The sequence below is a fragment of the Variovorax sp. M-6 genome (genome assembly GCF_052114385.1).
Taxonomy (GTDB): domain Bacteria; phylum Pseudomonadota; class Gammaproteobacteria; order Burkholderiales; family Burkholderiaceae_C; genus Variovorax.
In genome coordinates, this window is record NZ_JBFREQ010000043.1 from 1 (window position 1) to 47,469 (window position 47,469).

General features: G+C 62.9%; 52 protein-coding genes and 2 pseudogenes. 37 read left to right on the top strand and 17 right to left on the bottom strand.

The annotated features are described in order from the left end of the window. The 5 genes from AB4Z46_RS31330 to AB4Z46_RS31350 all read left to right on the top strand — a co-directional run. Positions 1-891, top strand: an 891-nt coding sequence (locus AB4Z46_RS31330; protein ID WP_442287464.1) for a helix-hairpin-helix domain-containing protein, incomplete at its 5' end; no start/stop codon positions are given. A 346-nt stretch (positions 892-1,237) separates the two neighbouring features. Then, positions 1,238-2,236, top strand: a complete 999-nt coding sequence (locus AB4Z46_RS31335) for an SDR family oxidoreductase (RefSeq protein ID WP_442287465.1) — start codon at positions 1,238-1,240, stop codon at positions 2,234-2,236. A gap of 10 nt (positions 2,237-2,246) precedes the next feature. Continuing rightward, positions 2,247-2,405 (top strand): HNH endonuclease, encoded by a 159-nt coding sequence (locus AB4Z46_RS31340; RefSeq protein ID WP_442287513.1) that lies wholly within the window; start codon positions 2,247-2,249, stop codon positions 2,403-2,405. Positions 2,406-4,031: 1,626 nt separating this feature from the next. After that, complete coding sequence (locus AB4Z46_RS31345; RefSeq protein WP_442287466.1) at positions 4,032-4,652, top strand: response regulator transcription factor; 621 nt, start codon at positions 4,032-4,034, stop codon at positions 4,650-4,652. Then, positions 4,649-6,052, top strand: coding sequence for a sensor histidine kinase (locus AB4Z46_RS31350; RefSeq protein ID WP_442287467.1), 1,404 nt, complete (start codon positions 4,649-4,651; stop codon positions 6,050-6,052). The genes AB4Z46_RS31345 and AB4Z46_RS31350 overlap by 4 nt, the downstream gene beginning before the upstream one ends. On the opposite strand, the gene AB4Z46_RS31355 is transcribed toward AB4Z46_RS31350, so the two are convergent. From AB4Z46_RS31355 to AB4Z46_RS31365, 3 genes are all read right to left on the bottom strand, one after another. After that, positions 6,012-6,566 carry a PaaI family thioesterase gene (locus tag AB4Z46_RS31355; protein WP_442287468.1) on the bottom strand — a complete coding sequence of 185 codons (555 nt, stop codon included), beginning with the start codon at positions 6,564-6,566 and terminating at the stop codon, positions 6,012-6,014. The genes AB4Z46_RS31350 and AB4Z46_RS31355 overlap by 41 nt on opposite strands. Continuing rightward, positions 6,563-6,925, bottom strand: a complete 363-nt coding sequence (locus AB4Z46_RS31360; RefSeq protein WP_442287469.1) for a hypothetical protein — start codon at positions 6,923-6,925, stop codon at positions 6,563-6,565. Before AB4Z46_RS31360 ends, AB4Z46_RS31355 begins: the two co-directional genes overlap by 4 nt. Positions 6,926-7,447: 522 nt before the next feature. Next, positions 7,448-7,702, bottom strand: a complete 255-nt coding sequence (locus AB4Z46_RS31365; RefSeq protein WP_442287470.1) for a hypothetical protein — start codon at positions 7,700-7,702, stop codon at positions 7,448-7,450. Positions 7,703-7,897: 195 nt separating this feature from the next. Here AB4Z46_RS31365 and AB4Z46_RS31370 point away from each other — a divergent pair, with 195 nt between their 5' ends. From AB4Z46_RS31370 to AB4Z46_RS31485, 24 genes are all read left to right on the top strand, one after another. Continuing rightward, positions 7,898-8,203, top strand: a complete 306-nt coding sequence (locus tag AB4Z46_RS31370) for a hypothetical protein (RefSeq protein ID WP_442287471.1) — start codon at positions 7,898-7,900, stop codon at positions 8,201-8,203. Next, positions 8,200-9,441 carry a TcpQ domain-containing protein gene (locus tag AB4Z46_RS31375; protein WP_442287472.1) on the top strand — a complete coding sequence of 414 codons (1,242 nt, stop codon included), beginning with the start codon at positions 8,200-8,202 and terminating at the stop codon, positions 9,439-9,441. Before AB4Z46_RS31370 ends, AB4Z46_RS31375 begins: the two co-directional genes overlap by 4 nt. A gap of 56 nt (positions 9,442-9,497) precedes the next feature. Continuing rightward, complete coding sequence (locus AB4Z46_RS31380) at positions 9,498-11,240, top strand: YadA family autotransporter adhesin (RefSeq protein WP_442287473.1); 1,743 nt, start codon at positions 9,498-9,500, stop codon at positions 11,238-11,240. 17 nt (positions 11,241-11,257) lie between these two features. Beyond that, positions 11,258-12,289 (top strand): OmpA family protein, encoded by a 1,032-nt coding sequence (locus AB4Z46_RS31385; RefSeq protein ID WP_442287474.1) that lies wholly within the window; start codon positions 11,258-11,260, stop codon positions 12,287-12,289. Between the two features lie 81 nt (positions 12,290-12,370). Next, on the top strand, positions 12,371-13,429 hold the full coding sequence (locus AB4Z46_RS31390) for a CAP domain-containing protein (RefSeq protein ID WP_442287475.1): 1,059 nt from the start codon (positions 12,371-12,373) through the stop codon (positions 13,427-13,429). An 8-nt stretch (positions 13,430-13,437) separates the two neighbouring features. Beyond that, entirely contained in the window at positions 13,438-13,758 is a 321-nt protein-coding gene (locus tag AB4Z46_RS31395) for a KfrB domain-containing protein (protein ID WP_442287476.1), read from the top strand. Between the two features lie 49 nt (positions 13,759-13,807). After that, positions 13,808-14,203: a TrbC/VirB2 family protein gene (locus AB4Z46_RS31400; protein WP_442287477.1), complete on the top strand. Its 396-nt coding sequence runs from the start codon at positions 13,808-13,810 to the stop codon at positions 14,201-14,203. A 19-nt stretch (positions 14,204-14,222) separates the two neighbouring features. Further along, positions 14,223-14,522, top strand: coding sequence for a VirB3 family type IV secretion system protein (locus tag AB4Z46_RS31405; RefSeq protein WP_442287478.1), 300 nt, complete (start codon positions 14,223-14,225; stop codon positions 14,520-14,522). Further along, positions 14,509-17,169, top strand: coding sequence for a type VI secretion protein (locus AB4Z46_RS31410; RefSeq protein WP_442287479.1), 2,661 nt, complete (start codon positions 14,509-14,511; stop codon positions 17,167-17,169). The genes AB4Z46_RS31405 and AB4Z46_RS31410 overlap by 14 nt, the downstream gene beginning before the upstream one ends. A 41-nt stretch (positions 17,170-17,210) precedes the next feature. Continuing rightward, positions 17,211-17,885: a type IV secretion system protein gene (locus tag AB4Z46_RS31415; protein WP_442287480.1), complete on the top strand. Its 675-nt coding sequence runs from the start codon at positions 17,211-17,213 to the stop codon at positions 17,883-17,885. Between the two features lie 40 nt (positions 17,886-17,925). After that, positions 17,926-18,141 carry a hypothetical protein gene (locus AB4Z46_RS31420; RefSeq protein WP_442287481.1) on the top strand — a complete coding sequence of 72 codons (216 nt, stop codon included), beginning with the start codon at positions 17,926-17,928 and terminating at the stop codon, positions 18,139-18,141. Positions 18,142-18,148: 7 nt separating this feature from the next. After that, entirely contained in the window at positions 18,149-18,460 is a 312-nt protein-coding gene (locus AB4Z46_RS31425) for a hypothetical protein (protein ID WP_442287482.1), read from the top strand. Between the two features lie 11 nt (positions 18,461-18,471). Next, positions 18,472-19,326, top strand: coding sequence for a type IV secretion system protein (locus AB4Z46_RS31430; RefSeq protein WP_442287514.1), 855 nt, complete (start codon positions 18,472-18,474; stop codon positions 19,324-19,326). Next, positions 19,323-19,997, top strand: coding sequence for a VirB8/TrbF family protein (locus AB4Z46_RS31435; protein WP_442287483.1), 675 nt, complete (start codon positions 19,323-19,325; stop codon positions 19,995-19,997). The genes AB4Z46_RS31430 and AB4Z46_RS31435 overlap by 4 nt, the downstream gene beginning before the upstream one ends. Before the next feature lie 6 nt (positions 19,998-20,003). After that, positions 20,004-20,780 carry a P-type conjugative transfer protein VirB9 gene (gene virB9, locus AB4Z46_RS31440; RefSeq protein ID WP_442287484.1) on the top strand — a complete coding sequence of 259 codons (777 nt, stop codon included), beginning with the start codon at positions 20,004-20,006 and terminating at the stop codon, positions 20,778-20,780. A 1-nt stretch (position 20,781) separates the two neighbouring features. Then, the gene (locus AB4Z46_RS31445) at positions 20,782-21,996 is read left to right on the top strand and encodes a TrbI/VirB10 family protein (RefSeq protein WP_442287485.1); all 1,215 of its coding nucleotides are present in this window, start codon (positions 20,782-20,784) and stop codon (positions 21,994-21,996) included. Between the two features lie 14 nt (positions 21,997-22,010). Continuing rightward, positions 22,011-23,030, top strand: coding sequence for a P-type DNA transfer ATPase VirB11 (gene virB11, locus AB4Z46_RS31450; protein WP_442287486.1), 1,020 nt, complete (start codon positions 22,011-22,013; stop codon positions 23,028-23,030). After that, positions 23,017-23,895 carry a lytic transglycosylase domain-containing protein gene (locus AB4Z46_RS31455; protein WP_442287487.1) on the top strand — a complete coding sequence of 293 codons (879 nt, stop codon included), beginning with the start codon at positions 23,017-23,019 and terminating at the stop codon, positions 23,893-23,895. The genes virB11 and AB4Z46_RS31455 overlap by 14 nt, the downstream gene beginning before the upstream one ends. Before the next feature lie 79 nt (positions 23,896-23,974). Further along, the gene (locus AB4Z46_RS31460) at positions 23,975-24,511 is read left to right on the top strand and encodes a phospholipase D family protein (RefSeq protein WP_442287515.1); all 537 of its coding nucleotides are present in this window, start codon (positions 23,975-23,977) and stop codon (positions 24,509-24,511) included. A gap of 9 nt (positions 24,512-24,520) precedes the next feature. Beyond that, positions 24,521-24,970 (top strand): hypothetical protein, encoded by a 450-nt coding sequence (locus tag AB4Z46_RS31465; protein ID WP_442287488.1) that lies wholly within the window; start codon positions 24,521-24,523, stop codon positions 24,968-24,970. 320 nt (positions 24,971-25,290) lie between these two features. Beyond that, complete coding sequence (locus AB4Z46_RS31470; RefSeq protein WP_442287489.1) at positions 25,291-27,534, top strand: hypothetical protein; 2,244 nt, start codon at positions 25,291-25,293, stop codon at positions 27,532-27,534. A gap of 43 nt (positions 27,535-27,577) precedes the next feature. Then, complete coding sequence (locus AB4Z46_RS31475; RefSeq protein WP_442287490.1) at positions 27,578-28,021, top strand: recombinase family protein; 444 nt, start codon at positions 27,578-27,580, stop codon at positions 28,019-28,021. A 119-nt stretch (positions 28,022-28,140) separates the two neighbouring features. Then, positions 28,141-29,109, top strand: a complete 969-nt coding sequence (locus AB4Z46_RS31480) for a hypothetical protein (RefSeq protein ID WP_442287491.1) — start codon at positions 28,141-28,143, stop codon at positions 29,107-29,109. Positions 29,110-29,135: 26 nt separating this feature from the next. After that, positions 29,136-30,278 carry a hypothetical protein gene (locus AB4Z46_RS31485; protein WP_442287492.1) on the top strand — a complete coding sequence of 381 codons (1,143 nt, stop codon included), beginning with the start codon at positions 29,136-29,138 and terminating at the stop codon, positions 30,276-30,278. A gap of 22 nt (positions 30,279-30,300) precedes the next feature. On the opposite strand, the gene mobF is transcribed toward AB4Z46_RS31485, so the two are convergent. The 4 genes from mobF to AB4Z46_RS31505 are packed head-to-tail and all read right to left on the bottom strand — an operon-like array spanning position 30,301 to position 35,421. Continuing rightward, a complete protein-coding gene (gene mobF, locus AB4Z46_RS31490; protein ID WP_442287493.1) occupies positions 30,301-33,324 on the bottom strand; it encodes a MobF family relaxase in 3,024 nt (1,007 codons plus the stop codon). Positions 33,325-33,327: 3 nt separating this feature from the next. Beyond that, a complete protein-coding gene (locus tag AB4Z46_RS31495) occupies positions 33,328-34,899 on the bottom strand; it encodes a type IV secretion system DNA-binding domain-containing protein (RefSeq protein ID WP_442287494.1) in 1,572 nt (523 codons plus the stop codon). Between the two features lies 1 nt (position 34,900). Further along, the gene (locus AB4Z46_RS31500) at positions 34,901-35,092 is read right to left on the bottom strand and encodes a hypothetical protein (RefSeq protein ID WP_442287495.1); all 192 of its coding nucleotides are present in this window, start codon (positions 35,090-35,092) and stop codon (positions 34,901-34,903) included. Beyond that, positions 35,089-35,421 carry a hypothetical protein gene (locus AB4Z46_RS31505; RefSeq protein WP_442287496.1) on the bottom strand — a complete coding sequence of 111 codons (333 nt, stop codon included), beginning with the start codon at positions 35,419-35,421 and terminating at the stop codon, positions 35,089-35,091. Before AB4Z46_RS31505 ends, AB4Z46_RS31500 begins: the two co-directional genes overlap by 4 nt. A 663-nt stretch (positions 35,422-36,084) precedes the next feature. Between AB4Z46_RS31505 and AB4Z46_RS31510 the strand changes: the two genes are divergently transcribed. Genes AB4Z46_RS31510 through AB4Z46_RS31520 form a run of 3 tightly spaced genes read left to right on the top strand, consistent with a single transcriptional unit; the run spans position 36,085 to position 37,900 of the window. Next, complete coding sequence (locus tag AB4Z46_RS31510; protein ID WP_442287497.1) at positions 36,085-36,720, top strand: hypothetical protein; 636 nt, start codon at positions 36,085-36,087, stop codon at positions 36,718-36,720. Next, positions 36,717-37,469: a StbB family protein gene (gene stbB / locus AB4Z46_RS31515; RefSeq protein ID WP_442287498.1), complete on the top strand. Its 753-nt coding sequence runs from the start codon at positions 36,717-36,719 to the stop codon at positions 37,467-37,469. The genes AB4Z46_RS31510 and stbB overlap by 4 nt, the downstream gene beginning before the upstream one ends. 35 nt (positions 37,470-37,504) lie before the next feature. Beyond that, positions 37,505-37,900, top strand: coding sequence for a hypothetical protein (locus AB4Z46_RS31520; protein WP_442287499.1), 396 nt, complete (start codon positions 37,505-37,507; stop codon positions 37,898-37,900). A 79-nt stretch (positions 37,901-37,979) separates the two neighbouring features. On the opposite strand, the gene AB4Z46_RS31525 is transcribed toward AB4Z46_RS31520, so the two are convergent. From AB4Z46_RS31525 to AB4Z46_RS31545, 5 genes are read right to left on the bottom strand one after another with little or no spacing between them, the layout of a single operon-like run. Continuing rightward, positions 37,980-38,294, bottom strand: coding sequence for an SWIB/MDM2 domain-containing protein (locus tag AB4Z46_RS31525; protein WP_442287500.1), 315 nt, complete (start codon positions 38,292-38,294; stop codon positions 37,980-37,982). A gap of 34 nt (positions 38,295-38,328) precedes the next feature. Further along, entirely contained in the window at positions 38,329-38,811 is a 483-nt protein-coding gene (locus AB4Z46_RS31530; protein ID WP_442287501.1) for a single-stranded DNA-binding protein, read from the bottom strand. Next, positions 38,808-39,626 carry a DUF3560 domain-containing protein gene (locus tag AB4Z46_RS31535; RefSeq protein ID WP_442287502.1) on the bottom strand — a complete coding sequence of 273 codons (819 nt, stop codon included), beginning with the start codon at positions 39,624-39,626 and terminating at the stop codon, positions 38,808-38,810. The genes AB4Z46_RS31530 and AB4Z46_RS31535 overlap by 4 nt, the downstream gene beginning before the upstream one ends. 23 nt (positions 39,627-39,649) lie before the next feature. Beyond that, on the bottom strand, positions 39,650-39,820 hold the full coding sequence (locus tag AB4Z46_RS31540; protein ID WP_442287503.1) for a hypothetical protein: 171 nt from the start codon (positions 39,818-39,820) through the stop codon (positions 39,650-39,652). 9 nt (positions 39,821-39,829) lie between these two features. Next, positions 39,830-40,126: a hypothetical protein gene (locus tag AB4Z46_RS31545; RefSeq protein ID WP_442287504.1), complete on the bottom strand. Its 297-nt coding sequence runs from the start codon at positions 40,124-40,126 to the stop codon at positions 39,830-39,832. 670 nt (positions 40,127-40,796) lie between these two features. Between AB4Z46_RS31545 and AB4Z46_RS31550 the strand changes: the two genes are divergently transcribed. Together AB4Z46_RS31550 and AB4Z46_RS31555 are read left to right on the top strand one after the other, a co-directional pair. Then, complete coding sequence (locus AB4Z46_RS31550) at positions 40,797-41,066, top strand: antitoxin (RefSeq protein WP_442287505.1); 270 nt, start codon at positions 40,797-40,799, stop codon at positions 41,064-41,066. Next, entirely contained in the window at positions 41,063-41,479 is a 417-nt protein-coding gene (locus AB4Z46_RS31555; protein WP_442287506.1) for a type II toxin-antitoxin system VapC family toxin, read from the top strand. Before AB4Z46_RS31550 ends, AB4Z46_RS31555 begins: the two co-directional genes overlap by 4 nt. Before the next feature lie 767 nt (positions 41,480-42,246). Here AB4Z46_RS31555 and AB4Z46_RS31560 read toward each other — a convergent pair. Further along, on the bottom strand, positions 42,247-42,732 hold the full coding sequence (locus tag AB4Z46_RS31560; protein WP_442287507.1) for a hypothetical protein: 486 nt from the start codon (positions 42,730-42,732) through the stop codon (positions 42,247-42,249). A 137-nt stretch (positions 42,733-42,869) separates the two neighbouring features. Here AB4Z46_RS31560 and AB4Z46_RS31565 point away from each other — a divergent pair, with 137 nt between their 5' ends. The 3 genes from AB4Z46_RS31565 to AB4Z46_RS31575 are packed head-to-tail and all read left to right on the top strand — an operon-like array spanning position 42,870 to position 44,910. Beyond that, complete coding sequence (locus tag AB4Z46_RS31565; protein WP_442287508.1) at positions 42,870-43,313, top strand: Rrf2 family transcriptional regulator; 444 nt, start codon at positions 42,870-42,872, stop codon at positions 43,311-43,313. 2 nt (positions 43,314-43,315) lie between these two features. Beyond that, on the top strand, positions 43,316-44,239 hold the full coding sequence (locus tag AB4Z46_RS31570) for an NAD(P)/FAD-dependent oxidoreductase (RefSeq protein ID WP_442287509.1): 924 nt from the start codon (positions 43,316-43,318) through the stop codon (positions 44,237-44,239). Further along, positions 44,236-44,910: a class I SAM-dependent methyltransferase gene (locus AB4Z46_RS31575; RefSeq protein ID WP_442287510.1), complete on the top strand. Its 675-nt coding sequence runs from the start codon at positions 44,236-44,238 to the stop codon at positions 44,908-44,910. The genes AB4Z46_RS31570 and AB4Z46_RS31575 overlap by 4 nt, the downstream gene beginning before the upstream one ends. Before the next feature lie 42 nt (positions 44,911-44,952). Here the strand turns inward: AB4Z46_RS31575 and AB4Z46_RS31580 are convergent. From AB4Z46_RS31580 to AB4Z46_RS31595, 4 genes and pseudogenes are all read right to left on the bottom strand, one after another. Then, positions 44,953-45,084: pseudogene (locus AB4Z46_RS31580) on the bottom strand (IS110 family transposase); the annotation flags it as partial. Positions 45,085-45,149: 65 nt separating this feature from the next. Next, positions 45,150-45,578 (bottom strand): annotated as a pseudogene (locus tag AB4Z46_RS31585) (N-6 DNA methylase); the annotation flags it as partial. 80 nt (positions 45,579-45,658) lie between these two features. Then, the gene (locus tag AB4Z46_RS31590; RefSeq protein WP_442287511.1) at positions 45,659-46,489 is read right to left on the bottom strand and encodes a DUF932 domain-containing protein; all 831 of its coding nucleotides are present in this window, start codon (positions 46,487-46,489) and stop codon (positions 45,659-45,661) included. A 673-nt stretch (positions 46,490-47,162) separates the two neighbouring features. After that, positions 47,163-47,469: IS30 family transposase (locus AB4Z46_RS31595; protein ID WP_442287512.1), on the bottom strand; the 307-nt coding region annotated here is incomplete at its 5' end.

Consider the following 47,469-nt stretch of genomic DNA (forward strand, 5'->3'; position numbering starts at 1 on the left):
CTGAACAGCCAGCCGATGGGCTTCTATGCGCCCGCGCAGCTCGTGCGGGACGCGCGCGAGCATGGCGTCGTCGTGCGGCCGGTCGACGTCACGATCAGCGACTGGTTCAGCACGCTCGAGGAGGACGCGCAGGCGAGCGCCCTGCCCCGTTGGGATGCCACCTACGCGACCCCGCTGCGCGCGGTGCGCCTGGGCTTGTCGCGCATCGTCGGGATGCGCGAGCAGGCGGCGGCGCGGATCGTGACAGCGCGTGCAGCGGGCGGCGCCTTCTTGAGCGTCGAGGACCTGGTAAAGCGCGCGGGGCTGGATGCCCACGACCTGAAATGCTTGTCGGGCGCCGACGCGCTGCTGACACTGTCCGGTCGCCGGCCAGATGCCGTGTGGGAAGCCGCCGGAGTCGACACCCGTCCCACCGAGATGCTGCGCAAGGCGCGGACGGTCGAGGAGCCGTTTACGTTTGCCGAACCAACAGAGGGCGCGGAAGTCGCGGACGACTACGCCTCGATGGGTCTGACGCTGCGACGGCATCCGCTCGCGCTGATCCGCCATCGACTCGCCGAACGGGGCGTTCGAACGGCAGAAGAATTGCGCACCCAGGCGCGCGACCGTGACCAGGTGACGGCCAGTGGCATCGTCACGCATCGGCAGCAGCCAAGCACCTCGAAGGGCGTGATCTTCGCGACGCTGGAGGACGAGACCGGCACTGTAAACATCATCGTCTGGCCCAAGCTCGCAGAGGAGCAGCGCTCGGCGCTCCGGCAGTCGCGGCTGCTGACTGTGCAGGGCACCTGGCAGAGCGAGAAAGGCGTGAATTCGCTGGTCGCCGTGCAGCTCTGGAACCACACCCCGCTGCTGGGGGAGTTGCGCGTATCGAGCCGGGATTTCCGGTGACGCGATCTAGCGATTTCCCCCTCGGCCATTCAGGTTCTGGCAAGGTTCGCCGCCTTGGGCCAGCCAGGATATCCTCAATTCATGGTCCCAATACAGCGCCGGCGCACGGAGTGCCAGCCAGCGAACGGGCCGCATCGCGCTGGCCAGCGAAGGAGTGCTCATCGGTGTTCCGCCGTAGCCGGGAAGGGACAGCGTCGCGGCCACCGACATCCCGACCGGATGCCGGCCCCGGCGCGCCGTGGGACTGCATCGAGTCTGCGCCCCGGACGCGGTGTCGGACGACATGGGTGGCGCGCGGCCTTGCCTACGGTGAAGCGCTTTCAACCGACTTCCAGGAGCAGCCACCATGACCTCTTCACAGGATCGAACCGGCGCCGACCGGGGCGGCGTCGCCGAGGAGCATCGCAAGGTGCAGCGCGAGCAGGACGCCAAGGACCGCGCCGGCGGCGCCAAGGCCGAAAACAGCAAGCCGGTGCAGGCCGGCCACCGCCCCGAGCCCGAGAACCCGATGCCGGGCCAGCACCTGAATAAGCCGGGGCTCGAGGCCGACATGGATCTGCAGCCGCGCTTCATGGCCTCGGGCTACCTGGGCAGCGGCAAGCTCAACGGCATGGTGGCACTGGTGACCGGCGGCGACTCGGGCATCGGCCGCGCCGTGGCGCTGCTCTATGCGCGCGAAGGCGCCGAGGTGGCCATCGTCTACCTGCAGGAAGAGCAGGTCGACGCCGAGGAAACCAAGCGCTGCGTCGAGGCCGAGGGCCGCCACTGCGTGCTGATCCCGGGCGATGTGCGCGACCCGGCCTTCTGTGGGCGCGCGGTCGACAAAACCCTGCAGGCCTTCGGAAAGCTCGACATCCTTGTCAACAACGCCGCCTTCCAACTGCACGCGGCCGCCATTGAGGACATCACGGACGAGCGCTTCGAGCTCACGCTGCGGACCAACGTCTTCGGCTACTTCCAGATGGCGCGCGCTGCCGTCCCGCATCTGCCGCGCGGCGGCTCGATCATCAACACCGGCTCGGTGACCGGCCTGGAGGGCAGCGCGCAACTCCTGGACTACTCCACCACCAAGGGCGCGATCCACGCCTTCACGAAGTCGCTCGCCAGCAACCTGCTGGACAAGGGCATCCGCGTCAACGCGGTCGCGCCGGGTCCGGTCTGGACGCCGCTGAATCCAGCCGACCGCCCGGGCGAGGAGGTGAAGGACTTCGGCCGGAACACCGACATGAGGCGCCCAGCCCAGCCCGAGGAATTGTCTCCGGCCTACGTGTTCCTGGCGGCACCCTGCTGCGCGAGCTACATCACGGGCATCGTGCTGCCGGTCACGGGGAGCGTGAGGTCCTAGTCCGGCACAACTGCTTCATCACAGGAACGAGGACAAGACTGACAACCGCTACGGCAACCTCGAACTGACTACCCGGCCGAAGCACAGCCGGCATTTCATCGCCGATGTGTGCGCAAGAAGCCGCCGACGGCTGCTGGCCGGCCGCGAGTGGAGTGAGGTGCCCGCGTGATGTCAGCCGTTCACCGGTCGGAACTTCTCCAGCCACGCCTTGGCGGCTTCAACGGCTGCGTCCCCCGCGTCTTCCTTGGTGCCGAACAGCGAGCCCGTCGATACCTTCGTTTCTTCATCAGCTTCGCACTGGTGCTCGGTGATGGTGAACGTCGCCTGGAACCTGCCGTCGGCCGTCGGTTCCTCGCACTGCGCGTGAGCAGCGAGTGCGCGGCGACATACAGCGCGCTGCGCACGTCCGCGTCGACCGCTCGGGAGATGTGACCGGGGTTGTCGAACTCATAGGTTGCTTCACCGAGTTGGAAGGGAAGTCCGCGCGCGCCGTGATCGCATTCGGCGAGCCGGCCATCCCGACTGGCGCGTGGCGAGCAAGCCGCGCACCTCGAGCGCGGCGGCGGAGGAGAAGCTCGCGGCGAACAGCCGCGATGCCAGCCTCCTCAGTGCGAGCACGGGGCTCGATGCGAAGCACGACAGCGCGGCTCGGCACAACCGGGAGATGCCATAGACAGAAAGCCCCCACAAAACAAGCAGACGCCTCCTATGCGAACACAGATGCTCCCGATGGACATGCGTGGACTGCGAAACGTAGAAGTGAAGGTTTGAATCTCCCCGAAATACCGGCCCTCCCCCGATGTCCGATTCCACCCTCACCATTTCGTGCCCTCACTGCGGCCACAAGCACGAAGACAGCCTTGAGGTCTTCGACCCCGACACCTTGGATTCAATGCGCTGTGAGGACTGCACACGAGACCTTTCGGTAGCGCTCATGGAATGCCACCGCTGCGCCAATGAACAGGTCCACGTATGGCGTGAAGCCCCGGCACCCTCAATTCTAGATTCACTGCAATGTCACCAGTGCGGCAGCACGCTCCAACTGATTCAGGATCCGCATGCGCATTGATCGCATACTGGCACGGGAGGGAGACTGAAAGGCAGGAACGCAGCACCGGGACGCACGTTGGGCTCAACCAGGGCACGCTTTTCACGTTGCCATCCTCCATTGTTTTTCGCGAACTAATCGTACTCAACTACGCGAGATCCACTGCGCATTTCCATTCGGATTTCAGCAGGGTTTACTCGAGGCCGGCGCGGGCTGAACGATCAAGCGCAGCCTGGTCGCGGGCTCCAGAGGAGGTCAAGCGCAGCGCGGCGGGAGAGAGCTCAGCCACGTCCCTGGAGGGCAACCGCAAGGCTCAGACGCGGCCAGGCTCAGAGGCGGCAGCAACAGAGCCAGAAAAGGGGCGAGACCGAACTAGCGCACTTCTTCGGCCAAATGGTAAACCGCGCTCGAGCTACTGATCCGCAACGGGAAAGCTGGGCTGCCACTGCAGTGCTTTGCGCTGTCGCAAGGAATCGAAACGACTGCGGGCGACATGCGCGGCGGCGGGTGTCGAACTGACGAACATGACGAACGGCAGCGTCCTGTTCCGTGCTTTGTGCAACGCGCGGGGCCAGAAATGACTGATCGTCTTGGGGTCGACTGCGTGCGAAAAAGAAGACGATTCTGATGACCGGAAAGCTCGAGCGCCTGCCAAACTCATGCCCATATCAGTGTGGGTAAGTTCGCTCGCGACGCCGTATCCAGTATTCCTGGAGCGCGTCCGACGGACGTTTTGCGGAGGGAGCAATGAACAATGTGATGATTGTGGAGGACCATCGTTTCGTGGCGGAAGCGACCGAGGGGCTTCTGCGTAGCACCCCTGGCGTAGGCAAGATTGCGATCTACGGGACCGCCGACGACGTGATGAGCGCATTGGCGGTTGAATGCGCCTGCTGGACTCTCATCCTGCTTGATCTCGATGTGCCTGGCGCAACGGGTCTGTCTCTCGCGGCCTCCATCAAGGAAGCGGGCCTGGCGGCAATTACCTGCATTCTGACGGGCACGTACTGCGAGGACTATGCACGCCAGGTCAAGGAGCAGGGGTTCCTGGGGTACATCCTGAAGGCCTCGCCTACGATTGAGCTTGCCAAATCACTGGAACTGGTCCTCGCGCACAAGCCGGTCTTCCCTGCGCTGGGGGGCGCGGACGCTGCAAGGGGCAGGATTTCCTTGACTCGACGGCAAAAGGAAGTCCTGCAACTGGTGGCGCGCGGCTTGATGTCCAAAGAGATCGCCAGGCAGCTCAACGTGACCCCCGGCACCGTTGACAACCACATCACGGCCGCGGCCGCGGTCCTGGGCGCGCGCACCCGATCGGAAGCCGTATCGAAGGCGCTCCCATTGGGATTGATTAGTTCTGCGGCATGAGGCAGGTCAATGAAAACCACGGAAGTCTGTTGCTGGACATTTCTGCGACGAGCCAGGCCACCGCAGCTCGCCAGTTCGGAATTCAGCAACTCACGTTCTGGATGACTGTGGTCGGCATCTTGGTGTCCGAATTCGAACGCCCTACCCTCGAGCCATCGGACTTCACCTTTTGGCTCGGAGTGACCGCCCTGAGTTGGCTGGCCCGGATATTCTTGTTCACCATTGTGCACAGGGCCGAGCCCGCGAAGGTGGTCGGATCAACGGCACTCAGATTGTTGCCACTGCTGATCGTTTCCATTGCCTGCGTCTACTGGATCTGGACGGTTAGCTTGTTCGCGGGAACTGCGATCTCGATCACAACAGTTTTCTTGACCGTGGGGTTCTTGAACACCACCATAGCGATGACGACGACATGCTACGCGACGCCCATCGCCGCGGTCGTCTACAACCTCTCTCTGTGGGGATCCCTTTCCGCGGCGCTCTATGCGAAGGACCAAGCCACTGTCGGAGAATTGCTTGTCCTCAACGCTACCGTCTTCGTGATCCTGTGGATATTCGTGGTTCACAGCTCCCGCGAACAGAGGAACCAATCAATCCGCACGCGTGATCTTGTCGAACTCTCCGAGAGTCTGCGCCGATCCAATACGGAGCTTGAGCAGATGAAGGCCTCAATCACCCACGACCTCGAAGCGCGATCAAGCTTCTTCGCAGAAGCCACTCACGATTTCAAGCAGCGTCTCCATGGGGCCAAGATGGTGGTTCTTACAGCGAGATCACAGCTGCGTCAGGATCACAATCCGCAAGAGGCTCTCGATCGCCTTGGTGAAGAGGTCGATGGGCTCAAGACCTACATTTCCAGCATTCTGAACTTCGCCCGACTTGAATCGTCGCCAGTGAAGCCGCGTTTGAAAGCGGTTGGTCTGCAGTCGGTTTTCCAAGACCTCGACCTGCGATTCGAGGCCGAGGCGCTGGAGACCGGAAAGAGACTTCATTTCAGGCCCACCCATATCAAGGTGGCCACCGACGTTTTCATGTTGGAGCGCATGCTCGGCAATCTCGTTTCCAACGCGATGCGCTTCACCCGACGCGGGGTACTGGTCGCGGCCAGACGCCGGGGCGGAGGTGTTTCCATCGAGGTGTGGGATCAGGGTCCTGGCATCGAGGATTCCGCCAGTGAGCGCGTTTTCCAGGCTTTCCAGCAGCTGCCTGATTCGTTGGCCACCAGTGAGCACCGAGGCGTGGGGCTCGGGCTGGCAGTGGTTTCTAGACTATCGCAACAGTTGTGCTACCGCGTCAGCATAGGTTCCCGACTGGGGAGCGGTTCGGTATTGCGGATCTGGATTCCTGGGGACTTCATCATCAGCCAGGAAGAGCAGACCCGCCCGTTGGGAACACCCTGAATCTCCCGGTTGCCTCCGCGTATACCGCGCCATCTGGCCCGAACAGTTTGCCGGTGATCGTCGTCGTTCTCGCCACGTCGCCGATGACAGTGCCGACAGCTCGAACGCGCTTTGTTTTGAGGGTCAGGCTCCTGACGAACCGAACCGTCAATTCGCTGGTGACGTATCCGAAGTCTGGCGGCAGTGAAACGAGCATCGTGCTGCCCAAAGCCGAATCAAGCACGGTGCAGATCCAGCCGCCATGAACGGTGCCCATGGGGTTCAGGTACTGGGCGGAAGGCGCACCTTGAAACACCGCCCTGTCCGCTCCGACTTCCACGACGCAGAAGTTCAGAACGTCAGCCATTGGGATGTAGTGCACCTCGCCGCGCATCAATGATTGCATGATGGCCAAGCCTGAGCGATCACGCGCCTGCGCGGGTGAAATGACACCAGGCCCGACTCCCGCCTTAACGCGGGACATGATGCGATCTTCCTCCCGGAGCCACGTGGCGAGCGTGTCGTCCGGGCTCAACACAGGCTTTCGGCGTTGACGTTTCGGTCCCCTTGCACCGCCGGCCGAGGGACTGCTCGGACGTAGGACGAAATGACGTCCTCTGCGACGCGCTTGCGCGCCTGCGCATCCAGGCCGGGGTCGGTTTGCAGGCGGTGTATGGCTTTCTCCCAGGCCCGAGCTTCGAACAGGATGCGATCGGGTTGCGGCAGTGCTGCTACCGCGGCGGACAGCACTTCCTTCAATTGGAGGTAATGCGAGGCACTCAGAAATTCACCCAGCACGCGCTGACGCGCAGGCCCCGCAAGCTCACGCTCGATGTCTTCGGAGATGGAGGGGAGACGATGTGCCGAGTCTTGAAGACTTGTCGATGTGGCCATGCGAAGCGCTACGCGCAACAAAGTGGAGGAAAGCACGCATTTCAAACGCTTCGACGAATCTGCGGTATCCCCAAAATCTCATGGTTTTCGAACGCAGATCCGCCATTTCGATAGTGCTTTCATCGCCCGCTTTCGCCGGCGCTTACCTAAGTCGTCGCACCTCGTCACTTCGTCGGCCGAGACCATGCTCCCAAACGGGTCCTCATCGCTGAGATTGGGGCTGCCGTCCGCCTCAGGGAGTGGTTGGGCCTGCACAGTTCGGGTTGGACGGAACCCCAAAACCATGAGATTTTGCATCTAGCCCTTACGTTGGGGCGCATGCTCGAATAGCCGCTATGAAAGCTATCAAAAGCGGAGAGGACTGGACAGCATCTCTACGTGTCGTCGCATGCTCCGTTGGCCGCTGCATTCGACGAATGGCGAGCTGGCAGCATGCGACCCGCCCTTGTGGCGCAGTCCCCATGTCGCCTGTCCTGCGACCGCGAATGATCGCGAGTGCGTTGACCCACACGCACCAACACGTTACTCCGCGGACCAATTCTCCAGTTCCACTGTGACGCGGTAGATACCGAGTTCCGCAAGGTATGTTGCCAGTGAATCGAGTTTCTTGAAGACCCGTTCACCCCCTCTCTGCGTGGCCAGAGTTTGTTCGCGATCGCCGTCGCGCATGACGAGGATGAATCCGCCCGTTACACCTCTCGCGATGAGCGAACCCACCTTTCGAGTTGCAGCGAGCTCCCGCAGGAGCGGAGTTCCAAATGTGGTTTTTTGATACATCAGATGAGTTGTGGTGAATCAAAACAGTCGTTATGATTCGTTTGTTAGTTTTTGATGCTTTGAAAGCAACAACCCAATGGTAAGGATAGATAGTGAACGCACGGCCAACTATGGCGCCATCGGCATCTATATCGCTTGAGATGGTGGGGATTGGGCAAGCCTTCGTGGCGGACCAGCTTTAACGAGTTTGGCGCCATGCAAACCATTACTGAACGCGAACTATCGCTTTACATCAAGTCCAAAGTGTTGCGGCGGCTCAGCATCAGGCGCACAGACAGCGGCCGCTTTCGACTGCACGTAAGCCTCTCGGTAGATCCACTGGATTTCGTCCTTTCCGGTACGCGAAACAAGCCTCGCGAATGGGTGAGTCTCGACACGTTGGCGAACCACATTTGTGCCAAGTATGGCGCCGCATGCCCAATAGCTCTGTCTCTGCTCGAGCAACCTACGGACATTGCGATCAGTGAGTCGATTCAGCACACTGCGGGGGCTGCGGCATGACGATGGGGTGGTCTAGCATTCTCCTGCTGAGCATTTCCCTGCTCGCGGGGTGCGCGCATGCACAGGTGATCGAGCAACTCGAGCGCGACGCCTTGGGCAAGGTCGGCGATCTGTACGACCCGGCGAAGACGCGATTCGCGCTGGCGCGTCCTGCCACCGATCGCTTCGGACAGCTACTCGTCGCAGGCCTGCGACGGAGGGGCTATGTACTGCGGCCTTCCAGTGACCCGGCGGCCGTTGCGCTGGATTACCTGGTCGATGAGCCCGCCAGCGGAATTCATCGGGTCACCTTGATGGCCGGTGGACGGATCATTGCCCAGCTCTTCGCACGTCAGGACATAGCGGCCTCGAGCGTCCCGACGCCGGGGCAAGTGACGCCGGCCGCCAGCACTGCGCAGCTCCCCCGCGCCTCGGCTGCTTCCCAATTTGCTGTGTCTCCTTCAGACACCCGGCTGATCCCGGTGCTTGTCCGCTGGGCACAGGAAGGTGGCTTGGTCCCGGTGCTGGACGGCAGGCGCGTCACCGTCGAGACGCTGGCCCACGAGTCCTACCAAGATCTCCCTCTCACGCGAGAGGCACGCGCAGCAGCGGGCGCCACGGTTGAACAAGCCACTGCGGAAATTCTGAAGGCCTACGCCGGCTATCGCACCAGCCTCGAGGTGAGGGCCGAACGCCGCGCACCCAAGTTCCTGGCGATCACGACAACCGGGCAACCATCAGCGACCGAACCGTCCGTGACATTGGCGGCCGCTTCGACGGCTCCGACGGTGAGACCTTCATTGCCGCCAGCTTCGCCTTCTGCGCCCGCGCCGCCGGCGCCGACGTCACAACCTCCTCAGATGCACCGCTCGACGGCGAGCGCGAAGGAACGCTTCGCGTCGACACCGCCGCCGCCTCAGATTGCCCAGGCTCCGGCTCCAGCCGTCGCCGTCGAACCGACGTGGGACTTCGCGGCGAAGAAGGCCGCGGGCGTCATGGAGGGCGCTTGGATCGTGGGCCAAAACAAGTCGTTGCGCGCCGTCGTCGAGAACTGGGCCGCAGCTGCCGGAGTGCGCGTGGTCTGGGACAGCCCTCATGACTACCCCGTCACCAATGCCATCCGGGGCGGCATCTATCCCGGCACCTTCAAGGTAGCCCTGACACGCCTGGCCGCCGCCTTCGGGGAACTCGAAGTGCCCTTGGGCATGACCTTCAACACCACTCAAGGAAAACAAGAGCTCCGCGTATTCGATATGTAGCGACCCCAACCTCAAAAAATTCAAGTCTGTCACACGTCAACCAGGGAAAACAAAGAATGAAGATCAATCGAAAGAAAACCATCGTCGCGACGGCTGCGGCCGCGCTCCTCTCGCTGGGGGCGTCCGTCGCCTCCGCCGGCACCTTGCTGTGCAGCGGACCACTCATCGACAACTCGGGTCAGTCCAGCCAGAACGAAAAGGGATATTTCACCGGTGGATACACCAACGCGGTGACCACGAATGGATCGGGCGCGATGGGCCAGAACCCGAACATCGGATTCATCAAGGACGCCAACAGCTCGACCAAGTGCCCAGTCGGCTATACCGAGGCCGGCTTTGCGTCGACCGCCTCCGAACTCCAGGAGATGGTGAGCACGCTCGCGGGCGGAGAGGGAAATCCTAGCGCCGTCATTTACAACAACGGCGGCACGCCTGCGGCACCCGGAACGGTCACCGTCGCCGACGGAGTCAACGGCAAGGATGCCGTCAACGTCGATCAGCTCAACGCCGGCAATTCGACAACGCTCAACAACGCCAACAACTACACCGATAGCAAGACGACCGAAGCGATAAACATCGCCAACAACTACACGGACTCGAAAATTGGCGACACGTACAACTACGTGGACAACAAGGTCGGCGAGACCTACAACTACATCGACGAGAAGACGAAATACTTCAAGGCCAACTCGACCGGTGCTGGTTCGGTCGTGACCGGCACAGACTCGCTCGCCATGGGCCCAGGCGCCGTGGTGAGCGGCAACAACGCCATCGCCGGTGGTGTGAACGCCGAGGCCAAGGGCAACGACAGCGTGGTCTTCGGAGCCAACGCCAAGGGCTTGGCCAACGGAGCCACTGCGATCGGCGCCGGGGCTGTCGCCAACAACGCAGGCGACGTCGCCCTCGGCCAAGGTTCGACGACCGCAATGGCCATCGCCACGCAGAGCGCGTCGATCGACGGCAAGGACTACGCTTTCGCCGGCACCACCCCGACCAGTACCGTGAGCGTGGGCAGCGCCGGCGCCGAACGGACCGTGACCAACGTCGCGGCCGGCCGGCTCGATGCGCAGAGCACCGACTCGGTGAACGGCAGCCAGTTGTACTCGACCAACCAAGCTGTCACAGCCCTTGGTGCGAGCGTCGACACCCTCGGCGCGAACACCGCCCAGAACTTCGGCGGCGGAAGCACTTACGACCCGAACACCGGCGCGCTCACCGCTCCGGCCTACACGGTCAACAACGTCACCTACAACAACGTGGGCAGCGCGATTGACGCGATCGGCTCCACGGTGGCAGGCAACAACACGAGCGGCAAGCCCGGCGCCTCGGCTACCGGCAAGGATTCCGTCGCGATCGGGGCCGGCTCGGTTGCCGACCGCGACAACACCGTGTCGTTCGGCACGCCCGGGGCAGAACGCCAGTTGGCCAACGTCGCTCCGGGAACCGAGGGCACGGATGCCACGAACCTGAACCAGGTGCGCGGCATGGTGGGCAGCGGTGTCCAGCAGTCGCAGGCGTACACCGATCAGCAGATCAACCAACTCGACCAGAAGAGCCAAAAGCAGATGTCGGGCATCGGCGCGATGGCCATGGCGGCCGCTGCACTGCAGCCGAACGCGCGTGCCGAAGGCAACACGAGCATCAGCATCGGTGCGGGCTCGTACAACGGCGAGGGCGCCTTCGCAGCGGGCGTGAACTACTACGCAAGCAACCAGATCCTGCTCAACGCCAAGATCGGCTTCACCTCCGCGGGTCCCGCCAAGGTGGGCTTCGGCGTCGGCGCCACCTTCTCGTTCTGAGCCCGGGGCGAAACGAAATGGTGAAATTCGCCATGAAGCGTGCCTGCGTTGGCGCGCTCTTCTACAGCGTTGCCACATTGGCGGCGCACGCTCAGACGGCTCCCGTCACGAAGGCGTCGGTGGCTCAAGCGTACTGGAGCGCAAAGGCCCAATGCTGGGCCGATCTGTCCAAGGCCGAGGCCTCCCAAGGCGACACGCGCGATACCGCGTCGATCGCCGGTCAGAACGCCGACCGCATCCGTGCTGCTCTGTCGCAGGGACAGGAGCCGGGCCCCGGAGCCGAACGGGCCATCTTCGACCAGGAGATTCTCCCGGCAGCATCTGGTCGCTACGGCCGCCCGCAATGGCGCGCCGACCTGGTGACGGTCGATTCGACCCTGGCCAAGTACCGCGAGCGCAAGTGCCGCACGCCGAAGGTGGGTTGTCTTGAAGTGGCCCGCCAGTCCGTCTACGAGAACCTCGAAGAGACGCAGGGCGCCCGGTGGAACCACGGACGCCCCGAGCTCGATCATGCGGTGGCCCTGGCCAAGAAAGCTGGCGGTGAGTTCGAGGCGGCTTGCAGTGCGCAAGACTCGCTCGAGGCCATTCAGGTGCCGCAGGCGCCGGGCCTGGACGGCATCAACGTGCCGCAGGCTCCAGCGCTCGAGGTGGTCGAAGTGCCGGCGGACATGCTGTTCCGCTTCGACCAGGGCCAGTCCGACGGCATGTTGGCGGGTGGTCGCGCTGAGGTTGCCGCCGTGGCCGCCAAGATTCGGGCGCATGGCGCCGCCGCCGGGTCGATCGCGATCATTGGCCACACCGACCGCCTGGGGCTTCCCGAGCACAACCAGGCGCTGTCGCTGCAGCGTGCGGAAACCGTGGCCAGGTTGCTGCAGGGCGCGGGTGTCTCCCTGCCGATCCAGCCCTCGGGCGCGGGTGCTTCGGCACCGGTGACCGGCGACGCCTGCAAGGCGGTCGCGCGACAGCAGGCGCTGATCGACTGCCTGCAGCCCGATCGCCGCGTGGTCGTTCGGATCATGCCCGCCAAGCCGTCGGCTTCCCCCCGATAGCGCATCGAGTCATTCGTGGAGATGGGCCGCCGAGCCCGTCTCTCGAAGCTCGTCCATTCACTCCCAACGGACACCTCAATCATGAAGAAAACGATTCTCGCAACCACCTTGCAATTCGCCCTCGGCGCCTCGATCGCGCTCCTTGCCGCCTGCGGTGGTGGTGGTGGCGGCGGAGGCGGAGGCGGGGTACTGCCCGTGGCGACCACGCCAGCGACGGATGCCGGGACCAGTGCCCAGGCCGATCCGAAGGCGGTGCTGGCGGCGACCGCCGCCGCGGAAGAGGCCGCGGCGTTTGCCCTGCTGAACGAAGAGCGCACGAGCTGCGGATTTGGGGTGCTCAACCGCAACAGCCAACTCGATGAAGCCGCACGAGGTCATGCGACGTGGCTGTTGACGAACAACGCCGTAGGTCACGGTCAAGTGGTAGGGACGCCCGCATTCACGGGAGCTGGCCCCATGGCGCGCGCCATAGCCGCGGGCTACTCGCCGATACGTGTGGAAGACGAGAACACGAGCATGGTCGGGCGGAGCCAGGCAGCTGACTTTGGAAGCTTCGCGATTCGTACGCTCTTGAGTGCTCCCTACCACCTTGCGGGAATGGTCTCGGGCGCTCGGGATGCAGGGATCTGGATTATGAGCACAGAGCAAGTGGAGGCGGCTTCGAAGCTTCAGCCTCGGATCATTGCGCAGTTCAACTTGGCATACACCGCGACGGCAGGTATGCAGGCCGGGCCGGTCGGAGAGGTCCGCAGCTATCCCTGCGAGGGAACAACGGGGGCGATCCCGAAGCTCTCAAATGAGACGCCAAATCCCGTCGCCGGCCGCAATCTCGCGACGGCGCCCGTCGGACATCCGATTTTCCTCAGCGGTGACTCGAACAAGGCCCTTGCGATCAGCTCAACGTTGTTGCAGGAGACTGCCACAGGGAACACCCTCGCGATGCTTTCTCCAGTTGTTGGCTCCGCAGACGTCAACAAGGTGCTGAAGATCAACGAGGCCTTCATCCTCCCCGACGCTCCGCTCAAGGCGAACACCGAGTACGCCGTAGCGATCGTCGGCACCAACGGCGGCACGTCGTTCACCAAGGCCTTCAAGTTCAAGACCGGCAGCCTTGCCGAAGCGACGAGCGCACCGCGATGAGCGAACGTATGAACTACCCCGCCTTCGAGGAAGACCGCCCGCTGGAGCAATCCACCGGCGCAGTGTCGCCCGAGGCAGGAAAGACGTACAGCGGGCCCATCGTCGCCATCAACGACAAGTACCTCGTCCAGGACGTTGGCAGCGATCAGCGTCTGGTCCGCCACAGCCGACAGGACCTGCACGGTTCTTCGGTCGCCTCATTGGCGTCGGGCACGAAGGTCGAAATCCGCTATCCGGCAAACCGCATCGGCATCGTCAGCGAGTGGGGCGCCAAGCAAGTCGAGGGCAGTGCATCCAAGGGCTTGACTCCCAAGGGCCTCTGCAACTGAAGTCAACGCGGCCCACGCCATCCTTTTCTTAGAACCAATTGGCAACATCATGACCCTCAACACCGACCTGACCACTCCCCCCACCCCTTCCGCTCCATCCGCGCCTTCGAGGGCCGATCGCGTTGACCGCGTCCTCAGTCTCGCCGCGAACGGTCTGATCACCGCAATGGTCCTGCTGCCGCAGTTCGCACACGCCCAAGTGACCGGTGGAGCGGGCGGCATGTTCGGCGGCCTCACCGAGATCCTGAAGACGATCGTCAACCTGGTCATCTTCGAGTGGGGCTACTACATCGGCATCATCACCCTGGCCGTGCAGGGCTACCGCTGGAAGACCGGCCGCATCGACCTGATGCAACTCGGTGGCTGGGGCTTCGGCATCGCCCTCGTGTTTTTCGCGCCCAACATCGTCGGCGAGCTGCGGTCCAAGGCCGGCGGGTCGATCTGAGCGATAGGGCGATAGCGCCATGAACCAGCCCGACCAGTTCCACGACGAAGGCGAGTCCCTCGTCGCCGCGATGACCAGGCCCACGATGATCGGCGGCTTCACGCTGGCCAGCCTCGCGATGAGCTTGTACTTGCCCGGGATGGTCGCCCTCATCACGCGATCAATCTGGGCTGGACTGCTCGTGCCTGTCTTCCTCTTGATCTCCTACCTGGTCTGCCTGAAGGATGTCTACCTGTTCGACATCTTGTCGAGCGCAATGCACCTGAAGCCGTGCCCAAACAAGTCTCTCTGGAGGTGCCGTCGCTATGCGCCTCGCTGAGACCCTGAAGAACAAGTTCGACATGTCGCTGTCGATGCCGGCCTCTGAAGGTGCCGCCGCAGACGCCAAGGAGATGGCGTTGAGCGACATGATCCCTTACACCGTCCACTATGACGACGAGACCGTCATCACCAAGGACGACGGTCTCGTCCAGGTCATCAAGCTCGACGGCCTGTATTTCGAGTCCTTGAGCACCGCGCAGATCAAGCAGGCCGAGCGAATCCGCAACACGGTCCTACGCTCGATCGCCAACAGCGACCGCGGGATCTACGTGCACCTGATTCGTCGCAAGGTCAACCGCTATCCCGCTGGCGAGGGCGGTACCTGGTTCTCGCGCACCTTCAACGCAGCCTGGCGCGCGCGCTACGAAAAGCGCTCCTTCTTCGTGAACGAGATCTACATCTCGATCGTACGCAACCGCTTCCGCCAGGGGGCGCCCGGCATCCTGGATCGCATGTTCTCAGCCGTCTCGGGGATCAAGCTCACCCAGGACGACCGCGACTCCTTCGAGCAGCAATCCAAGGACATCAACGAAGCTGCAAACCTCGTGGTGCAGTCCTTGGGCGCCTATGGCGCGCGCAAGCTGCGCATCCAGCGCCGACCGGAGCTTCCGACGGAGACGGTCAACCGGGCCGAGGCTCAACGGGCGATCGAGCAATTCAAGCTCAGCTGGCACGAATTCGAATCCCACCTCGGCCAGCACGATCACTACGGACGTGAGGAAGTCCTGGACCACCTAGGCGAAGACTTCTCCGAGATCGCGGGCTTCCTGCACTACCTGGTGAACCTCGAGGACGAGCGCACCCCGGTCACCGAACTGCCGCTGGATCGCGCGCTGGCCGTCTCCGCGCTCGATTTCAAAGTCGTCGGCCACACGATGGCCATCCAGAACCTGAGCGGCACACGCGCCGCGGCCGTGTTGAGCATGGCGGAGTGGCCCACGCGCACGCCCTCCCGGATGCTGGATGAGTTCCTGAAGCAGCCGGTGGAGTTCATCATCACCCAGTCGTTCTTTTTCACGGACCGGATCAGCGCCGAGCACGACATGCGCCAGGAGCGCCGGCGCATCAGCGTCAACGACACCGAGGGTGTCGCGGAGGAGGACAAGGACGAGATCACCCAAGGCCTGCAGGATCTCGCACGCGGGCGCTCGGTCAACGGCCTGCACCACCTCACGATGCTGGTGCATGTGCCAGCACTCACAACGCTCGACGCCCTGGAGAACCGCCGCCGCACCCTGGCCCACCTGGATCATGCCGTCGGCCTCCTCAAGAAGGCGTTCGTCAGCATCGGCGTCAAGCCGGTGCGCGAGTGGTTTGCGCTCGAAACCTTCTTTTGGGCCCAACTGCCCGGCCAAGCCCAGCACTTCATGGGTCGTCGAGGAAAGATCAAGTCCGGCAACTTCGCGGGCTTTGCGTCTTTTCACAATTTTGCCAGCGGCCGCCTGGAGGGCAACCTCTGGGGCCCGGCCATCATGGCGTTCGAGACGCAAAGCGGCACGCCCTACTTCTTCAATTTCCACCGCGAGATGGACGGCATGGTCGCCGGACACATCGCCATCGAAGGCGAGACCGGCTCGGGCAAAACGGCCGTGCTGGCCGCCCTGGTCGCGATGGCCGACAAGGCGCGCCCGCGCATCTTCTGGTTCGACAACCGGGAAGGCGCCAAGGTCTTCATGAAGGCCATGGGGGGCCAGCACACCACGCTGACGACCCAGTCCCCGACGGGCTGGAACCCCTTCCAGCTGCCTGACACCCCCGAGAACCGCGCCTACCTGGTCGAGCTCCTGTCCCTGATGCGGACCTGCTACGGCGGGGTGATCTCGCCAGACGACATCGAGCGCTTCCAGAAGGCCGTCCACGAAGCCTATGGACTGCCCGTGACGGACCGGCGCCTGCGCAACATCGCCTGGTGCTTCGGCCAGGGCGAGCTCGCCAAGGACATGCGCGTCTGGCACGGCGCCGACGGCCAGGAGGGAGCCAACGCGGGCGCCTTCGACAACGAGCGAGACACCGTCGATCTGACGCAATGCCGGCACTACTGCTTCGAGATGCGGCAGCTCATCAAGGATGGCCAGGCGCAGCCCGAGCTGCCCGTCATCCTGAGTTACCCCTTCCATCGCATCGAGCAGGCGATGAACGGCGAGCCCTTCATTCTGGTCCTTGACGAGGGGCAGAACCTCGTGCGGCACGACTTCTGGCGCAAGAAGATCGACAGCTACATCATGCAGATCCGGCGCAAGAACGGCTTGCTGGCCTTCCTCACGCCCGATCCGAAGTTTCTCTACTGCGAGACCGATGCCATCCAGAAGCAGTCGGTCACCCGCATCCACTTCCCGAACAGCGCTGCGAACTACCACGACCTGGTCGAGGTCCTGGGCGAGACCCCCTCGAACTACGAATGGTTGCGAGACACGCCGCCGCAGGCGCGCCAGTTCCTGATCCGTCGTGGACGCGAATCGGTCAAGGCGGTGTTCGACCTCTCGGACCTCCCGGAATTCATTCCCGTCCTGTCCTCCAACGACAAGGGCGTGGCCCTCATGGAGGAAGTCATCCGCGAGCTTGGCACTGACGAGCCCGAGGCCTGGGTGCCCGTCTTCATGGCACGCGCCACGGCAAAGAACACGCACAACCTGCAACGAAAGTGAGCCCTCTCATGAAATACCTTCGCACCGCCCTTCGTACTTCCGTGGCCGCGGCCGCCTTGACTGCCCTGCTTCAGGTTCCGGCGTCGGCGCAGCTGGTGGTCGCAGCACCGATCTCAGACGCGCTTTCAACGATGAACCAGGCGGAGAGCATCGCCAAGTGGGCGGAGCAGCTCGCCGAGATGAAGCGTCAGTACGACCAGATGAAGCAGCAGTACGAATCGATGACCGGAAGCTACGGCCGCGGGCAGCTCGGACTGAACGATTCGATCAACGCCGCCTCCGTCGTTCCCGGCTCCTGGCAGGAAGTGGTCTCGCAGCAGGCCAAGGGTGCCTACGGCAGCAAGCAGGGCCAGTACGAGCAGGTCCTGAAGACCATGCCGCAGGATCTCTTTCACGATCCGAAGGGGCAGAGTGCCTCGACGTACAAGTTGAGCACTGACTCGGTGAGGGCGGCCATGTCTGGCGGCGATGCCTTGTATGGGCAGGTTCAAACCCATTTGAACAACCTGACCCGAATGGGCCAACAGGTCGACCGCACGTCGAACATCAAGGACGCCCAGGACCTGCAGAACCGGATCGCGACCGAGAACGGAATGTTGCAGAGCGCGATGGCCAAGCTCGGCGTCATGAACATGAACCTGCAGGCCAACGTGCTCAACCAGCAGAACCAGGCAACCGCGGCCAACGAAGCCTACTTCCGGCGCTCGGGCAACTGATCCGCCCGCGCTGCTTCCCACCCACTCCGCCTCGAAACTCATGAAAACCTTCATCCTGATTCTCAAGATCGTGACCTTTCCAGTCTGGATCCACTTCTGGCTCATCGCCAAGCTCTGGCGCGTTTTCGCGGCGGTGCTGTTCATCGGTCTCATCGCAGGATGCACGAGCACCTCCAACAAGTTCGAACGGTCGCCGTGCGCTTGCGAATTCCAGAGGATCGACAACTCGAGTCTTGGGGAGCGCAACCATGCTTAAGACTTGGATGCTGGTTCCGGTGCTTCTCGCCGGCATGGTGGTCGGTGGCGGCGCAACCTACATGGTCGTCGTACCCACGCGTCCTGCCAATCCACTGATGACGGCCAACGCGGCGGACTTCAAGGCGTTCGTGCCGTACTACTTCGAGCCCTGCGGGGAAATCATGTTCGAGGGCAAGGACCCCAGGGGGCGGTTCGATGACTGCGCGCGGCAGACGATCACCCAAGTGCGGATCGCCACAGGCATCGACCTGACCGCGGAGGATCTGCGCGACCCCAAGGTGAAATCGCGCTGGCTCTCCGTGATGGGGAAGAAGTAGCCGTGGCCGCCATGACCCTTCAGGGCTTCGTCGGCGCATCCGACGGCATGACCCGGGCTTTCCTTGCAGAAACGTACCCTGCGCTCGCCAGCGCGGTCGCTACCCCTGTCTATCTTGCCGCAGTGCTCTATTGGGCCCTGTTCGGGTTCAAGGTATATGCAGGGCACTCGCCGCTGCAGTGGAAGGACTTCCTGGCCAAGGCGGTGATGACCGCCGGCGTCTTCGCGGCACTGAATTGGGGTGGTCTGGCCCAGCTGATCTACGACGCCTTCGTCAGCTTCATGGAGAGTGCGGCCGCCACCATCATGGCCGGCAAACCCACGGCTCAGATGATCGACGCGCTGTACAGCAACGTCGACGCCGTGTCCAGACAACTGCGCACGGCGAACTTCTACCAGATGTCGCTGCTGTTCGACGGGTTCGCGCTCTTCTTGGCGAACTGCATCTTGTTCGTGATCGCCCTCGTCTACATGACGATGGCGAAGTTTGGTTTGGCCATCACGATGGTGCTCCTACCGTTGGTCATTGGCTTCGCGTTCTTCGAGCAGACGCGCCACTGGGTGACGAACTGGCTGAACGTGATGCTCACGTCCGCCTTCATCTACATCCTCGTTATCGCCATCGTCCGATTCGGCTTCCTGGCCTTCGGGACGCAGATCGAGGCGGCCGGCGCCGATGCGCGGGCGAACCTCGCGGCAAACAACTCGCAAACGGGGGAGCTGCTCATCATCGAATGCGTCTTGATCCTGTTCATGCTGGGCGTCCGCGGGTGGGCCTCGTCTCTCGCGGGGGGCGCTTCAACGTCGACGGGCACGCTTGTGATGATCGCCCGCACAGCCATGACCAAGGGAGTGGGCAGGAAATGAAGCTCGGATCCAGAACCTTCCGCGGCGACCCTGCGACCCAGGCGATGCAACTCGGCGGCACCAACAAGCTGAAGCAGGAGCGCAACCGCGCCTACGTCGCCATAGTCCTGCTGCTCCTTTGCGTGGCAAGTCTGGCGTTCGCACTCACCGTGTTCGCCAAACGGCACACCTTCATCCCGATCATCACGGTGCAGGGTCCGGACGGAAACACCGTGAGGCAAACGGTGGTGACCCCCGAGTCGATCGCGGGAGAAGAGAGCTTCGTGCAGAGCCAGGTCTACGCCTTCGTCATGGCCTGCAACACGTTCGACCCGGCTTGGCGGCAGCGCAACGCCGACATGTGCCGGCTACACGCGACACCGCAGGTCGCGAGCCAGTACGACGCTGAGACCTCGGCCGAGAACGCTAGCAATCCGTACTACCAGGTCGGCACGGGCGGGCGCCGGTTCCCTCGCATCACCGGCATCACCTCGGTGGGCGACAAGGCCTACCAGGTCGCCTACCAGTTGATCACCGAGAAGCCCGGCACCGAGTCGAAGACCGAGTACTTCACCGCGCTCGTTCGCTACACCTTCACCTTCAAGCCGCTGGCCTTGGGCGATCGCTGGGAGAACCCGCTCGGCTTCGCCGCGACCGCGTACCGCAAGGACCAGGAATTCAGCCGTCAGTAGCGCATCATGAAAACTCAAATCTGCTTTCTCACCGCGACCTTGCTGACGGCCATAGCGGCGCCGGCGCTGGCCGCCAAGTCCCCCAACGCGCTGGCCACCGACTCCCGCGTCAAGCAGGTGGCGTTCGATCCGAACCAGGTCTACGAAATCGTGGGCACTTACGGCTACCAGACCGCCATCGAGTTCGCGGGCGACGAGGCGGTCAAGGTCGTCACGCTCGGCGACTCCATCGCCTGGCAGACCGTGCCTTACCAGAACCGTCTCTTCATCAAGCCGGTCGAGGCCAATGCGGCGACGAACCTGACCGTGATCACCGACAAGCGCACCTACTACTTCAAGCTCTCGAGCGCAAAGGGTTCCGCGGGTCAAACCTACCTCGTTCGCTTCGTCTATCCGTCGCGCACCATTCAGTTCTCTCCGAACGTGGGCGCCGGCCGTGGGGGCGATGCCGCCGACACCATCCGCTTCGGGGCGGGCAATTCCGGCCCAGCCGGAAGCGTGGGGCGCAGGAACGTGAACTACAGCACCTCGGGCGACAAGGCGGCGATCCCGCTCACGCGCGCCTTCGACGACGGCCAGTTCACCTATTTCCAGTTCGACCCCGGTGGCGAAATCCCCGCGATCTACACCGTGGGACCTGACGGCACCGAATCGATTGTGAACACCCGCCGGGAAGGCGCCTACCTGGTCGTCGAGCGCACGGCGCGTCAGTTCACGCTGCGCAATGGCAACTGGCACCTTTGCGTGCGCAACGACGGCATGCGCGGCGCGGGTGGAGGCTGAGATGAGCGCGCCGGGCAAGCACCCCACCGCCTCGCAAAGGGCCGAGACGATCGATCAATGGTCCGGCGAAATCACAGCGTCGCTCGTGGCCGATGGCCGCAAGAAGAAGCTCGGCGGCCTGGCCATCGCAGCCGTGGCGGCTGCGGCGATCGGCCTCGTCTGGTACTTGAAGCAAGACCACCGCACCGAGGCCCGTGCAGACACCGACCACACGGTGGCCGGACGCAAGACCGTCCCGAAGCTCAACGCACCGGATGCGGCTACCGTGCAGCCCGTAGACTCCGCGCAGGGTGCACCGACACCCACGCCCGCCAGCATCGCGCAAGCAGACGGTCCCTTGCGCGCACAGCACGAGCAGATGGAACTGCAGCGCCAGGAGCAGGAACGCCGCATGCTGGAAGCGCGCATGAAGTCGGCGATCGTGCCCCCGAACACCGGCGCCCAGCCCTCGCGAACAGCGGAGGCGCGAGAGCAACTCGATGGCGAGAAGCAGCGGGTGCTGGCTGACGCACGGGCTCCGCAAGACGCCAACTCCCGCTTCGCGCGGGCGGTCTCTGGCAACGGCGTCGCCGTGAGCCAGGCGAACCAGCTGGTGGACCTAGAGTACAAGGTGCTGCAAGGCAAGCTCATCGAGGCCGTCCTGGAGCCCCGGGCGATTTCGGATCTCCCCGGCATGATCTGCGCCAACGTGCAACGCGACGTCTACGGCGCGCAGGGCCGCATCAAGCTCATCCCCTGGGGCTCGCGCGTGTGCGGCACATACAGCGCGGAGCTGCGCAAGGGCCAGGACCGCCTTTTTGTGGTCTGGAATACCGTGCGCCGGCCCGACGGCGTGCAAGTCGCCATCGACAGCAGCGGCGCCGACCAGCTCGGCACCGCCGGCATGGGTGGCCAGGTCGACACCCACTTCGCGGAGATCTTCGGCATCTCGGCCATGCTGTCCATCATCGGCGCCGGCGCCTCGACCATGGGCGTCGGCTCGATGGACCAGCAGAACTCGGCCGCCTACTACCGCCAGTCGGTGACGCAGGCCGCCGCCCAGACCTCCCAGCAGGTGCTGCAGCCCTACGCCAACATGCCGCCCACTATCACGGTGCCAGCCGGCTCGCGCGTGCGGATCTACGTCAACAAGGACCTCGACTTCACTGCGGTCGAGAAGACCGCGTCGCTCGAGGCGGCGGAAGCGCGCGGCGACGGTGTGCTCTTCATCCAGTAGGGCCGGCCAGAACAATGTCGATTGCATCATTCCGCGCGAAGCTCGCGCCACTCACGAAGTACCTCGATGACCCGAACGTCACCGAGCTGCAGGTGAACAAGCCCTTCGAGGCCTGGCTGCGCAAGAAGGATTCGTACCACTCCGAGTGCGTGGACGTGCCGGGCTTGACGTTCGCCTCCTTGCTGTCCCTTGCCGAGGTCACTGCCTCGTTCAAGAGCCTCGAAGTGGACCGGAACAGCCCGATCCTGTCGGCAGAGCTCCCTGTGGACCTGAGCGACGCCGTGGCGGACTTTGAGCGCGGCAGCTACCGCACCGAGATGATTCTGCCCCCGGTGGTGCCCGAAGGGACCGTGGCCCTCACCATCCGCAAGCAGGCGCTGGTGAAGATGACTCTCCCGCTCTACGAGGAGCAAGGCGCACTCCGGTTTGTGAACCAGACGGTCGACGAAGAGGAACTGTCGGACGCGGACCTGCGCGCGCTCTACGGTGCCGGCCAGTGGCAGGACTTCCTTCGTGGCGCGGTGCGCGCACACAAGACGATAGCCATCTCCGCCGGTACCTACTGCGGCAAGACCACCTGCCTGAACGCGATGCTGCAGCTGATCCCCTTGCACGAGCGGCTCGCTCTCATCGAGGACTCCAGGGAGGTGGAGCCGCCGCATGCGAACTGCGTACGACTGTCCTATGCGCGTAGCCAGGCGGCGGACCAGAGCGCGGTGACCCCGACGTCGCTGCTGCGCTCGTGTATGCGCCTGACGCCGGACCGGATCATCATGGGCGAAATCCGCGGGCCTGAGGCGGTCGAGTTCCTGAACATGCTCAACACGGGCCACAAGGGCTCCCTCACCACGATCCACGCGGATTCCCCGGTCGAGATGTACGACCGGTTTGGCGAACTGATGGACGGCCACACCTCGCTCACCCGCGACCAGGTGATCGAGCGCGTCAAGCGGCGCGTAGACATAGTCGTGCAGTGGAAATACACGGAGCGCCACGGGCGCTACATCTCGGAGATTCTGTATGCGGGCGCGTGAGCACTCGAGGGCTGCGATCCTGCTCCTCTCCGCGCTGGCCACGGGCATGCCCCAAGGCCATGCCGCGCCGTCGACGGCTGAGCCGCTGCCCTTCGAGAAGCTCGTAGCCGAGTGCGCGCCCGATGTGCACCCGACTACGCTCAGAGGCGTCGTCACGACGGAATCGTCCTGGAACCCCTACGCGATCGGCGTCGTGGGCGGTCGCCTCGATCGGCAGCCGCGCAGCCACGCCGAAGCGGTCGCGGCCGCTCGCGAGCTCGAGCGCAAGGGATTCAACTTCTCGATGGGCCTGGGCCAGGTGAACCGCTACAACCTGGCCAAGTACGGCGAGACGTACGAGACCATCTTCGAGCCGTGCCGCAACCTGAGGGCGGGAAGCGCGATCCTGAAGGATTGCTACCAACGCGCCGTGGCGAAGATGCGCGTCGAGCAGCAGGCCTTGCGCGCGGCCTTCAGCTGCTACTACTCGGGCAATTTCACCCGTGGATTCAAGCCCGACAGCGCCGGCCAGCCAAGCTATGTGCAAAAAGTGGTGGCCAACTCGATCGACGTTGCACAGATCGTCCCAGCCGTGCAGCCGCAAGCAAGCGACGGCGCTCTTTCGGTCCGGCCGACGCCAGCACCTTCAGCCAAGGCCAGGACGCCCGCGGCCGCCGCGAGTACTACAGCGCCGAGCCAATGGGTGGTTTTCGCGGACGTTCCGCGCCCAGAGGCCCCGACAGCGCCTGACCAGGACGGCTCCACGGTCAAGGTTCGACCCACGGCCCCTGCTGTAGCTGCCGCGTCCTCAGACGCGCCTCCTCGCCAGCGATCGTCGCCCGACAGCGTGGCGCAGGACGCCCCCTTTGTGCAGTTTGTGAATTGAGCTGAATCCGGCTCGGGAGTTTGAAGCCTTGAAGAAAATCTTGATTGGCCGGTTGCTCGCATGCGCGGTGCTTCTGGCCTTGGCGCCGGTGGGGGAAACCAAGGGCCTGTTCTCCAGCTCGGCGATCGACGTACCGGACGGCCACGTGGTCGAGGCCGCGTTTTCGCCAGAAGGCGGTGCCGAGGCCTTGGTACTCAAGGTCATCGGTTCCGCTGAGACCTCCATCCGCCTGGCGGGGTACTCGTTCACTTCACCGATCGTGGTTCGCGCCTTGATGGATGCGAAACGCCGCGGCGTGGACGTCGCCGTCGTCGTGGATCACAAGAGCAACGTCGACGAGCGCGCCAACAGCGCCTCGCGGCAAGCGCTCAACCTGCTGGTGAATGCCGGCATCCCGATCCGCTCGGTGAGCGCATACGCGATCCATCACGACAAATACGTCGTGGTTGATGGTCGCCATGTCGAGACCGGTAGCTTCAACTACACAACGGCAGCCGCGAAACGCAACAGCGAGAACGTGCTGGTCCTCTGGAACAACGCGGCACTGGCGAAGCAATACCTGGTGCATTGGCGAAACCGATGGGAGCTCGGCCGGCCCTATCAATCCTCGTACTAGGGAGCGACAGTGGATCAACTCTCGCAATCCCCTGCCCTCAAGACGCCCGGCGCGCCTTGCGTGCCGCTGCAGCGCTGTGGGCCGGCGGCGGTCTTCGCAGTCGTGATGGCGATGATGCAACCACCTTCCTGGGCACTCGAGCCTGACTCGCGCAAGCATGTCGCATCGCAGGCGCGATTCATGGTGTCGGCTCTGCTCATGCGCAAAGACCACAACAACACCATCAAGTTGGTCCACTCCCAGGTGGTGGCCAGGGACACACGGGAGGCGATCAGTTCCGTCGTTGATCGCCTGCAGGTGGAATACGCCGGCTACACCGTGCTCGACACCCTTGCCACCCAACTAGACGAATCACGAAACGAGTGCCCTGGTCAAGTTGGTTTGTGGGCTGACGCCTCGACGGCTGCCTCCAGAAAAGCAAAAGGCCTCCATCACTGGAGGCCTTCGACCCGATCCTAAGACCGTATGGAAGGAGCGCGTCATCAGCGCGCTCCAACCAAAGTTCCTGATCAATCTGTGTAGTGCTTGGTGAGCGCCAGATCAGAAACTCGTCCAAAAATTGTAGCTCACCAGGCAAGAAAGGCAACCGATGTCCAACGACATGTGCGGTGCTGCGATGGTGAGCAATGCCCGCAACACTTAGGCGAGAAGACCTCCACGGTTCGCAGCGGCTGCAGCGCCTCCCGCAGGCGCGCCCAGTATTTCCTCCAGTGGTGCGAGTGGAGACACCTTTCGACCACGCGTCTGTGCTCTGGCCCGGGCTGCTGGAAGGCCGTCCTATGGGATGCAAAGCCATCGTTCGGCCGCGTGCCGATCATGGCTGGGCGCGAAACAAGCGCCGCCCCGAGCTCGTGCGCCGCATCAAGTCGTCGTCGAGCGACAGCAGGACCTCTCCGCGCTCGCTTGCGGACGAGCTGATCTTCGTGAGAACCAGGCCCCGCGGGGCCGGTACTGAGAATTCCCATGCATCGCCCGAGGAACAGACGGCGGAGATCGGCCGCTACCTGCGTTCTCTCGCCGGCGCTCCCGAGTGCTACATCAGCGTCAACACCTTCTTCGGGTGGCGCAGGCACGAGAACCTCAAGCATCTGACCTGCCTGATGGTCGACCTGGACCTGAGCAAGGCCCTCGAACGTGGCCATGACTACGCCGGCGACTTCATGGCGATGCGGCAATGCGCCCTCGACGCAATCTCCGACGCTGGAATTCCGACACCGAACCTGTCCACGCACACCGGTCGAGGCGTTCATCTGTACTGGCTCTTCGATCGCACGCTGCCAGCGGCAGCCGCGCCGCGTTGGCTGGCCTGCCTCAAAGTGCTCATCAAGCTTCTGCATCCATTCGGCGCAGATGCTTCGGTGAGCGACACGGCGCGCGTGCTGCGCCTGGTGGGTACTGTCAATTCCAGCGCCCCGCCGCACTGCCGGCGTGTGACGGCCGAGGTCCTCGTGGCCAAAAGGGTGGCATTCGACTTCCTGGCCGACCAGATCCTGCCGCTCACACGCGCCGAGCTGGCCGAGGCCCGCAGCGCCCGGCTGATCGAACTCGCGCCCAAGCGGGCGCTCAGGGACGCGCGGCGGCAACTTAGGGGCCAGGTGAGCGACGCCGAGCCGCGGCGCCCTGGCCGGTCCTTTAGCGCCACCGCCACGGCTCGCCTGACAGATCTCAATGTTCTTGCTGAGGCGCTGTTTCCTCAAGGCGTCACCAAAGGCAATCGCGATCGCTACCTCTTCGCGGTCACCTGCAACCTGGCCTGGATGTGTCGCGAGGACACGCTCGAGCCGGAAGTGCTCGCCTGGAAGGCTCGGCACATCCCAGACATGACTGACGGGGAAGCCCTGACCACCATGGGCTCGGCACTACGCAAAGCCAAGGAGTCCTACGAGGCACGAGCCGTCGGGGCGAAATGCCGGCCCTACGACGACCCCCGCTATCTGCACTCGGCCGCCACGCTTTGGCAGATGTTCGGTCGCGACATCGAGTCGGCCGGCCTGGTGGCTGCCATGCAAGCGATCCTGCCCGAAGGCGTGCTCCGCGAGCGGCGCCGGGCTGCGCGGCGAGCCAAGAGTCCGGACCACTACACGCGTCAAGGAATCCGTGTGGCCAATGTGCCGCGGGCACTGCAGGCGCTGGACCTTCGCGGGGAGGGACAGAGTCTGCGCGAGATCGCCAGAGCGCTGAGCACGTCGCCCAAGACGATCGCGGCGTGGCTGGAGCTGCCGCCTGAGGCCCTGGGCCTCGTGCCAGCGCAGATGACACGGGCGCCTGCGGCCGCCCCCCGGAGCGCGTCGCCACCTCTGGCACACCCCAGCGCGCCACCAAGTTATCCACAGAACGCGAGGGTTCTGGCCTTCGCCCGGCAGGTGTCACCCAAATGTTCTTTAACTAATGGCTCTGCCGAGCGGGTTATGGAAAAGGCATCGCAGATGCAAGTAGCCGGAGGGGGGTCCGGGGGGAGTTCGGTTTCGTTTGGGCTTGCGGTGGTCGAATCCGCTCTAGAACCACAGGCGCTGGATGCTATCGGTGCGGAGCAACGTCGGACCGTCGCACGCGTTCGCGTGGCAAGTCCGTTACAAGCCGTCCCGTCGCCGAGGATAGGGATGGCCTCGGGCGACAGAGAGAAGCCAACGGGCCCCCGAGTGGGCTCGACGCCGGCATTCCCCCTCCATGCCGCTGCCCTGGCCGCAGACACGCGGGCCGATAGACCGCGCGACAAGTTCAGCGAAGAACTCCTTCGGGAACTGCGCGGCTGGTCGCTACGGCGTGGCCTTGAGGCCATCGGCCTTCACTTCAAGGTCGACGCCACCTTCACCCCACTCACCAGCGATCAGCGCATCCATGTGACGCGCGGGTCTGGTCAGGTGCTCGAGTTGGTCGTCACCAACATTCGGTGGTTCGACGTCAAAGCCGGGAAAGGCGGCGGCGGCGTCATCGATCTCGCCATGCACGTGATGGAATGCGACTTCGTTGCGGCCATCAGGACGTTGACCAAGCATGCGGCTGCGCGCGCCTCAGCGCACTGAGCGGCGCCGAGAACAGGCAACATTCGAATATCAGGAGATTGAAATGGGTCAACTGAAAACCAAGCTCGCGAAAGTGTCGAGCGATTTCGGACCTAAAGCATTCGTCGTCGTGACCGATATTCGTCCTTGGCGCAAACCGCAACCACGCCCGAGGAAGCCATTGCCGGGTCCGGGTCAGACGCTGGTGGTCTACAAGATCCACCGGCTTGCTCGCAGCCCGAAGGATTTGCTGTCGCTGCTGGAGCGCCTTCGGCTTGCTGGTTGTGCCCTGAAGTCGCTCACCGAGCCGGTCGATACCTCGTCGGCCATGGGCGAGCTTGTCTTGCAGATCCTTGGCGCGGTCGCCCAGTTCGAACGGTCCATCATCCGCGAGCGATGCATGGCCGGGAAGGTCGCGGCAAGGGAGAAGGGGCAGAGTTTCGCGCGACCGCGCGATCTGTCGCCAGAAGAAGAAATTGAGGTGTATCGGCTGTACGCTTTGGGGTGATACTTGCAGCCGCTTCACGCTGACGCTCGTGGCGTAGGTTTTAACGCGGTGAAGAACGCGATTTTTAGGCGTCGCGCCATCGTTGCGCCCCCACTTCGACGGCGCTTTGGAGGGACGAGATGATGCACGATGAGTTCAGACCGCAGATCCTTGCCGTCGCAGCTTACCTGGCTCAGGTGGCCGATCCCCACAAGAAGCGAACTGTCGACGGTTGGTTCGCAGACTTGCCAGACATGTTCGATCGCATCCGGCAACCAGGATACGGTGAGGTCGAATACGTCCCAGAAATTCGTGTGTGCGATACCGATGCGGTAGGCGCCGAGGGTGCCCGCTATGCGATCTACGTGAATAGAGGACACATCGACTATTGCTATTCGCTCGGTCCCGAAATATTTAGCTGCGTCGATGACCAGGCTTTACGCTGGGTTACGTTGAATCCGGTGTCATCCCTTGCCTTTCGCTGGACGATTGCGCATGAGTTTTTTCACGGAGCGCGCGCTCACAACGACATAGCTCCAGCCGAGGCGTCGAGAGGTTTGCACGATTCCGATGCCATTGCTCGGGCTACTGAGTACGATGCAGATTTGTGTGCGACGGCGCACATCTATCGTCTTGTGCAGTGCAATCTCTTCGTCTTGCTTCAGAAGGGGCGTTTGTCCAGCTTCGTGTCCGACATAGGAATGCGTCAAGTCACGTTGTGTGCGCTCTTTGCCACCTTGCGTTTGCTTCCGGAACCCCCTGGTCAATCACATCTGACGCGCGCTGAGCGCTTGTCTGGCATGGTTGGGAAGCTTGCAACCATCGGCTTTAACCGAACAGATCCCGTTGCGGATCTTTCGTTGCCCGAAACTAGGAACCGGCTCATGGCCCTCTGGTCCTGTTTGCTCCGGTGTGAAGATCAGTTCCAAGCAAGGCATGGCACGGAGTATGGTGACCTTGCAACCGAGATTCATAAGCATTTCGAGAGTGAGAATTGTTCTGCCCACGTTGAGGCTTGGGGTAGCTTATACGAAGCCCAGCGCGAACTCTTTAGGAGCGATCGCCGTGAGCCGTTCGGGAAAGCGCCAACCGGAAGTTTTAGTTTTTAGAGTACTAGTTGCCGTAGGAGTGCTGATTGACCCTTATTTGCGCGTACGACGTTCAGAATTTTCCGGTTGTGTTTGGTGATCTTTTGGTTTCGGGGGCCTCCGGCCCCTCTGATCAGCAGGTTGGAGTCCCTGCTCTTGGGGACGTTACTGATTTTTTCGAAGGATCGGGATGGTCCATTTTGGGACTTCGGCAGAAGGTCAGTCTTATTTCCGACCATTGCGCCGTTGCTTGGGCTGGCAGCTGGCTCGGGGCGAGGGTGGCGATTGCTCGGCTGCGAGAAATGGCCCAGGAGGCGCCTCTCACGGCTGATTCCATCCGTGCCTACCTTCGAAGTGAGGTCGAACTGAACGAGCATCCAGCATCCTTCGTTGGCTGGATATTTGAGGAAACTGAGGAAGGTCGTGGCCTTAGGCAGTTTGGTTTTGGGGATGGCACTCTAGTTGATGGCGGTGTTCTTGGCTGCATAAGAGCCACAGGCTCCGGCGCGCCGGCTGTTCTGGAGTTTGCACAGATTGCCAATGCGACCAAATGGAAAGCGTCTGAAGAGGCAGGGCCCGCAATTTTCGGCTTCGCCTCGGCCTTGGTTCTTGCCGGCATTTTGCTCAGGGAAGAAAGGGAAGGTGGCTTGGCGGCTAAAACGCTTCGAAGCCTATTTGGCGGCGGCTATGAAGTCGCTGGTTTCGTAAATGGGAAGTTTACGAAGCTGAGTGATTTCACCATTATTTTGTGGGATGCATCGGTTGATGACGATGGACTCGTTCGCATTGAGTGGCCTCGGCTCATACTAAAACAAACCTACAAGAAGGACGTGCTGCTCTTGAAGAGCGCCATCGTAGGCACTGGCGAGGATGGGAAGCCGAAGCTGTTTGCGGAGGAAGGGCACGCGGTGATGCCGATGTTCGAGTCCACGGAGAGAATTGTCGCTGAGGACATTCTCGGTATTTCGTTCGAATCGCGATTGCTCGCCCACATTTTCATGGGGCGAACTTCGTGCGGAGTAGGAGCCTACGCGCGCGTGCAGCAGACCAGTCCTGAAACGATGCCGGCGAAGACGTTCCGAGACCTGCAGGGGTACCTATCCATGGCGCCTACAGCGAGCTTCCTGCAAGAAGTGGTTGAAAGCCTACGGTCGATGGCCCCGCAGCGCGAAGTCGCCAAGCGTTCCTAAAGTACATCAAGCGAACGCTCGCTCAAACTCGGCCCGCAAGGCCGGCCCCGTCCGCGGGTGCCCCTCGCCTGGTGACCTGCAGTTTCATACCATCGGCCGAGCCTGTTGCCAGACGCAGCTTGATCTTGCCAACGCGCTCCATCTGCCGCTCGCGCTGGATCTCCAATGCCGTGGTCTTGTCGAACTGCCTGGCGATCGCCACTGGCAGGGCTTCGACCGAGTTCGTGTACACCCGCGCCTCGTGGCGCGGGCGGCTGACCGCTACGTAGTAGAGATTCATGGACGTGGTGCGACTATTGGTGTCCAGGTCGATCAAGGCCCGATCGCTGGTCAGCCCTTGGGAGCTGTGGACCGTGGATGCGTAGGCGTGCTCCAGATGCAGCGGCTTGTCGGCCAACAGTTCGAGCCTGCGCACTGGGCGGCCGTATTCGTTCTGAGCAACGGTTTCGAGCTGCACCAGTTTGCCCACCATGCCTGCCACGCGCATGCGGTCACCGTTTGTCAGGTCGAACGAAGAATCGTTTCGATTGATCCGTATGGTGTCGCCTACTGATAGCTCCACCGTCTCCAAGTGATACACGCTGAGCTTCGTGATCTGGCGTGGGCTGATCGTGACCTCAGTGCCATCGGTTCGCTGCAGCATCAGCTTGTTGTTCGGCAATGCCTCCTTCACCCGGTACAGCTCTCCCTTTGCCAAGCCCTTCAGAGGGTACGGCCTCTCGGGCTGGATCACCATGCCGGGCTGATAGCTGGGGGCATACCGACGCTGCGCCTGAGTCATGTCCACGCGGGTCAGGATTTCGACGTCGCGCCCCTTGCCCACCAGGTCCAGGCCCTCGCGCACCATTTCGATCAAGTCGCGTCGGGCTTCGTTCGTTCCGGCAACGATGAGCGTTCCGCGGCGGTCCTCCGGCGCCAGGGAGAGATAGTCGCTTGCAATGGCATGGCGGCGCAGCGTAGCGTCCTTCACCTCTTCGACGTGAGCCAGATGAGATAGCGACAGGCTCGAACGTCCCTCGGCGGCGTGCTCCACGGCCTTCTTGAGTTCAGGGTCCTTCTGACGCTGGATCTCGTGAATCCGCGCCGTCGGCATGCCTTCCTGCTGCAGCTGCGCGAATGGCTTTCCAGCCTCGATGGCCTCGGTCTGCTTCGTATCGCCGAGCAGCACCATGCGCGCCCCGGCCTTCTCCACGATGCGCATCACCTGCGCCATCTGCCGCACGCCCACCACGCCCGCCTCGTCGAGCACGATGAGAGTGCGGGCATCGATGGGCTTTTCCTTCGTGTGGAGAAAGCTTGCCAACGTATGCGCCTCGAGGCCTTCCTCCTTCAGCGCCTTCACCTGGTTGCCGTACGGCGCTAAGGCAACGATGCGGTATTGCGGCCTGGCGTCACGGCCTTCGCTCGAACCTTCTGTCCGCATGACGGTCGAAGCTTTCTGAAGCAGCGCCACCGCCCTGTTCACCGTGTAGGTCTTCCCGGTGCCTGCGTCCCCCTGGATGCCCACGAAGCGGTTCGACGTGCCAAGGATCATCTCGACGGCTGCACGCTGGCCACCGTTCAGCTTCGATCCGTCAAGCGCATGCTTGAGCACGGCGATGTCGAGAATCGGTGCCACTTGGCCACGCCCGGCGCGTTCGATGGCGAGGACGGCCCGTTCGAGTTTGAGTAGCTTGATGGTCGTGTAGCGCTTCTGCGTCCGCACGAGAAATCCGCGCTGGATCGCGTGCTCGACGTACTTTCGTGCGTCCTTCTCGCTCCAACCCTTTTTTTTCCGCCCGTAGAGTTGCCAGCCTGCGGCAGTGAGCTCTCGATTGTCCGACTGGTTCACGCTGCGATACCTCGCCGGCGCCTCGATCAATGCGCCTCGCTCGACCAGCCGCTTGATCTGCGCGTTGATCTCGTCCGAGCCTACCCCGTGGTTGACCCCGCGCGCCAATGCCGTGGCCTTGAGATCGCTGTCTACCATGATCGCCTCGCGCTCGGCCAGGTGCTTGATTGCGAATCCGACCGCCTCTGCTGCCGGAAGAATTCCGGCGGGCAGGTCCGAAGTCACACTTGCGGAACCCGAGCCGCTGTCGCCGCTCCCACCGTCATGGTGTCCGGTGCTGCCTTGCGAGGGAGATCCCCCGCTGACCGGCCCATAGGTGCGGCCATCGAGTCGCGACCGTTCACCGTAGTCAATGCCCAACACGCGGCTCTTCTCCGCCCAGTACTGCTTAATCAGTTCGCGGTCCGACTCGTCTTTGCGCGGCCTCGTAGCCAGGGAAATGATCTGCTTCTCGAGCGCCGTCGCCGTCGCACGCGTCTTGCCATCGTTCGCCAGCGCCTCCTCGATCACGTTTGCGCGGGCAGAGAACGCCGCAATCTGGTCGCGGTTGATGTGGGCCAGTTCGAAATTGCCCTTTCCGTCGAGGACGCGGATCGCGTAGCCCAACTCGCGCAGACCCTTGGCCAGTTCCGCCTTGTACAGCGCGTCGATCTCGTGCTGAACCCGGTAGATCTCTTCGTTCGAGAGAGATCGCCAGGCTCCATCGGCACGTCGCGTCATGTTGAGTACCACCGCGTGCGTGTGCAACTGGGGGTCCTTCGCGCGGCTGAGCTCGTGTCGAAACTTGCCAATGACCATGTTGGACGTTCGCTCGCGGGAGCTCTTGCCTTTGACTTTCTTGCGCGCCACCGCCAAACGCTCGACCCGTTCAAGGGCACGCGTGACCGCACGATCGTGCGCATCGGTGACTTCAGTGTCACCGGCGACCAGCGCCTGCATGGACACTGACTTTGGTGCCGAGAATGTCAGATCCAGTCCCATGCGCTTCTTGTGGGCGGGATCGAACGTCGTCTGGATCACATCTCCGTTTGGCAACTGCCCATTGAAGAGGCGCGACAACTGCGCTTGGTCGACGGGGCCAATCAGGCCCAGCAACCGAGCGCCCTCCCCTTGCCACTGACCCGGGTGTTCCTTCGCATAGTAGTCGTCGCCGGAAGAAAAATAGTGTGCGGCCGCGTATTGGTTGTTGCCGCGGATCGAAGTCACGTTGAGCATGGCTCAGCTGGCCGTCTTGATCTCGATAGGCGTCGCGCGATGCGGATAGTTGACGTAGGGCACTTCGATCTTCGTGACAGGGAAGTCCTCGGCGAACATGACGTACCCCTGCAGGTCCTTGAGGTTCGAGATTTCGGAGTCCATCACCACCGGCTCGGGCAGGCTGGCCACCAGCTGTCGGCTCCGCCCGCCTCCACCGCTGCCGGCGTTCGTCGTCACCTGCAGCCGTTCGACGTGTTGCTTTCCCAGGATCTCGCTCGCCTTATCTGCGTTGAACGCGTTCGACGCGCCGAAGATCAGGTAGTTGCGGAAACATGCCAAGAGGATCTTGGCCGCGTCCTTGCCGTAGGTCTCGTCGAGCTGGGACCAATCCTGAATCGAGCCGACGATGCGCAGACCGTGTTTTCGGCCCTTGGTCGCCGCCGGCACGAAGGATTCCAGCTTTCCGAGCGAATTCAGTTCGTCCAGAAACAGCCACAGCCGCGTCCCTGTCATGGGCTCGTGGCTCAAGGCCGTGGCGCAGATCATGTCGATCCACATGGCCACCAGGGGGCGCTGCTCGCCGCGCATGTCCTCGCGCCACGTGATGAAGAGGTTGCCAGGCTGGTCGCTGTGCACCCAGCTGCGAAGCGAAAACTCCCCCCTGCTCATGAAGCGCAACGGCCTCACGTACTTGTTCATCATGAACTGCACCGACGCGATGGCCTTCTCGGCGTTCTCGCGGAAGTAGCCCTGCGAGTCGGTGCCCGACAGAAATGCACGAATGACATCCCCATCCTCGCGAACCAGCAAGTTCACCAGTGCGTCCTGATCACAGTTCATCGTCTCATGGAGCTTGCGCATGGTGTCGGCCAGAACATCGCGCGTGTACGAGCACCATTGTTCGTCGCTGGGGTCGACCTGCGGCGGAATGATGCTTTTGGCGATCCGGCCGAAGTCGTGCACGCCATGGATTTCGTTGAAGACGGTCCAGCCTACCGAGCGAGCGTCGAAGGGATTCAGAATGGTGTCGCCCGGGAAGCTGAACTTCGAGTAGAAGGTGCCGTTCGGATCGATCACGACCATCTTGTCGCGCCGCTTGATGGCGGAGGCGATCATGGCCTCCATCGCGACGGACTTGCCGGCGCCGACAGACGCGCAGATGAGCGTATTGCGATTCTCCAGATGGAGCGGCATCGGCATCGGCCCGATCATGATCGGAGCAAGGGGGCCGTTGCCCTCCCCGACCTTGCGCCGGCGAGCATTCTCCTGGCGATTGGCGGCCTCCACCTTGCCCTTGACGCTGTGCCAGTTGGCCATGCGCGCGCCGCGCATCCAGCGGCGAAACTGGGCGCCCCTGAAGCCGTCGTCGCCGTACTCGCGGAGGAGGTATGCCACGCCGGCGGCCAGGGCCACTCCCACAGCCAGGCCGCCCATCAGCCATGGGCTGTGCGGCGTCGCTCGAAGAGCCTCGTTGAGCGTATTCGGAAACGGCAGGAGCTTGACCCCGCCCGCATAGGCACCGGTGATCCAGCCGGCGATCGGAAGGCTGACCCCGAACACCAGGGTAGCGCTTTCGACTTCGTGCTTCTGCATGTCAGACCCGTCCAAGCATGAATTCGCAGCGACGGGCCAGCAGCTGGGCCAGTTGCTCGGCATCGTGTGCCGCATCCACGCAATCTCGGCACAGCGCGGCGGTCAGTGCATTCTTGAGCCATTCGCTCGCCTCGAGCGAGCCCAGTACTTCGTTGATCTCGGCAAATATCCGATCGTTCGAGGTAAGGGTCATACCGAGTCCCTCCCAAAGCGCGTCAAGGCTTTGGCCAGCTCGGGGAGCATGGTCTCGAGAACGTCGGTGGGTCCATGCGCGCCCTGGCACGCGAGGACCAACTCGTTGAGCTCGCCAGTCGTGGCTCTTCTTCGGGTCAGGACCAGCAGCATCGCGAGCACTGCATGCGCGTCCTGCAGGCTCCGCTTCATGTCGGCCAGCTGCCTGGAGAGCTCCGCGCGGTCCGTCCAGTCGCCGTCGGCGCGGCTGTCGTACCGGACGCTTCCGACCTCATGGCGGCCCATCACCCGGTCGCGGATGTACTTCGACAGATGCTGGTAGCCCGCCAACGCAGCGGCTTGTTGAACACGGGCGCGATCCTGATTCGTGAACCAGACAGGGATGGGACTACCCGTCCTCACGAATCCATTCCTCCGCATTGCTGAGTCCCGCAAGACCACACCAATCCCGGCTGAAGCGGTGAAGAAAGGCAGCGCAATCGAGGGGTCGATATTTCGAACAGCAACATCTCTTCTCCTATAGATATTGTTCTAGCAAGAAACCTAGGACTGATGCTGTCTGCAGCCTGATTCGCTAGCAAGAGGATATTTCTCTCTTTCTGACTGATCTCTCTCGTTTCTCTCACTGGGACAAGGACTTAGACCCCCCGAAGGGGGTGCGTGATGTGTATTGAGATTTTGGGCCTGTTAAGGACCGGAATCTCTCACGTTAAGGGGCGTGCAAATCAGGCAGGCCGAAGGCCGTGGGATCGGAAATGTCCGAAAGCGCAACAGAAAACGGGCGTTGTCTGAACGAATGCAAAAACTGGACGCAGCATCAATCAGACTCCGCACATAGAAGACAAATACGTCAGGCAAACAAAAGTCGGACGATTCAGTGACTACGTTGGATGTCGTGAAGAGAACTGACCACAAACGAACGCGTGAGGCGACCACGCCTCCGCGCAAGGCCTTCGGGAAGACTTGCTGCGCTTCGGCGCGGCTCGCATTTCCATGAGTACCGAGGCACTGCGAACCGCTTTGCGTGCGGCGAGGCCGACCGTAAAGGCGACGCAGCTGCGCGAGCTGCTGCCTGATATCGAGGCGCGCCTCGCCGAAGGCGTCACGTTTTCGGGCATCCAAGAGGCGCTGGCAGGCGCGGGTCTCGTGATGACGCTCCAGACGCTCCAAACCTACGTGTATCGACTACGGCGAGAGCGCGACGAATCAGCCTCCAAGGATGTGAAGGATGTCGACCGCGGTCTGCTTCCGCCCGAAGCCGCGCCTGCCGTCGGCGACGGAGTCGGCGTAGATCCAGCGCACTCCCCTTCGCTGCCAGAGGCCGGCACTAATGCCAAATCCGTTGCGATCCAGGCAGAACAACACAACATCCCCGCACGGCAGCAAGCCATCGGCCGAACGTCGCCTACGGCCGACGCACCGAGGGGCTTGGAAGCAACCTCAGCGCCACATGACGCAGGCAACATGAGCGACGCCAGGGCACACATCGCTGCAGCACCGCAGAGATCGCACCGCAGTGATGCGGATTCCGACGAGCAAGTGCTCACCGCACTTGAGGGGGCAAAACAAGTCGCATCCAACGATTTTTCCAGATTCGCAAGAAACCTCAGCAGAAAGACAAAGCAATGACAAAGTTATGCATTTTGAATTTATCCGGCAACGTCGGCAAAAGCACGTTGGCGGTCCACCTCTTGGCGGCGTTCAAGCCAGGCGCAAAGATCGTGAGCGTCGAGACAATCAACGCGAGCAATGCCGACAGCGTGGATGGCGTCGAGGTCGAAGAGATCGCCGTCAGCCGTTTCAAGGACATCCTTCGGGAACTGATGCGCAATGACGAGGTGATCATCGATGTGGGCGCATCGAACGTCGCGGCCTTCATGTCGGAGATGAAGCGTTTTAAAAGCGCTGTAGGCGAATTCGATCTGATTTTGGTGCCCACAGTGCCGACGGACAAGCAGCAAAGGGACACCATCGCTACCATCGAGTGGCTCACCAGCCTCGGTGTCGACGCGAAGAAGATCCGCGTCGTCTTCAACCTGTTCGCCCCCAGCGAGGTCCATGCCATAGAAATGGTGTACTCGCAGGTCATTGGATACAGCCTGACCGAGGGCGCTACCAAGGCGGTTTACAAGCCCTACGCGGTGGTCGAAGCCAACGAGATTTACGAGTTGGTGAAGCGGACGAAGAAAACTATCAGCGAGCTAGCCAACGACGCAACCGACTGGCCCGAGAGACGCAAGGCCGCGCAGAAGGCCGGCGACATGGATGCGCTCGAGGCCGCCATTGAGGCCCAGATGGAGCACGACTTGGCGGAGACTGCACAGCTGAACCTGGCGCAGGTGAACGCCCTGCTCTTTGGAAAAGGCAGGAAGGCATGAGCGGAGCCGGTCCGAACGACCGCCAAGCAGCAGCGATGAGGATCCTGCTGGGCGAGGTCGAGCCTCTCGTCGCGAGAATCGCGGAGATCGCAGCCCTATTGGACTCAGCTCGCGGAGGGTTGAAGTCGGATCTGGAGGAGTTCAGCGGCAAGGTCGAGAAGGCGATGATCGACGGCACAGCCCGAGCGGCGGGCACGCTGTGCCTCAACTTCCAGTCGACAATCGGCGAGCAGGGAAACAAGCTGCTTGCGAACGGTCGCCACGCCGCTGCGGAAGTGGGTGTTCAGATCAACACAAGCGCTGCGGAATTCATCGCTGCTGCGGACACCCTCGATCGGAAGGTGCTCCGTCTTCTGCTCGTCACGTCTAGCCTCGCTCTCTTGGCGGGCATCGCTGGAGGTGGGCTAATGTATTGGCTCTTGGTCATGTAGACCGCCCATCGCTCTGAGTAAAAGCAAAACGCCCCGAGGGCCAAGCCTTCGGGGCGTTTTCACGCGAGGGCGCGCTGGCTCAGCTCAGGTGCTTGCCGATGAGCCCCGCGATCTCGAACATCGTCACCTGGTCCTTGCCGAAGATGGGCTTGAGCTTGGCGTCGGCGTTGACGTTTCGCTTGTTCTTCTCATCCTGGAGGTTGTGTTCCTTGATGTAGACCCAGAGCTGCTTCACCACCTCGGTGCGCGCCAGGGGCGTCGAGCCGATCACGGCGGCCAGTTCCGCGCTGGGGGTGAGGGTCTTCATGAAGGCCGCGTTGGGCGCGCGCTTGACTGCTGCCTTCTTCGCGGGTGCCTCGGCTTTTTCAACGGGAGCGCTTTTTTGTGTTGCCATTGCTTGTTCTTGATGGATCTGACGGGTGTCGATCTTATCGGGTTGCGTCCGCTCCCCCGAGTGCCTCCCGCAGCGTGCCCAGCATGCTCGCGAAATCGGCGATCGAAACGTCGGCGCGTTCGCCGGCCGCCATCGCCTGGGCCAGCTGCTCCAGCGCGGCCAAGTTCGTCGCCGTGCGCGAGATCAGGTCCGAGCGCGGGGGCCGCAGCATGCGGAGTTCATCAAGGCGTACCTCGTAGCTCACCCTTTCCTTGCCGTCCTTGTCGACCCAGCGCCTGGTGCGGCGATTGCCCTCGAGGTAGACCTCCCCGCCCTTCTGCAAAAACTCGCCGGCGATCTCCGCCAGGCGATCGAAACACACGACGTCATGCCACTCCGTGTGCGTCATGCGCTCACCGGTCTGGCGGTCGGTCCAATGTTCGTTCGTCGCCACGCTGAACGAGGCGACCGGGCCACGCGGCGTCTGGGAGACTTCCGGATCGCGGCCGAGGTGGCCGATCAGTTGGATGCGATTCATGCTTGCTCCGAGTTCATTGCATCAAGTTCCTTTCGCACGACGCTGGCATGGTAGAGGCCTGCGTTGTTCAAGTGCCGGACCCAGGGTTGGCCCTCCCGGCTCGGGCTCCATTTGAAGCCGTGCGCTTTCAACAGCTTCCGGGTCGACTCGTCTGGCTTGCTGTCGAAAAGGAACATCACGCGGTTCTCTGCAGCGACCTCGCGGTAGGTGTAGCCAACGGCGGCCTCCTCCTTGTCTATGCGCGCCCGATTGGCCTCCAATTCCTTGATCCGCAGCTCCACCCGACGCATGCTGGCGTTGTTGTTCGTGAGCGCATAGCTCGCGAAACCAATGCGGCCGGCGAAGTCCTTGCGCACGAGTTCGCGCGCTCGCTCTTGCGTCACCCACCCAAGGGATTGCAAGCCGACGATCTGCGCCGCGCGGTCATCCTTGAACCGACGAAGCACGCGGTTCACCTCCTTCATCCGTTCCTGCGCCGTCCGCATTCGGGCAAGCTCTGCATGCAGTTTCTCGATGGCGGCAGGGTCGTCCGAGGAAATACCGCCCTTGCCAACGCCCGCCGCCTTCCGCGCGTAGTGCTCGGCCTTTTCCTGCGCCTCGCAACTGCGGTCCATCGCGTTTCTCGCGCGCTGCAACGCGGCACGATGGCGCCCCTCGGAGTGGTGCCCGACAAGAATAGGCTGGCCAAACGGGATGCCCTCCGTGGCACCGTGGCTTGCCTCGCGGTGGACCTCGCTGAGCCGCGCGTTCTTGGCGGCTAGACCTTCAAAGCGGTCGCGCCGCGCCGCCTGCTTATCTTCATAACGATTCGTCATTTTTTTGCTTCCCTTCGCTTCGTTCAGTACCCGAGCCAGCCGAGAACCTCCGCGCCGGTGTAGGTTGGTTTGTCACCGCAGTCCTCGAAGAACTCGACCTCCGCTTCCGTGTAGCGTTCCCGGTGATGTCTCTTGATTTCGGCCAGGGCCTGCGCCCTGGTCACAGTGACTTCGATCGCGTCCTCGTAGTTCATTTCGCGTCCCTAGTGCAGGTCAGCGTTGTTGCGGTGCCAGAGGCAACCCAGCGCGAGCGCGGCTTCGATCGCCGAAGGAAGATCCCCGACTTCATCCACTTCAGCGCTCGAGGTGGGCTCACCGCCTTGGAACGAAACCTCCAGCCCGGGCAGGAAGCCGGCGCCGCCTGCTGAGACCACCGCTCGCGTTTCATAGATGCCATCGAGGTCCGACACCCAGGGGCCGCGCCAAAGGATGGCCGAGGTCTCGGTGTGGACCGGCTCGGCCGAAGCCGAATGTGTTGTGGTGTCGTTCGTCATTTGCATGGTTCTCTCCCTGGAAAAAGCTACCGGGTCCCTAGATTCCGAGCCCATCGACTGATGGTTTCGGGGGCGAGTGGAGGCTTCCCGGATCTCGCCGCCGTTTCCCTGAGTTCGTCGCCCGGTGAACGGCGCGGCCTGGATGACGTGGGAGCAAGGGGGAAGCATTCGTAACGCGAAGCGTTATGAACACCCCCTTGCAGGCGGAGCCGGTCCCGCGGCGGCCAGGACGCAGAGTCACCGGAATAGCGACGAACTCATGGAAACGGAGAGCACGGCATGTCCGGCACGCGCACACAAAACCGCCGCGCGGCGAGCGCCTACGCGGCCGCAGGCCGCCTGATCAAGCAAGCGCAGCGCGCAGGGCGACCGGAGGGCGCAGCGCCGAAGGCGCGGAAGCGTCAGGGATGGAAGCCCGCAGGGGCGAGACCGCAGGGCTCGATGCGAAGCACGACAGCCCGGTCCCGGAACGGGAGACGCCCAGCGCTCCCACGCGCAAGCTTCCTTGGCCGTAGTGGAGAACATGGTTGTTGGGCTAACGACCAGACAGGGCTTCGATTGGCAGCGGGTGTCTGTCGTACAGGCCTGCCCTGCAGATTGACGATTTTAGCCAATGTAGATATACTAGTATCTACATCAGAAAGACTGACTGAGCCGAAATGGAAAGGGGTCAACCATGAACGCGCAGCCCACCGCGAAACTCTTCGCCACCGGCGGCAGCCAGGCCGTGCGCCTGCCTGCCGAATTCCGCTTCGAGGACACCACCGAGGTCTACATCCGTCGCGACGTGGCCACCGGCGACGTGATTCTGTCCACTCGCTCACCCGTGGACTGGGCCTCGTTCATTCAACTACGCGAGCAGCTGGGGCCGCTGCCCAAAGACTTCCTGGCCGAGCGAGAGCAAGGCACGCAAGAACGTGACCCGTTCGAGGGCTGGAAGGAATGACGCTGTACATGCTGGACACCAACGCGGCGAGCGAGGCTATGCGCGGCCATTCTGCATTCGATGCCCGTCTGCAAAACCTGCCTCCCGGCATGTGGGCGATATCGGCGGTCACGTGCTCCGAGATCCGCTACGGCGTCGCCAAACGGCCGGAGGCCGTCCGGCTGCATCGGATCGTGGAGGAGTTCCTTCGCATCGCACCCATCCTGCCCTGGGACGCCAAGGCGGCGAACCGACACGGCGAGCTGCGCGCGGATCTGCGCACGCGCGGCACGCCGATTGGCGACTTCGACGAAATGATCGCCGCGCATGCGCTAGCAATCGGCGCCGTGATCGTCACGGACAACACCAAGCACTTTTCCCGAGTGCCCGGCCTTGTGATTGAAAACTGGCTCCGGCCGTCACCAGATCATTGATCGGAAACCAGCATGGATCGAGCCATTCACACGGCAGGGACAGCTCTCTCTGTCGCGGCAACGCTGCGGGGCTTGTGCCTTTCCGACGAACCTGGTGGCTGCTAAAGCGTTTCTCGTTACAACGGCAGGCAGGTCGCGGTGGTTGCAGCCTGCGCATCCTTCAAGGACGTTGCGAACCTCTGCGGGGCCACAGGCAAAGGACTCTGCGGCAAGCGGCTGAGTGCGATGGCCTGTCGTGACCCGGCTCGGCCGAGGCCTTCATAGCAACCATCAGAGCTCCGCACGGGAAGGAAGGAGCGTGACGGGCCAAATGGTCGGCACCAGTTCCTCGAGATCCTGGAAGATTCATGTCGATCGGCGGCATCCGGCGCAGCTCGAGATTGCGAGTCTCAGCCGGTCCTCCCTTGCGCTTGCCGCTCAAGAGCGCGTGTGCGCGCGCGGAATGTGCGGCGGCGCGCGCCGACCAGCGGGAGTAAACGACGGAAGCCTAAATGGGGCGAGACCGCAGGGCTCGATGCGAAGCACGACAGCCAGTCCCGAAACGGGAGACGCCCAGCGCTCCCACGCGCAAGCTTTCTTGGAGGTGGTGGAGAGCTTGATTGTTGGGCAATCCAACGGAAACCCTTGCAGGGCTGTCGTTTGCGGTGCCTCCGCGCGCGCGATGCACAGCCCTATCCACGGAAATCCTGCGCAACATTCGGCCTCGAATGTGATTGGAGGCGCTTCGCGCGACAGCGCGAAGCGTCGTGTTCGGCTGCTCGAATCGCCTATGCTGCGAACAGGTCCAGCTGATCGAGCCGACTTGCCACGAGCCCCGCGCGGATCGACTCGGTTGCTTCCGTCTCCTTTTTTACTCCGGCGTCCATCGGGTCGAGATTGGGCAAGGCCGGGCGCAAGAGCGGCGACGCGGCGTCGCGCTTGGCGCTGGGCGATCGCAGCCGCCAGTCCCAGCCGCCAAGCACATGGGCCGGTGTCACCCAATGGGCCCGTTCCTCGCCGGTCAGCGCGTTGCCGTGAACCACGATGGCGGGAACGTGCAGAACAGAAAGCTGCACGTAGGCCATGTGGACCGCGGTCGCGTCAATGTCGATTGCCGTCGCGTGCATGGCCTCCTGTGGATTGACGCCCTGAGCCTGGATGGCGTCTGCGCACGCAATGAGCATCCCACCGGCGCCGCACGCCGGCTCGCAGACCGTGATGAAGCCAGTACGCTGCACCTGCTCTTTCACGTCGCCCATCGTGATCTGCGCCATAAACGGAGAGCACGGCCTATCCGGCACGCGCACACAAGACCGCCGCGCGGCGAGCGCCTATGCGGCCGCAGGCCGCCGCGCCGAAGGTTTCCAGACTGGTCTTGACACCCTGCCCAATATGAAACATCATTAGTTACATGAAACGCGACAGCCGCCTGTCTTCCGTCCTGCATGCGCTGCTGCACATGGCCGAGCAGGATGGACCCGTCACTTCAGAAACCCTGGCCCAATGCTTGGGTACCAATCCCGTCGTCGTCCGGCGCACCATGGGGTATCTTCGAGAAGCTGGCCTTGTCACTTCCGACCGCGGGCATGCAGGTGGATGGCGCATCCATGCCGATCTTGGCTCCGTCACCCTGCGCCAGTTGCACGAAGCGCTGGGCGAGCCGGCCATGTTTGCCATCGGCAACCGCAACGAGACACCGGAGTGCCTGGTCGAGCAGGCGGTAAATGCCGCGCTCGAAGGCACCTTTGCCGAAGCCGAAGCGCTGCTGCTGAAGCGATTTTCGGAAATCACCCTCGCCGATCTGGCCGCTGACTTTGCCCGCCGGCATGCGGCAGCACGACGCAAAAGGAGTTGACCGTGCACCACGACGTCATCGTCATCGGTGGAAGCTATGCGGGAATGGCCGCAGCACTGCAACTCGCGCGGGCGCGCAGGTCCGTACTGGTGATCGATGCGGGCGAGCGGCGCAACCGCTTCGCCAGCCATTCGCACGGGTTTCTCGGCCAGGATGGCGTCCCCCCGGGCGAGATCGCAGCGAACGCGCGCCGCCAGCTCGACGTCTATCCGACGCTGACCTGGCTTGAAGGCCGGGTCGAAGCCGCGACAGGGCCGGTGGATGAGTTCACAGTCACGACGTCCGGCGGCGGAACGCACCAAGGCCGCCGCATCCTGCTGGCCTCCGGCGTGGCCGACCGGCTGCCTGCCGTCGAGGGCCTTACCGAGCGTTGGGGCAAAGCGGTCTTCCATTGCCCCTACTGCCATGGCTACGAACTCGGCCAGGGCCGCATCGGCATCGTCGGGAACGGTCCGATGTCCATCCACCAGGCTGAACTGCTCACCGCTTGGGGCGATGTGACCTTGCTCGTCAATGGCGCCGTGGAACTGAGTCAGGAGGACAGGTCCACCTTGGAGCGCCGGGGCGTGACGATCGAGGAAGCGCCCATCGACAGGATCGACGGACATGCCGACGTTGCGACGGCCGACGGGCGGCGGCTGAGTTTCGCGGGCTTGTTCACGGCGACACGCACTTCTCCTTCCAGTTCTCTGGCCGAAGCGATGGGCTGCGCGCTGGAAGAGACGCCCATGGGCATCCAGGTTCGCACCGATGCCGAGAGCAAGACCTCGGTGACTGGAGTATTTGCCTGCGGTGACGTCGCGCGGGCACCCCATTCGGTGTCGCTGGCCGTGGGCAACGGTGCCATGGCAGGCGCCCAGGTCCACCGCTCGCTACTTTGGCCAGCGACCCTCGCCCCCATGCAAGCGGAAGGCGGCGCCCGATGACCCCGTTTTCCGATCCGGCTGCCGTATCAACCTATGCAGAGAAGACCGCGAGGATCGTACCGGGCCTTCGGGACCTGCACCGGATGGCGGGTGTGCTGCTGGCCGAACGTGCGCCTGCCGACGCGCGCATCCTGGTGCTTGGTGCCGGCGGCGGGCTAGAGTCAAAGGCCTTCGCCGAGATGCAGCCCGGCTGGCACTTCGATGGCGTTGACCCATCCGCAGAGATGCTCGAGTTGGCCCGCATGGTTCTGGGATCACTGGCGCCTCGCGTGCGCCTGCACGAGGGCTATATCGAAAGTGCGCCCATGGGAGCATTCGATGGCGCGGCCTGCCTGCTGACACTCCATTTCCTGCCGCCAGTCGAGCGCCTTCAGACCTTGAAGCAGGTACTTATGCGGCTCAAACCCGGTGCGCCCCTCGTCGTCGCGCATCACAGCTTTCCCAGTGAAGATCCCGTCCGGGACAGATGGCTCGCGCGCAATGCGGCATTCGCGGCTGCTTCCGGCGTGCCTGTGGCACAGGCCGAAGGCAGCATCACGGCGATCAAAGAGCGGCTGCCGGTGCTTTCACCACAGCAGGATGTCGACCTGCTTCGCGACGCCGGATTCACGGACATCGACCTTTTCTACTGCGCATTCACCTTCAAGGGCTGGGTCGCACGCAAGCCATGAGGGATTGAGTTCACTGGGTCTCGTTGTGGCACGCTGTCGACCTCAGCAGGTGTCGTCCCTTTCTTTCCATGGCCTGCCGGTTCTTGCCATTGCATGCAGAATGATCAGTAGCTTGCGCATGCAAGCCACGATGGCGACCTTCTTGGGCTTGCCTGCTGCCACCAGCTGCTCATAGAAGGCTCTTGAGCCTGGATGGCGTCTGCGCACGCAATGAGCATCCCACCGGCGCCGCACGCCGGCTCGCAGACCGTGATGAAGCCAGCACGCTGAACCTGCTGTTTCGCGTCGCCCATCGTGATCTGCGCCATGAGTGAAGCCGCGCTGTAGGGCGTGAAGTACTGCGCCTTCCCACGGTCGCCGAGCTCAAGCGACATTAGCAGCTCACCGAGACAGTCGGCGTACCCGCATTCCATCCATTCGCCCAGAGCCGCGAGCATGCGCGGAAAGCGTTCGACCTCGCAGCGGTCGTACCGGCCGACGATCTGCAGGTAGCGCTCCTCACGCCTTTCGAACTGCAGTCGGTCGGCCGCGTTGCTGATGGACAGCGCGGCCAGCTCGCAGAAGTCCGAGAAAACCGCGTGCAGGCGATGGCGCCGCGCGTTCTCGCGTATGAGCGATGTGAGCTCCTTCTTGTGGGTCGCAGGCCCACTATGATGGCAACTAGCCATGGTGTTGTTCTCCCTCTTGCGATGTCATGGTCAGAGGCCCGGCCACTGTTGACCCAGTGGCCGAGCTTCGCATATGCAGATCAGCCCTTGAGGCGCTTCATCTCCTCGGCCAGCATCCAAAGCGCGCGATTCAACTTGACGCTCTGGTCGATGCCCTGAACCGCGCGCGTGCGCTGGCGACGGCCGTTGCTGGTCCTGGCTTCGAGGCCGCCGCGCACGAGGTTCTCCTGCAGGCGGTTGAAGGTGCTCCAGAGGTCGGGCTTGTTGTCAGCGATACGGCGAGGCTCAAGGACTTGTGCCTCTGTGATCGGGGCCGGCTTGGTCGGATCGGGCTCATACTTCAAAGCGATCGATGCGCGCGCCAGAATCTCGGCCTCTCCCCGATCCAGGGTGATGCCTCGCATGGCTTCCCGCTGCTCGCGCACTAGCGCGAAGCCGTCCAGCACCTCCAGGGCACCCTCGATCACGTTGTCCACGATCTCGCCCTTGTGGCGTACCCGGACATCGCCCACCGTCTCGCCGCACACCAGCCCGTTGGCGCAGACAAATCTGAACATTCCGGCCAACATCTGATAGCTGCTCGTCCCGTCGTGAGAGTTCAGCAAGATCACCTCGTTGGCCTCGGCGTCGTTGATCTGGCTGACGTGACGAAGGCGGACCATGTGCTTCGTGAAGTCGCGCTTCCCCTGATCACGCACCCGCGTCTGAGCCACCATGAAAGGCTGAAAGCCTTCCTTGCGCAGGCCGTCGAGCACCGTCGAGGTCGGGATGTACGTGTATCGCTCCGAGCAGCTGCCGTGGGCAGCGTCAGCAAAGATCGAAGGCGCGACGGCGCGCATCTGGTCATTCGACAGCGGCTCCCGGCTGCGCAGCACCGGGGAATGACGTCCAAAGCGTGAAGTGAGTTGCATGGTTTTTCTCCTTGAGAAGCTACCGGGTCCCTAGATTCCGAGCCCATCGACCGATGGTTTCGGGGGCGAGTGGCTGGCTCCCGGATCTCGCCGCCGTTTCCCTGAGTTCGTCGCCCGGTGAACGGCCGCGGCCTGGAGGACGGGGGAGCAAGGGGGAAGATTTGTAAGGCGCAGCCTTACGAATACCTCCTTGAAGGCGAAGCCGGTCCCGCGGCAGCCAGGACGCAGAGTCACCGGAAATGGCGGGGAACACAGGGAAACGGAGAGCACGGCGCATCCGCTACACGCCCTTGGAACCGCCGCGCGGCGAGCGCCTATGCGGCCGCAGGCCGCCTGGTCAGAGCAAGCGCAGCGCGCAGGGCGACCGCAGGGCGCAGCGCCGCAGGCGCGGAAGCGTCAGCCGACCGGAGGGAGGAACGATGGAAGCCCGGATGGGGCGAGACAGCAGGGCTCGATGCGAAGCACGACAGCGCGATCGCGGAACGGGAGACGCACGACAAGTCGTGCAGGACCATCGGCCAGAACGTGGTTCGCGGCGGCACCGACATGGCTACCCGTCTATTGCCGACGTACTCTTCGTCAATGATTTCGGGAGGCAGTTTCAGATTCTTCTAAAGGCTCTTCGTTGCGTAGAACGCTAGCATCGGACGTAAGGCGGCAATCGGCTGCGGATTCAACCGGTCGATGCAACACATTCGCTGAACATCTCAGCGGGTGTATGGAAGCCGAGCGCCTTGCGCGGCCTCTCGTTCAATTGTCTAGCGATCGCATTGAGTTGAAGCTGGGAGAATCCTGAGATGTCCATGCCCTTCGGCATGTACTGCCTGAGCAATCCATTCGTGTTCTCGTTGCTTCCGCGCTGCCATGGGTTCTGCGGATCGCAAAAGTACACCTGAATGTCGGTGGCCAACGTGAACTTCTTGTGAGCGTGCATCTCCGTGCCTCTGTCCCAGGTCAGTGACTTGTAGAGCTCCTGCGGC

What these genes read in the sequence shown, in the direction of transcription:
- AB4Z46_RS31390 (WP_442287475.1), top strand. Translation starts at nt 12,371, where the DNA reads ATGAAGAAAACGATTCTCGCAACCACCTTGCAATTCGCCCTCGGCGCC.
- AB4Z46_RS31545 (WP_442287504.1), bottom strand. Translation starts at nt 40,126, where the DNA reads ATGCAAATGACGAACGACACCACAACACATTCGGCTTCGGCCGAGCCG.
- virB9 (WP_442287484.1), top strand. Translation starts at nt 20,004, where the DNA reads ATGAAAACTCAAATCTGCTTTCTCACCGCGACCTTGCTGACGGCCATA.
- AB4Z46_RS31495 (WP_442287494.1), bottom strand. Translation starts at nt 34,899, where the DNA reads ATGCAGAAGCACGAAGTCGAAAGCGCTACCCTGGTGTTCGGGGTCAGC.
- AB4Z46_RS31520 (WP_442287499.1), top strand. Translation starts at nt 37,505, where the DNA reads ATGAGGATCCTGCTGGGCGAGGTCGAGCCTCTCGTCGCGAGAATCGCG.
- AB4Z46_RS31500 (WP_442287495.1), bottom strand. Translation starts at nt 35,092, where the DNA reads ATGACCCTTACCTCGAACGATCGGATATTTGCCGAGATCAACGAAGTA.
- AB4Z46_RS31510 (WP_442287497.1), top strand. Translation starts at nt 36,085, where the DNA reads ATGAGTACCGAGGCACTGCGAACCGCTTTGCGTGCGGCGAGGCCGACC.
- AB4Z46_RS31590 (WP_442287511.1), bottom strand. Translation starts at nt 46,489, where the DNA reads ATGCAACTCACTTCACGCTTTGGACGTCATTCCCCGGTGCTGCGCAGC.
- AB4Z46_RS31530 (WP_442287501.1), bottom strand. Translation starts at nt 38,811, where the DNA reads ATGAATCGCATCCAACTGATCGGCCACCTCGGCCGCGATCCGGAAGTC.
- AB4Z46_RS31370 (WP_442287471.1), top strand. Translation starts at nt 7,898, where the DNA reads ATGCAAACCATTACTGAACGCGAACTATCGCTTTACATCAAGTCCAAA.
- AB4Z46_RS31525 (WP_442287500.1), bottom strand. Translation starts at nt 38,294, where the DNA reads ATGGCAACACAAAAAAGCGCTCCCGTTGAAAAAGCCGAGGCACCCGCG.
- AB4Z46_RS31365 (WP_442287470.1), bottom strand. Translation starts at nt 7,702, where the DNA reads ATGTATCAAAAAACCACATTTGGAACTCCGCTCCTGCGGGAGCTCGCT.
- AB4Z46_RS31400 (WP_442287477.1), top strand. Translation starts at nt 13,808, where the DNA reads ATGACCCTCAACACCGACCTGACCACTCCCCCCACCCCTTCCGCTCCA.
- AB4Z46_RS31480 (WP_442287491.1), top strand. Translation starts at nt 28,141, where the DNA reads ATGATGCACGATGAGTTCAGACCGCAGATCCTTGCCGTCGCAGCTTAC.
- AB4Z46_RS31350 (WP_442287467.1), top strand. Translation starts at nt 4,649, where the DNA reads ATGAGGCAGGTCAATGAAAACCACGGAAGTCTGTTGCTGGACATTTCT.
- AB4Z46_RS31360 (WP_442287469.1), bottom strand. Translation starts at nt 6,925, where the DNA reads ATGGCCACATCGACAAGTCTTCAAGACTCGGCACATCGTCTCCCCTCC.
- virB11 (WP_442287486.1), top strand. Translation starts at nt 22,011, where the DNA reads ATGTCGATTGCATCATTCCGCGCGAAGCTCGCGCCACTCACGAAGTAC.
- AB4Z46_RS31345 (WP_442287466.1), top strand. Translation starts at nt 4,032, where the DNA reads ATGAACAATGTGATGATTGTGGAGGACCATCGTTTCGTGGCGGAAGCG.
- AB4Z46_RS31455 (WP_442287487.1), top strand. Translation starts at nt 23,017, where the DNA reads ATGCGGGCGCGTGAGCACTCGAGGGCTGCGATCCTGCTCCTCTCCGCG.
- AB4Z46_RS31420 (WP_442287481.1), top strand. Translation starts at nt 17,926, where the DNA reads ATGAAAACCTTCATCCTGATTCTCAAGATCGTGACCTTTCCAGTCTGG.
- AB4Z46_RS31335 (WP_442287465.1), top strand. Translation starts at nt 1,238, where the DNA reads ATGACCTCTTCACAGGATCGAACCGGCGCCGACCGGGGCGGCGTCGCC.
- stbB (WP_442287498.1), top strand. Translation starts at nt 36,717, where the DNA reads ATGACAAAGTTATGCATTTTGAATTTATCCGGCAACGTCGGCAAAAGC.
- AB4Z46_RS31540 (WP_442287503.1), bottom strand. Translation starts at nt 39,820, where the DNA reads ATGAACTACGAGGACGCGATCGAAGTCACTGTGACCAGGGCGCAGGCC.
- AB4Z46_RS31425 (WP_442287482.1), top strand. Translation starts at nt 18,149, where the DNA reads ATGCTGGTTCCGGTGCTTCTCGCCGGCATGGTGGTCGGTGGCGGCGCA.
- AB4Z46_RS31395 (WP_442287476.1), top strand. Translation starts at nt 13,438, where the DNA reads ATGAACTACCCCGCCTTCGAGGAAGACCGCCCGCTGGAGCAATCCACC.
- AB4Z46_RS31435 (WP_442287483.1), top strand. Translation starts at nt 19,323, where the DNA reads ATGAAGCTCGGATCCAGAACCTTCCGCGGCGACCCTGCGACCCAGGCG.
- AB4Z46_RS31565 (WP_442287508.1), top strand. Translation starts at nt 42,870, where the DNA reads ATGAAACGCGACAGCCGCCTGTCTTCCGTCCTGCATGCGCTGCTGCAC.
- AB4Z46_RS31385 (WP_442287474.1), top strand. Translation starts at nt 11,258, where the DNA reads ATGGTGAAATTCGCCATGAAGCGTGCCTGCGTTGGCGCGCTCTTCTAC.
- AB4Z46_RS31550 (WP_442287505.1), top strand. Translation starts at nt 40,797, where the DNA reads ATGAACGCGCAGCCCACCGCGAAACTCTTCGCCACCGGCGGCAGCCAG.
- AB4Z46_RS31560 (WP_442287507.1), bottom strand. Translation starts at nt 42,732, where the DNA reads ATGGCGCAGATCACGATGGGCGACGTGAAAGAGCAGGTGCAGCGTACT.
- AB4Z46_RS31445 (WP_442287485.1), top strand. Translation starts at nt 20,782, where the DNA reads ATGAGCGCGCCGGGCAAGCACCCCACCGCCTCGCAAAGGGCCGAGACG.
- AB4Z46_RS31410 (WP_442287479.1), top strand. Translation starts at nt 14,509, where the DNA reads ATGCGCCTCGCTGAGACCCTGAAGAACAAGTTCGACATGTCGCTGTCG.
- mobF (WP_442287493.1), bottom strand. Translation starts at nt 33,324, where the DNA reads ATGCTCAACGTGACTTCGATCCGCGGCAACAACCAATACGCGGCCGCA.
- AB4Z46_RS31535 (WP_442287502.1), bottom strand. Translation starts at nt 39,626, where the DNA reads ATGACGAATCGTTATGAAGATAAGCAGGCGGCGCGGCGCGACCGCTTT.
- AB4Z46_RS31475 (WP_442287490.1), top strand. Translation starts at nt 27,578, where the DNA reads ATGGGTCAACTGAAAACCAAGCTCGCGAAAGTGTCGAGCGATTTCGGA.
- AB4Z46_RS31470 (WP_442287489.1), top strand. Translation starts at nt 25,291, where the DNA reads ATGGGATGCAAAGCCATCGTTCGGCCGCGTGCCGATCATGGCTGGGCG.
- AB4Z46_RS31375 (WP_442287472.1), top strand. Translation starts at nt 8,200, where the DNA reads ATGACGATGGGGTGGTCTAGCATTCTCCTGCTGAGCATTTCCCTGCTC.
- AB4Z46_RS31575 (WP_442287510.1), top strand. Translation starts at nt 44,236, where the DNA reads ATGACCCCGTTTTCCGATCCGGCTGCCGTATCAACCTATGCAGAGAAG.
- AB4Z46_RS31380 (WP_442287473.1), top strand. Translation starts at nt 9,498, where the DNA reads ATGAAGATCAATCGAAAGAAAACCATCGTCGCGACGGCTGCGGCCGCG.
- AB4Z46_RS31405 (WP_442287478.1), top strand. Translation starts at nt 14,223, where the DNA reads ATGAACCAGCCCGACCAGTTCCACGACGAAGGCGAGTCCCTCGTCGCC.
- AB4Z46_RS31430 (WP_442287514.1), top strand. Translation starts at nt 18,472, where the DNA reads ATGACCCTTCAGGGCTTCGTCGGCGCATCCGACGGCATGACCCGGGCT.
- AB4Z46_RS31555 (WP_442287506.1), top strand. Translation starts at nt 41,063, where the DNA reads ATGACGCTGTACATGCTGGACACCAACGCGGCGAGCGAGGCTATGCGC.